We start from the raw sequence: 41,975 nt of genomic DNA, 5'->3' as shown, positions 1-41,975 counted from the left end.
CATAAAGCGACTGACAGTTCCCACTGATTATTATTTCTGACTGAATAGTGGGCACGTCATCACTCCCTTAAATCTCTTTTGGATTAGATTTTCAAAAATGATTTCAGCAGTTTCAGATAACGTCCCTCGTGTTCACGAACCCGAGAACCTTAAGCCCCAACGGGGCGGTCGCGAAGCGGTTAGGTTCGCAGGGTTGTCCGCCTGGATCCGCTCCTAGAAATGCCTCGGGCGGACCGAGCAGCCAACAGGCTGCGATGCGTGAATACGGTGTTATCGGATGGTATGGCCTACTATGAGTTACTTATTTCCATGGATTTTAATACATCATCTATTACACGAACGTTCTGTTGATCTCCTTGTGTGGATTGTAATAACCATACTGATTTGTCAGTAGTATTTAAACCATAAGAGATTATATGATTATCTCCCATTATCCGATCTATTTTTCTTGCCGTATAATTACCGAAATTCACTTCAGACTCAACTTCATCATTTTCTTTAAAATTGTCCAACATTAAATCAATCCACTCAGAGTCTTGTGGCATTTTTATTAAGATATCTATTGTTGTGTTTTTATTGTCTGGACACAGCGAAATAATTAGTGAATCAGATGAATAAGATGATTTATTCAATTTCCATTCCTTGGGGTATTCAAAATAAATACCAAATTGTTTATTCTCAAATGTATTTATACTTGTCCTTTTAGTTAAAATTAATATTAATACTATTATTACTGAACATAGAACAAGTGATGAGATTACCACTATCTTCTTCATTATTAAGTTTGCACCCTTTCTGCCGTACTGTCCGATAACGTCTCTCGTATTCACGAACCCGAGAACCTTAAGCCCCAAAGGGGCGGCTGCGATGCGTGAATACGGTGTTATATGAAGGATGTCGCTTCTTCGAAAAACTAAAATCAATCGAATCTATCTTTATCATAGGGATCTTCAACTGTTGGAATATACGGAGACAAATAATTATCTTCTTGTTCAATGACCTGTCCTCTTGCCAATTTCCAAACTATAAATTTATTGTTCTTCTCATCAGTGAATTCTTCATTGTCATGAATGTACAGCAGACCGTAAGAACCAGGCATCAATTCAGCAATTCGTGTGAAGATTTCTAAGACGTATTCGGCTTTATGATTATGAAGTCCTGAGATTAAAAAGGAATCCAATCCATTCCTCTGTTTAATTGACACGACTTTTTCAGTGTCAATGTCAAAGATGAAATTAAGTAAGATTTTCAAATGAGCCTCTTGCTTTTCAAAATCTGTATCGTGTGTGTGATACCGTAATACTGCCCAACCATGGAATTCATACATGCCTTGTCTCCTATTGTTTTTCGAATTTTGACATCTTTCATATAACGTTCTTCGTATTCACGAACCCGAGAATCTTAAGGCTCCGGAGGAGCCGGCCGCAACGCGGTTAGGTTCGCAGGGTTGTCCGCTGATTCTGCTCCTACGAAAATGCCTCGCGCGGACCGAGCAGCCGCCAGGCTGAGATGCGTGAATACGATGTTATAAGATGTCCCCGCCTTCGAAGCATTACACCTAAATTACATTTTTAAGAATGTAGGATCTTAATATGTTCGTTAATTCAGCTTCTCTTTTATTTAGCACTTGACCCTGAAAAATGGATGCATATATAGGGAGGTTCTCGAAAAACACTTGGGTATCACTTTGTTTGTCTTTTGAAATTGATATTGTAAAGAATTCTCCTTCCAAGGTTCTAAATTCCCATCTCGCACTTAATGAAGTACTTATATTAACATCACTGGACAACTTATAAGCCGAATATTTACCTTCTTCTTCTACAATTTCACCAACAGAGTACACGCCTTTTTTGACTACCGTTAATAGGAGTAAAGTATTGTCTCTTTCTAAGACTAATTGATATAGTGGACCTTTTATTTGATATTCACTAATCAAATTTTTTAACGCTTCGTGTTCTGATGTATATGTTCGTAAAGAAAAGGTTTCTACCTTACTACTTAAAGAACTGCCTACTAATAGAATTAGCATGAATAAACTAACGAATTTTCGGTTCATCATTTTCTCCTTTCTTTTTGTTCTGCGGGGATTTCTTATAACGTTTCCGTGTTCACGACGTCCCACCGACTTAAGCGAACGAAAGTGAGCGGCCGCGATGCGGTTAGTCGGTGCGGATATGTCCGCTGAATCTGCCTCGCCGAACTCTGAGCTTCCTCAATCGAATATGCTTCGCTTCTGGCGGACCGAGGGGCGTATGCCCCGATGCGTGAACACATTGTTATAGGATGTCAACGACTTCCTCGAGATTACTACTCACGTTCTTTATTTATGTATTTTTGTGGTTGGTTTTCTTGCCTAACTACAATCTTTTCTTAATTTCTACCCTTATTATTTATGATGGCGTAAATAGCTAAAATCTGTATTAGTGTTAGTATAGAACATCCAATAATCCACCATTGCTTAAAATCCCCTGCAACCGAAGCAATTAACAAACCTGTCCCTAAGCCACTCATAAAGAGTAAAATTCTAAAGATCTTCGTTTCAAAATATTTTCTTAAATTTTTTTGATATTTCCAAATTCTTATGATGATAAAGAAATATCCAAATAAAAGAATCAATATTCCTATAAAATCCAGTAAAGATGGGCCATGCTCATGGCTAATTGAAAATAATCTTTGATTATTATCCGGACACGAGATAATAATCGCACCTAAAATCATTAAAATAAATCCAATTATAAGTTGCAATTCCATTTCGCTATTCACCCTTTTATTAATGTATTGAGTTAAACATCATGCATCAAACGCTTTAATAACTCAAGAAAATGGCACTGGAGATACCGATTTCATTCGTAGGGATGAATGTTATTATTTTGATTTGCGTTGATTTCCTATAACGTCTTATTTGCGAACTTCGCTAATTTTCCATATTTAAGGTATTCGCGAAGTAAAATAATCTGTCCTGCTTAATAGCGGAGTAACCACCTGTAGATGTTAGGCACCCTTCATTGTACTTGCATGTTACTGAATGGGCTTGCTCCGATAATAAGTATTAGCAAGATTATTGGAGATCGCTGTCTCTTTCGCGTACAAATAAAAGCGACTAACCTATGAAGTTACCCTTCGAAGGTTAGTCGCTTTTTTGTGCTTCGCCGTTCTATCTATTCACGATACCAGTTCCGCCGTGACGACCAGACGCTGCTGGTGAGTCCCTTTGGATTTGCTGTACAGGCCGGTGCAAGTGATCAGATTCAACAGCGGCCGGTCGGACGGTCCGAATATTTTTTCTAGAGGAGCTTTGTCGTATGGATACGTCTCGGATCCGGTCACCTCGAAAACAATCTCTTCGCCGTCCCGCCCTCGTACGATCACTTTATTCCCCTTTTTCAAATTCTTCAGTTTAAAGAAAACGGCTACCGATGTTTTTGTGTCTACATGTCCGGCAATTACGGCATGCCCTGGGGCGCCGGGCCGGTAGCCGGGCTTGAACCATCCGACGTCGTCTCCGTTGTGAGGGACGTCCATCGCCCCGTCTTTGGTCAGCCCAAGAGACTGCACTTTGGCTTTGACCCCGATCGCGGGAATTTCTAATTGCTCCGGCATAATTCCTGCTTTGACCGGGCTGTCCTTGGCGGCAACTTGGCCGGCACCAGAGCGGTCTTGACCGGCTGCTGCCGAGCTGGCAGCTTCGGGCTCAGCGGGAGCCGCCTCGTTCCCGGATGAAGCCGGAGTTGCGGACTGCGTCGCCGAACTTTCCGCCGGCGCCGCCTGCCGGGCTTCCGCAGGGGACTCCTTCAGTCCCTGTCCGCAGCCGGCCAACAGCAGCGAGCAGAGGATCGGGACGAGAAAGAGTCTGCGTTTCATCTCAGTCCGTCCACTCGCTGGCGCCGCCTTCACCCGTCCTCGGCATATCCGACGGGATTACGCCGGAGTTGTCGCTGTCGGATACTCCTCCGACCGCCGTTCCTCCGTTGCCCGTTCCGCCCGGTGCGGGAGATGGAGTGACTGTAACGCCGCCGCCGGTGCCTCCGGTTCCGCCAGTGCCACCCGTGCCGCCGGTGCCGCCGTTATTCGTGTCGACTTGAATATTCAGCCCCAACGTTCCCAGCCAGTTGAGAATAATGTCGTTCAATTGGGCCGGTGTGAGACTTCCGAGATCGACAGTGGGAATCACCACTTGGCCGTTCACGTCAACTCCGGCTTGCAGGCCGTTCAGTCCGAGATAGAGACCCAGTTTATCCAGGTCGGTCAGGAATTTGCCTTCTAAGTTCTCGTAAGGCAGCTTGAGTTCCAGGACGACGTCGTCTCCGTTGACCGAAACAGCTTTGACAAGCTTATCGGCCTTCAGAGCTCCCTTATGTTCGCCGTTCACATAAACCTTCAGATCCGGCCAGCTGATCACGACATAACCAACGCCCTTGCCGTTTTCACCTTGGTCGTCTCCTTTGTAGAACAGCGAAAGAAGGAAGGCTTCTTTGTTGTCTTTCCAGAGCTTCGCCGCTCCGTTTACGGTAACCAATGCGTACAGGTTATCCTCGTCGTACAAGAGCCGGTAAGAACCTTCCAGGCCGGTCTTGGCATCCTTGAAAAATTCCAATTTCGCGTTATCCCAGATATCGTCCACTTTGCCGTCCAGTTTGACCAGCACTCTTTTCGCTAAATCCAGGTTCAAATCGCCGAGCTTCAGCACGTTGCCGTTCACTTCCAGCGTGCCGTCGGCCACAACCACCGGTTGGCCGTTTACCATGAGCAATTGACCGTTGATCCAGAGCTCATGCCCTTTGATGACAAAAACATTTTTGCCGATTTTGAAGCTGTTGCCGTTCAAGTTGATCGGTTTGCCGTTGACCTTCACCTTAAGGATGGCATTGAGGTAGCCGCCGATATGGATCGTTTTGCCCGCGATCTTGATCAGGCTGCCATTCAATTCCAGGGTGTCGTCCGCATTCAACTGCAGAACGGCGTCCCCCACTTTCACGACACTGCCGTTGACCAATAAGCGGTTTCCGGCGATGACGAATACGTTGCCGTCGATCGTGAACGTGTTGTTCTTGATCTCAACCGGTTGGCCGTTGATCGTCACTTTGACCGTCGTATTGAGCAAGTCGCCGATGTCGATCGTTTTGCCGCCCACTTTGAGCATGTTGCCAATCAGTTCGAGGCTGATATCGTCGCTTAGCTGCAGATCGACGTCTCCCAGCTTCAGCAGCTTGCCGTTGACCAGCAAATGCTTGCCGACGACAACAAAGACATTACCGCCGATCGTGAACGTGTTGTTTTTGACCTCCACCGGTTGGCCGTTCACGAAGACTTTAACTTTCGCATTGAGCAAGTCGCCGATGTTGTAGGACACTCCGTTTACGATGAGTACGTCTCCATTGAGTTCGACGGTACCCGCCTTGCCGAGATCGATTACCGTGTCGCCGAGCTGCAGAACTTTTCCGTTTATTAGCAATTGATTGCCGTTCAAAATTTTAAATACATTGCCGTGGTACTCAAAGTCCTTGTCGTCTGCGCTGTTGAAAACAACGTTTTGACCGTTCAGCTTGAATTGCAAGCCTCCTGTTGCATCCACCCCCGTAGCAAAAGCGCTTACAGGCGCCGCCATCGCCAACGCGCAGGCCAGCGGCAAAGAAACCCACTTTTTCATACTCCACATCCTCCTCCCCTCACCGGGGAAATATATATTGGGCTTTCTGCCAATTTATTCACCTTGCAATCGATGGTTTAAACTTAAACTTTATAAAATTTTCATGTTTCTTACGAAAAAAAATCGCGGCAATCCGGTCAAAATCGACAGGATTACCGCGACTGCGGCTGACTTTATGAGTTATTTTTCATGCTTTCGGACGATCGGTCGGGAGCAGCATTGCCAGCAATCCGAATAACGGCAAACCGCTGCAAAACCGCATGACATCGGCCAGACCGAACAGATCGGCCGCCTTTCCGAGCGCTACGGCTCCGATGGCGCCCATGCCGAATGCCAGACCGGTCGTCAAGCCGGAAGCCATGCCGACTTTGGCAGGCATCAGATACTGCGCATACACCACAGTAACCGAGAAGCCGGACAAAATGATGAAGCCGAGCAGCGTGATGACCGGATACACCCAAACGAGCGGCAAGTGGGGGAGCAGAAGCGCCAATGGAGATGCTCCGCAGATCGAGAAAACGATCATGTTTTTCATGCCGAACCGATCCGCCATCACACCGCCGAAAAACGTACCGAAAACCCCAGCCGCCAAAAACAGAAACAGCGGAATTTGCGCTTCCTGCGTGGTCAGGCCGTAATGCGCCTTTAGATAAAACTGGTAAAAGCCGCTGATGGACGCGTGGTACCAAGAGCGGGCAAACACAAGGAAAATCAGCATGCCCATCGCGAACTTGACGCGCGGATGATTCGCTTCTTCCAGAAGAGACGCTCCGGGCTTGGCAGCCGAGCGCCGCTGAGCCCGGAGTTCCTCCCAGTCCGCCAGCCGCCTTTTGTACCAAGGTGCGAGAACCAGTAGAATCACAATGGCAGCTGCCGCGAACAGCGTTCCCCAGACCGCGCCGACTTGGCCAAGCGGAGCGAAAATATAAACCGTCATCAGCGGCGCCAGCGAGCTGCCCGCATTCCCGCCGACCTGGTATACCGATTGGGCGAAGCCGCGCCGTCCTCCGGCCGCCAAATAAACGATCCTCGAGCCTTCGGGATGAAAAATGGCGGATCCGAGCCCGATGAACACGACGGCGAACACCAAATGCCAGAAGTTCCCGGCGTACGCGATGCCCACCATGCCGATGAGGCTCAGAAACATGCCCACTGGCATCATATACGGAGATGAGCGCTTATCGGTGTACGAACCGACGACAGGCTGCATGACGGAAGAAGTCATATTGAGCGCAAACAACATCCAGCCGACCTGCGTGTACGACAAATGCAGCGATTCTTCGAGAATGGTGAACATGGCAGGCACGACCGCCTGCATAGAGTCGTTCAATAAGTGTACGGCGCTGACTGCGAGCAACACCGGCAGCACGACGGCCGCGGCGGCCGCCGTCTTGCGCGTTTCCGCGATCGTGGACATCCTGTTTCCCCCTGAAGTATCTCATATCCCCCAAAAGTGACGCTCATCCAGCCAGGGGTCCCCAAAAAGTAATCGGAATAATCTACGAAGGCATTCGTCACTTTTTGGGGAGAAAGCAGAAAAAACCCGCCGTTGGCGGGTCCCCCGTCAATGATGCTGCTCCGAAATCAAAGCAGCGCCGATCGCGCCGGCCTGCGCGCCGAGCTGCGGCGGCACGATCCGCACTCCCTCTCCCAAGGAAGCGATGGCATACTTGCGGAACGTCTCTTCCATCGGACCCAGCAAAGGCTCTCCGATCCGGGAAGCGCCGCCGCCCAAAATTATCAGCTCCGGATTCGCCACATGCACCAGGCTGACCAGTCCGATGCCGAGCGCCCGCCCTGCTTCGCGCAATATACGCTGTGACAACGGATCGCCCGATGCGGCAGCTTGCGCCACCTCACGGGAGGTGATCCGATCCGCCTGCCCGCCGGCAAGCTGCAGCAAGGCTAGACCTTCCGCCTCGCCGGCGGCTGCCGCGGCCGCCGCCGCTTTCCCGATGGCGGTGCCTGAAGCGTACAATTCGAGGCAGCCCACATTGCCGCAAGGACAGAGCGGTCCGTTCCAATCGATCGTAATATGGCCGAGTTCTCCCGCGCTGGAGGAACGTCCCCGGATCAGCTTCCCGTCGCTGACGATTCCGCCGCCGATCCCGGTAGACACGGTGACGAACACGCAATCCCTCGTCCCCCGCCCCGCTCCGGCTTTCCACTCCCCGTAGGCTGCGGCGTTCGCGTCATTTTCCACGGTCACTCGCAATCCAAGGTCTCGCTCAAGCGTGCGCCCAAGCGGCACTTGCGTCCAACCGAGATTGCCCGCGAACTGAACCGTCCCGTCCTTCGGATCCAAGGTACCCGCGGTGGCGACGCCGACTCCGGACACCAGCCTTCCGCTTTCTTCGATCAAACGCCGAACCAAGCTCGCCATGCGGGTGATCACGGCGTCCGGCCCTTCCGCCGCCAATGTCGGCTGTTCCTCTGAAACCAGAACGCGGCCATTCTGATCCACAATGACGCCAAGCATTTTGGTGCCGCCGAGGTCGATCCCGGCGAATGCCGATTCCATCGTCATACCAAGCCTCTCCCTTATCGCTGTTCATCCGGACAATGTTATGAGATCGGCATTATCGTATGCCAAAATGTACCGCCCGTCAATGCTCGATACCTACAACCTTTTGCAAAATCGCTTCGTCTAACGGATATAAGGTCAAAAAGGAGATGACAACATGAATAGGTACCCTAAACGTGCTGTATGGCTGATGTTCCTGTCGCTGCTGCTCGCCACGGCCGGCTGCGCTGCAGGCGGGAATACGTCCGACGTTTCCGGCCATCAAGACGCCGCTGTCATGCCCACCGCCAAGGAGCCGCCCATTACGCCGACAAGCGACTCGTCTTCCTTGCTAACGGTTCCGGTGAAGCCGCCGTCTGTATCCACATTCGAACAGTCCGCACCCAAAAGGACGGGTAAAGTGACGGCCGTCCGGGCCGCCGACTCCTCTGTCGGCTGGGCGGGCGGAGACGGCTGGATTGCGCGCACGGCCGACGGGGGTAAGCATTGGTCCGTCACTCTGCAGCACCCGTATGTGGTCACGCAAATTTTCGCCTTGAACGCGAACAAAGTTTGGGCTGCGCTCGATATCGGCGACAAGCGGGGCGTGAAGCTGATTCGATCGACGGACGGCGGCAAGCATTGGACCGATGCCGGAGCTGTTCCCAGCTATGGCTTCTTCCATTTCGTGTCGGACACTGAAGCGTTCAGCGGCAACGCCATGACGACGGACGGCGGCAAAACGTGGAAGAAGCTGCCGTCACCGGCTCCGACTTCGTTGATCGGCGAAATCTATTTCCACGACCGGCTGAATGGCTGGGCGGTAACCAAAGCAACCGGCGGGTTCCAGATCCGCAAAACGACCGACGGCGGCAAAACGTGGTCCGTCGTGATGACCCGAAAGTCGGAAGTAGTGCCAACCTACGCGGTCATTCGTTCCGCCGGCGTGAAAGACGCCTGGGTCGAGGTCGTCGGCGGTTCCGGCATGACGCAGACCTCTTATTCGCTGTTTCACACCGTGGACGGAGGCAAGCACTGGCAGCCGGTGCTGGCCAATTCCGGCGCAGGATCCGGTCCCGCTCCTGGATTCTCCATGGACGAGAAAAAAGTGCCGCGCAACACAGGCAGCTCCCCCGGCACGCTGTACGTGGTGAATCAGAAAGTCGCTTTCCTCGGCGGTCGGTGCCAGGCGTGTGACCTGCCGAATACGATCGGGAAAACGACGGACGGCGGCAAAACCTGGGTCAACCTGAAGGGCGAATATCCGGGCTACGAACAGCAGCAAATCGCGGCCGTGGACGCCGACCATGCCTGGTGGATCTGCACCGACAGCCAGGAACCTTCCCGCATGTACTTCACCTCTGATGGCGGGCGGCATTGGAAGCTCGTGTACACCTTCGATAAGCCTCAGCAGTAATCACGCGTACAAAAAAACAGCCTTTTCCCGTTTCGGGAAGAGGCTGTTTCGTTTTATTACGCTTGTATGGCGTTTTTGCTTTTCGGCATGAATTGCACGATAAGCGCACCGGCGAACTGCAGCACCAGCTTCACTATAATTTGCCCGGCGATGGCGTAACCGACAAGGCTCCAGGGCAGAATTCCCGCACCTAGCGGCGACAGACCAACGATGACGAAAATGACGCTGTCCAGAACTCCGCCCACCACGCCGCTATACATTACCCTGAGCGACATCGGAAGTTTCAGACGCGTGTAAATTTCCGTATCCGCCGTCTCGGAACAGAGGAAAGTCGCCGCTGACGCAACCACGATCCACAACGTGTCTCCCAAAGCGTAGGAAGTCACCGCAGACAGCACCATAGCCCCGCCGATCGCCAGGTAAGTGTTTTTGCGGCCTAACGCGTTTTGTACCAAGTCCCGCAGAATGAACGTCGCCCCGATGAGGAACGAGCCTGCCGGAATGATCAGCTTGCCCCACAGAATCGGATCGTTGCTTGCGGTAATCACGTTGGCCAGCGCAATGGCGAGCAAGTACAAAGCGATCAATACCATTTTCATGACGTCGTCCCTCCTTACCGGTTATCGACTTTCTCAGGATACAAATCGTGATTCAAAAGCCGGTGTTCGGCCATTCGCTCGTACTTCGTGCCGGGCTGACCCCAGTTGCAGTAAGGGTCGATCGAAATGCCGCCGCGCGGCGTGAATTTGCCCCAAACCTCGATATAATGGGGCTGCATGAGGGAGATGAGATCGTTCATGATGATGTTCATGCAATCTTCGTGGAAATCCCCATGATTCCGGAAACTGAACAGATACAGCTTGAGCGACTTGCTCTCCACCATTTTCACATCCGGAATATACGAAATGTAAATCGTGGCGAAGTCGGGCTGACCCGTAATCGGGCACAGGCTCGTAAACTCGGGACAATTGAACTTGACGAAATAGTCGCGTCCCGGGTGTTTGTTCTCGAACGTTTCGAGCACCTCCGGGGCATAGTCGAACGGATACTTCGTCCCCTGGTTGCCGAGCAGGGTAATATCCTGCAGCTCGTCACGGCTGCGTCCAGCATGAGACATAAAAAACTCCTCCTTTTTTCTCGCGGCCGCTCGGGCCATTCCTGAGAAAGAAGAAAGAGATTCGCGTAAAAAAATAAAGATTCGCAGCCTCCTGAGCGCGCACCAAAAAGGCACGCATGCGGAGTTGCGACCGGCTCCTTAGTTTTTTATAGAGGGAGTTCGCGAACCTCTCCCAGGCACCGCGTATAACGGACGGCCCGGATTTTCTTCTTCAGTTGTCATCGGTTAGGATAACACAGACCGCGCCGGTTGGCTACCCTCAGTGCGTTCCAAACTAATCCATATCAATCCGGCCGCCATACATAATGTGCCGGCGATTTGCCAGACGGAAACGGACTCGCTGAAAAACAAATATCCGGTCATCATAGCCGCCGCGGGAACGACGTAACGGAAAAAATTCGCGCGGGCAGCGCCTACTTTGTACATGGAGCCGTTCCAAACCGCCAAAGCCGCCACCGTGCAGATCAGCACATTATAGCCCACAGCCGAGTAATGCACGGCATTTAAGCCGCTCCAGTCCACCTTACCCCAAGCGCCCAGAGTGAACGGAAACATGAACAATGCGCCGAACAGACTCGTCCAAGCACTCACGCGCACAGCGGAAAAACGCATCATGAGCGGCATACAGACCACGTTGTACAAAGCGCCCACAATGCTGATGCCAAAGGCGAGCAAGTCACCAATCAGATGTTCCGACGAGAAACTGAGGCCGCTGCCGCCGCCAAGAATGACAAGACAAACGCCGGCCATTGACGCGCCTCCGCCCGTCAATAAGCGGGATGTCAACTTTTCCCCGGTCACCAACGGCGCGAATAGCGATGCAAAGACCGGCCACGGGGCTACGTTGAGCAGAGAAGCATTGGCCAGCGTCGTATACTTGATGGAATACAAAACCGCGATTTCAAGTCCGGTGACTCCGACGAGGCCGATTAACGCGAATTGGAGCGCTGTTTTCCAGGGGACGCCGATGCTTCCCTCCGTTGTTTTGAGCAAAAGGAAGAAGAACGGAACGGCCATGCCGAACCGTAAAAATGCGAACAACACGGGATCAAAGGTGTCCAAAGCCATTTTCGAAACGCCGAAATTAACGCCCCAGGAGACACCCGCCATCAGCAGTCCGGTATAATAAATCCAAGTTTTGTTCATTTCCGTTCCCCCTTAAGAGGAAAGAGCTGGTTTGCGTTCGCTTCAATCGACGCTGAAGTCCGGCAAGCCGAGCGGAAGCGGCGCCGGCTTCTCGCACGTGCTGTGCATCGTGTAATGCGCGCCTTGTTCGGACGCGTCGTGGAAGCCATGCATCGCTTCCAGTACATGATACGCCATTTGTCCGTTCGCGCGATGGTTACGACCGGTCAGGATCGCCTTCGCCATGTCGGCCGCGCCGACGCCCCGCGCATTCTCGGCTTTGCCGTGCGTGAGCGGGATCGCGGTCCATTCTTTGGCGCCCGCGCGCCAAATCGATACCGGGCCGCCGAACGTATTCGGATCCGGCACTTGCAGCGTGCCTTGGCTTCCGTACACCTCTATGCGCGGCAGCGTCGAGCCGCCCTTCACATCGAAGCTGGTCAGGATCGTGCCGATCGGACCGGATGCAAAGTCCATGATGCCCGCGATATGCGTCGGCACTTCAACCTTGACCTTTTGCCCGAACTTGGGTTGGCTCGTAATGGTCCGTTCCGGGTAAGAGATACGGGTGGATCCCGTAACGCGGGAAATTGGGCCTAGCATGGCGATGAGAGCTGTCAAATAATACGGCCCCATATCGAACATCGGGCCGCCGCCGGCTTGATAATAGAACTCCGGAGCAGGATGCCAGCTTTCGTGGCCTCCTCCGACCATGAACGCGGTGGCGCCGATCGGGGTGCCGATCCAGCCGTCTTCAATCAGTTTGACGCTCGTCTGAATCCCCGCGCCGAGGAAGGTGTCCGGAGAACTGCCAACCAGCAGTCCTTTGCGTTCCGCCAACTCCAACACCTGACGGCCTTCTTCGCGCGTAACGGCAAGGGGTTTCTCCACATAGACGTGTTTGCCCGCTTCCAGCGCCTGCAGGCAAACCGAGGCGTGAGCGGCCGGAATCGTCAAATTGATCACGAGCCGGATCTCCGGGTCCGTCAGCAGCTCCTCCACCGAACAGCCCCGGATGCCGAATTCCGCCGCTTTGGCTTTGGCCCGCTCAACGTCGATGTCCGCACAGGCGACGATTTCCATGGAATCGAAGCGTTTGCCGTTTTGCAAATAAATGCCGCTGATATTCCCGGTTCCGATAATGCCGACCTTTAATTTCTCCATGATGTTAAACCTCTCATTTTCGCAGATTCACAGTTGATTGTCCTGCATTCCTGTATACGCCGCCTGGGATGCTCCGGCCGCTTGCGCCACAGCCTTGCCTTCCGCACACCACAGGAAACCCCGCCGCATCAGCTCTTTGACCGTCGGAATTTCCATAATATTCGCCTGATGGCCGAGCGAGTTGTAATAGACGCGCCCGACACCCCAACGTTTCGACCAAATCACCGGCATATCCACCGGCTTGTTCAGCGAATGCGGTCCCGGTACAAGCGGGAACCGTGTGGTGGCCAGCACTTCCACCGCCGGGTCGACGTGCAAATAGTACTGTTCGCTCTTCACGGTGAAGTCTTCGATACCTTCGACCAGCCGGCTGGAGCTGTTTTTGATATTGACCACATATTCCACGCCATCGTTGCCCGGGTGCGCCACCCATTGGCCGCCGGTCATGAACTGCCAGTCGACGTTTTCCCGGAACGCATCGCACATGCCGCCATGGCAGCCGGCCAGTCCTACTCCGCTTTGTACCGCCGCCGATACGTTGTTCACCAGCTGCTGTTCGATCCGATCCATCGTCCACACGGGAATGATCAGGTCGAGGGACTTGAGCTTGTCCGCATCCGCGAACGCTTGAAGGCTGTCGGCAACCTCCACCTCAAAATTTTCTTTTTGTAAGGTGTCTCGGAAAATTTCCGCCACCTGTCTCGGTTGATGGCCTTCCCATCCTCCCCATACGATCAGCGCTTTTTTCATCGTGATCCTCCTCCGCATGATTTTCGAATAATAAGTTTGGGCTTTAAAATTTCTAAGTAAGTTCCACCCTGTCCGGGTTCGGCGGAAAGCCGGTCCAACACTTTATCGGCCGCCAATCGACCCATTTCGTAAAAAGGCACCTGGACTGTCGTTAATGGAGGTTCGGTAAATCTCGCGGCATCGGAGTCGTCGTAACCGACGATGGGCAGATCGCCCGGGAGCGAGCAGCCCTTCTCTCTGAGCCCTTGCATCAGCCCGATGGCCATTCTGTCGTTGGCCACAAACAGCGCGTCCAGCTTTCCGAGGTCGGCATAAATCCGCTCCGCCGCCGAATATCCGCTTTTGCGGCTGTAGTTGCCTTCGTAGAGGATGCCGTCATCCAATGGAATGCCCGCTTCCTCCAGCGCTTTGCGGTAACCCGCAGTCCGGTCCGAGCTGTTCGAATATTGCGGCGAACCGTTGAGAAAACCGATGCGCCGATATCCCAAGCCCAGCAAATGGCGAACCGCCAAATACGCGCCTTCCACATGGTCGGTCGCAACCGTGCCGATCCGGATGTCCGCAAAATGCTGATCCATCACGAAGCAGGGCAGCTTCTCCCCGGCGAGGCGCCGGATGCCTTCCACTTCAGCCGGCAGCGAACTCGCGCCCAGAATAATGCCGGCGTCGATGCGCAAAGTTCGATAGAGCGATACATAGTCATAAACTTCCTCGGGATTTCGAAACAAGAGCAGCAAGCCGTAACCTCTGCGGTGAACGGCTTCTCCGATTCCGCTCAAAATTTCGGAGAAGTAGTACGTCGAGAACAAGTGGACTTTCGGAACGTGCGGCAGGATAACGCCCAGGTTGCCGCTTCTTCCGCGGGCAAAGCTCGACGCCACGGCGTTCAGATGGTATCCCAGCCGCTCAGCCGCCTCCAGCACCCGTGCGCGCGTCGATTCCTTCATCGGCCCGACGCCGTTCAGCACCCGCGACACCGTCGCCTCGGAGACGCCGGCGAGATCCGCCACCTCTTTGCGTGTTGTCATCCGATCCTTCCCATCTGTCTTGTATGGTAATGTACGCGCGTACATTATCTCACCGCCCGAAAGCGCCGTCAACCGACTTAGGGGCGTGCTGAGAAAAAAGTTTTCTCTGCCAAGGGATGGGCATGGCAGTCGGGATAGAAGCTGTGTGCTACTTATTGGCGCCAACTGGGTGGGTCCGCTCGATGTTTAGTAGCTGTGTGCTACCTATTTGCGCCAACTGGGTGGGTCCGCTCGCTGTTTAGTAGCTGTGTGCTACTTATTGGCGCCGAACGTGTGGGTCCACTCGCTGTTTAGTAGCAGTGTGCTACCTATTGGCGCCGAACGGGTGGGTCCGCTCGATGTTTAGTAGCTGTGTGCTACCTATTGGCGCCGAACGGGTGGGTCCGCTCGCTGTTTAGCAGATGTGTGCTACCTATTTGCGCCGAACGGGTGGGTCCGCTCGCTGTTTAGCAGATGTGTGCTGCCAATTTCTTCGTTCGAGCTGACGGGGTGCCCCGTTGGAATTGGAACTTTATCGATATCCCTCTCGCTCAGGAACCCGGAAGCCGCATTGTTATCGCTTCTGAGCCAAAGGGATAGCGGTAAAAGAAACCGCATCGTTACGGCTTCTGAGCCAAGGGGATAGCTGTAAAAGTCACCGTTGCTAGACTAGCGAACAAATCAAAACGGCGGATCCGCAGATCCGCCGCTCACAATAAAATTATAATTGCGCAAACTCCTTTAAATGGATGACCCGCTTCTCCAAACGGGAACGCTCAGCTGCGAAAGCCATGAGATGACTTTGCACGGACTTTGAGGCCGAGGTCAATCCTTCGGATTGGCCGCCGGTGCGCACGATGCGGAGGAAGTCCTTCATCAGCGCATGATCGCCTCCGCCATGTCCGGCGTGTCCGCCCGGATCTCCGAGCTGAATAATGTCGCGCCGACCGGAGCCGAAACGGATGATCTCGATCTCATTCTTCTCCATGTGCCCGCGAATTTCGCCGGCCGTCCCCATCAGCTTCAACGTGCGGTTGCTCTGCTCGGTGAAGGCGGTCATCGTGAACATCGCCGTCACTTCGTTGGCGAACTCCAGGTTGACCACCTGATGATCGACTACGTCGTTGTCGCAATGATACACGCACCTCCCGTAAGGCCCTTCTTGAAGCGCCTTATACCGGCGCTCATAGCTCGGGTCGTCGCTCGCCGCCGTCGTCATCCAGTTCGGTTCCGGGGTCAAATACCATTTTGGCGCGTAATATGGACACGTATCCGCTACCGGACAGCCGTCGAGACAACGTTTCGGCGCACCGGGAGGAGCTTGATCCGGTCGAAAATGAGACAGCGTGCCGAACGAGGACAAGCTGACGCAGTCGTCCCCCGCCAGCCATAGCAAAATGTCCAAATCGTGGCATGATTTCTGCAGGATCATCGGACTGGATTCCTGCGAGTTGCGCCAATTGCCGCGTACGAAGCTGTGCGCCTGATGCCAATAGCCGACATTTTCGTTATGCTGAATCGTCATGAGCCTGCCGATGGCACCCTCGTCCAACAGTTGCTTCAACGTTTGAAAAAAAGGCGTATATCTCAGCACATGGCAAATCGTCAAAATCCGTCCGTATTTCTGAGCTTGCCGCTCCAGCAGGATACACTCTCGTAGATCCGGGGACATCGGCTTCTCCAGCAGCACGTGGTAGCCTTTCTCCAACGCCAGCATGGCCGGTTCGAAATGCATCTTGTCCATCGTGCAGATCAGTACCGCATCCGCCAGCTTCGGTCGGGACAACAGATCGCGCCAATCCGTGAAACACCCGTCATCGCCGAGTCCATGCAGGCTCTTGATTTTGTCCACTCTTGCCGGGTTTGGATCGGCGACCGCGACGACTTTCGCCTCGCCGCCGTTCACCAAGGCGTAGTTGGTATATACGGTGCCCCGCCCGCCGGCTCCGATCAAGGCGATCGTTACCTGTTCCATCCATCATCCCCCCTGATTGTGTGCTTGCCAAGGAAATCGCACTTCTCGGTTCAAGCCGACTTCTGCTGTGCCATCACTTTGCTGTGTCCGGGCAGGAATAAAGCCGCCGCCAGGTTCGCAGCCGCGATCACAACCATCACAATGAAGATCGCATGCATGCCGCCGACGAGCTGCGTCTTGTTATGCGGATCGATGACGTGCTGATTGAAAATGGTTCCAAATAACGCTACCCCAACGGTTTGACCAAGCGAACGCATAAGCGAATTGGATGCGTTGGCGACGCCTCTCATTTCCCAGCCGACGACCGATTGTACGATGACCGTTGTAGGGGTAGACACAAAGCCCATGCCGAATCCGATGACGATCATAATGCCGACCCAGTACGCATTAGGAGATCCAATGGTGAGAGCCACCAGCCAGGCCGCACCAATCAGCACGATTGCGGAGCCGATTACAACGGATGCCTTGATCCCCATCCGGTACATCAGCCGGCCGACAATATTAGCGGCAAGGGGCCAGGCGAGCGACATCCACATCGCCGTAAGTCCCGAAGTCGTAGCACTCTTGCCGAGCACGGATTGTATCCAAATCGCGGTATAAATGCTCAGCCCCGCCGTAATGCTGAAGGCGAGGAACCCGCTGATGTTGGACACGTTCAACACGCGGCTTTTGAAGATGGACAGGGGGATCATCGGCTCTACTGCCCGTTGTTCAACCCACAGGAACAACGCGAGGAATACGGCCGCCACGATGAACAATCCGATGATCAGCCCCGAATTCCAGGGATGATCTTTGCCGCCGCTGAGCAGCGCATACATGAAAGCCGACAGCGCTACGGTAAACGTCAGCGCACCCCAGTAGTCGATCTTTTTGCGCTGGCGCTCCACATTTTGATGAAGAAATCCGACTACGAGAATAAGCGCGATGATACCGATCGGAATGTTAATGAAAAAGATCCAGCGCCAGGACACGTAATCGACGAAATAACCGCCGATTAGCGGTCCGAGCAGGCCGGCCACCGACCATACGGAACCGAAGACGCCCATCATTTTGCCCCGTTTTTCTCCTGGGAACAAGTCTCCGACAAGCGTAAAGCATACCGGATTGAGCGCCCCCGCCCCGATACCCTGCAGCGCCCGGAAGAAGATCAGCGCGGTCATCGACGTTGCGAATCCGCATAATACGGAGCTCAGGACAAACAACGACACCCCGATTACAAACACAATTTTACGTCCGAACAAATCGGTGAGCTTGCCGAAGATCGGGGTTGTGATACATGTGGTCAGCGTATAAATCGCGAATACCCAGCTGATCGAGCTCAGCCCATGCAATTCATCGGTAATACTTTTGGTGGCCGTCGCCACAACCGTCACATCCAGCGCGCCGATGAACAGCGCGGCCAGAAGCCCGGCGACGACCATGTTAATGTTGGTTGTTTTGGACACAGGTAGAATGGCCTTCCTTCCTCCGTGAAATGAAAAACCGGTCAATTACGCTTGGTCTTCTGCCTGATGCTGATGAATCAAATCTGCCTTCAATTGCCAAGCTTTCTGGCTTAACGTCACACGGAAGACTTCGGGATTCAGCCTCCGCAAATATTCCGGCCAAAACAGCTTCAGCTGTTGTTCGTGATACTGCTGAATCTCCGTGAGCGAAGGCAGCGAATATACCAGCTCCCCCTTCACGAATACCGGCTTGAGCAGCGGAACCGCCTCGAAGTCTTTGATGTATTTGGAAATATAGGGATGGATCGGATCGAAAATCCGGATTCTTTCTCCGCGCCGAACGTCCTCTTCCTCTTGCAGCGCCAAATAACCGGACTCCGCTTTGCCCGTTTTGCGGTTGATGATCCGGTACACTTCCTTGATGCCCGGGTTCGACACCTTTTCCGGGTTGCCGGAAATTTTAATGACCGGTTCCATTCTGCCGTCTTTCTCACGTGCGACCAGCTTGTACACACCGCCCAGCGCCGGTTGGTCCGCGGCTGTAATGAGTTGTGTCCCCACGCCCCATACGTCGATTTTGGCGCCTTGCGCTTTCAAACTGAAAATGATGTTCTCGTCCAGGTCGTTCGATGCCACGATCTTGACGTCGTGCAGCCCGGCTTCGTCCAGCATCGCCCGCGCGCGTATCGACAAATATGCCAAGTCGCCGCTGTCCAGCCGGATGGCGTTCAGCCGCTTGCCGCGTTCTTGCAGCATTTTGGCGGTTCGGATCGCGTTCGGAACGCCGGTTCGCAGTGTGTCGTACGTGTCGACGAGCAGCGTCACCTGATCCGGCAGCGCCTCGGCGTATTCGCGAAACGCATCCTCTTCCGAGTCGTGGCCCTGCACCCAAGAATGAGCGTGCGTGCCGGATACCGGGATGCCGAACAGCATCCCTGCGCGCATGTTAGACGTGGCGTGAAAACCTGCAATATAAGCCGCTCTCGACCCCCAAATCGCCGCATCGGCTTCCTGCGCCCTGCGCGTTCCGAACTCCAGCAGCGTATCACCTTCGGCCGCCTGCTTGACGCGCGCCGCCTTGGTGGCGATCAGCGTCTGGAAGTTCATGAAATTGAGCATTGCCGTCTCAATGAGCATGCCCTCGAATACCGTAGCTTCCACGCGGATCAGCGGCTCGTTCGGAAACACCAGCGTTCCTTCCGGAACGATATACAGGTCGCCCGTAAACCGGAAACGGCGCAGCTCCTCGAGGAATTCTTCCTTGTAATTTTCCGGCTGCTCGCGCAAAAAGGCGATTTCCTCATCTCCGAAACGCAGTGTCCGTATGTATTCCACAATTCGCTCCAGTCCCGCGGCCACCGCAAATCCGTTGCCGAAAGGAAGCTTGCGGAAATAAGCTTCGAACACGGCTTTTTCTTTCCAAGTCCCTTGCACCCAATGCGCGTACATCATATTGATTTCATATTTATCCGTGTGCAGCGTCAGATTACGGCCTTCGTGCATTGTTCCATCACTCCTGATACCGGCTCCCGCCTTCGTCTGTCTTCTCATCTTAACATATGGAGGCAAGTCCCATACTACCGAAAGACAGGCCTGATGTTTTCATGAGAAAACGGAGAAGCAAATTACAATTCGGTCATGAAAGATTCGTCCGGCGGGCTCCCGTGATAGAATCGAAAAGTCGGCCGCACAAAATTTTTATCGCTAACTTGTCGGAGGGATGTATCATCATGTACCGAATTCTCACCTTATTCACACTTCTCATGCTGATTGCCGCCGCCACCGCAGCGCATGAAGCCGCAGCCAAGAATCCCCCTGTGCTAAAGCAAGGAAGTAAAGGTGCAGAAGTGGGGAATCTTCAATTTAGACTGCACACACTCGGATATTTGAAAGTCAACCCGACCGCGCATTACGGAGCTTTGACGCGCAAAGCCGTACAACAATTTCAAAAAGCAAACAGGCTGCCGAGTACCGGCGTCACCGACCTGAAAACCTGGAAGAAGCTGAAGCGGAAATCATTGAGCAAAAAAGAAGTCATTTTACTCGCCCGCGTCATCCATGCCGAAGCTCGGGGCGAAACTTACAAAGGGCAGGTAGCTGTGGGTGCGGTGGTGCTGAACCGGCTGCAGTCGCCATCCTTCCCTAAGACGCTCCAAGGCGTCATTATGCAGCGGAACGCTTTCACAGCCGTGCAAGACGGACAGATCAAGCTGAAGCCGAGCGCCACGGCTTATCAAGCCGCGAAGGCGGCGGTTAAAGGCGATGACCCGACCGGCAATGCGCTTTACTACTGTAACCCAGCGATCAGCAAGTCCAAATGGTTCAAAAATCGACTCGCCACCAAGAAGATCGCCATCAAGAAGATCGGAAATCATGTTTTCACGGTTTAAACCGGTTCGTTTCGTTGCCTGGTTTCCTTTACATTGACATAATTTTCAGGCGGTACAGTTGATACACCCCCACTCGAAAAGTGTAAATGATAGTGGGAGGCGATAACATGAAATTCGAAGCATTCGAGTATCCGGAAACCGTCTCGCTCGGCGAGTTTTTTCACCAATCGGTGAGGAAGGAACTTGGCGGACAAGACAGCGGCAGCGAATTTCTCGAGAAGAGCCCCGCGGAGATGAAATCGGTGGAAGACCTCCATCAAGCGCACGATCAGGCTTGGGATCGATATATTGCAGGGAACAGCTGCTTTCAGTCTTGGGAAGACTTGCAGGCTTCGGACCGTTAACACGACAATCGCCCCTCCCGGCCGTAGAGGCCGGTGAGGGGCGATCTTATTTGGATTACCGATTTAAGGCAGTTGTTTAACCGTCAGCGTAAAGGCTTTCGATTCAAACGCCGTATTGTTGATAATGATGGCCGTCAATGTTACCGTCTTGTCGCCTGTACCTGCCGCCGGGCGAATGACGGTGCCGTTATCCGTAATGACCGCGCTGTTGCTGCTGTACCATACGATCGTGGAACCATTGGCGCCGAGAGCCGGAAGCGTCAGCTTCGACGTAACGCTGCCCGCCGTATCGGTACCGCTGAAGCCGATTTGAAGGATGGCTTTGTCGGCGGCGACTTTTTGCGCGTCGGTAAGCTGCTGCTTCACGACAACGGTGTACGTTTTGACATCCGATACCGTGCTGCTGGCAATCGTCGCCACGAGCGTTACGGTCACATCGCCTTGGCCGGCCGCCGGACGGTTCACCGTTCCGTTATTGGACACGACAGCGGGAGAGCTCGAAACCCAGGTAACAGCCGATCCGTTCGGCCCTGCCGTCGGCAGCGTCAGTTTGCCCGTTACGCTGCTCGCAGAGTCGCCCGTAACGAAGCCGATCGAAAGCGCCGCTTTATCGGCCGCCACTTTCTCCGCGTCCGTCAACTGCGCCTTCACGATCAACGTGAACGCTTTCGAGTCGATCACACCGTTGCTGGTGATCGTCGCCACGAGCGTTACGGTAACATCGCCTTGCCCGACAGCCGGGCGGTTCACTGTTTTACCGTCGTTCGAGATCACGGCAGGTACGCTGGACACCCAGGTGATCGAGGAGCCGTTAGCGCCTTTAACCGCAAGCGTCAACGGAGAAGTCACAGTTGTTGCACTGTCGCTGCCGCTGAATCCGATGGCGAGCGCTGCCTTATCGGCTGCGACGATTTGCGCGTCTATAAGCTGGGCTTTCACGGTCACTTCAAATGTAACCTTTGCGGTGACCGCATTCTTCGTAAGGGTTGCGGTCAACACGACCTTCACGTCTGCGCCGGCCGGACGCACCACTGTCTTGCCGTCGTTCGAAATCACCGCGGTGTTGCTGGATGTCCAGGCGATCGTGGAACCGTATTTGCCCTTCGTCGGTAAAATCAACGCTTGCGTTACGGACGAAATCGTGTCGTTACCGCTGAATCCGATCTTCAGCGCGGCTTTGTCGGCTGCGACGATTTGCACATCCGTTTTCACACGATCTTCATCTTTATCCTCCCGCTTCTGCTTCTGCCTCTCCATGGCGCGTTTGATCGCTTCGCGCGCTTTCTCGTTTTTCACGTGGTCCAATGCGTTTTCCAGTCCGGTCTTCTTGACTTGCTTGCCGTGCTCATTATGTTTCGCCATGGCGGTATTCGTAGCTGCAAGAGATAAAGCCAATACGGATGCGAGTGCAAAATGGATCTTCTTCATTCGATTTACCTGCCTTTCATATGGTTTGAAGACTTTACCATATACATTCGAATGAGCTGGGCAGGTTTAGGGGGGTATTGGCAAAAAAACCCGGGAGAAATTTGAAAATGCAACTATTTACGGTTAATCAATACCGCTTATACATGCCCAACGACTTGGGTGCAGTATATAAAAAACCGAATTGTTGGTATAGCTTATCTGCGGGAACGTCCGCGATTAGGCTCACATAAGCACTTTTCGGTGCATGCTCGTTCAAATACTTGTTGATTTCGGACATGATCAACTTTCCAAGCCCGCGGCCTTGGTGATCGGGGTCGACAACCACATCGACGACTTGAAAAAAGCAGCCGCCATCTCCAATGACTCTGCCCATTCCGATCAGTCGACCCTCTTTTCTTAGTGCAACGCAATGCAGGGAATGACGGAGACCGATTTCGGCCGCCGCCACTTCTTTGCCGCTCATGCCGGCACGATCTCTGATTGCGACATACTCCTCAGGCGCAGGGACTTCATATACAATTTCTACATCCTGACTTGGCATTGACATGCAGTAAGCCTCCAGTTGGTCACATTCTCTCCGCCAGCCATTTCGCATCTTTACCGACGCCTCCGAGCAGGGCGGAGCCTCTTGTTTGCTGCCAGGGAAGGCCTATGAAATACAACCCGTCCACGGCCGTCACTCCCCTTTGATGAATCGGCTTTCCATTGCCGTCTATTACATAGGGGACCCGAATCCAGCTGTAATTCGATCGAAAACCTGTCGCCCAAACGATATTATCCACCGAAACCGGCGAAATGCTGCCCTTCAAGTCGTGCGTGACTTTAAGGAAGTACACATCTCCCTTGAAGGTAACGGTTTTATCAAACATATCGGCGGTTCGGGATTTCAAGCCGATTTTCCCTTGCCTCAGAAGCTCCCGCAATTCCAATCCGAAAATCGGATCGTTCTGCTTTTTCATCCAGCCGCCCATTCGGCTCTCCACATCCGCCTTCAGCATCCCCAGCTTCTTGAACCACCAGAAAATGCTCATCCCGAGCTTCTGCAACGGGTAAAACTTAAGTGGATATCCGATGGACAAATATACTTCTCTGTCTTGGCTCAATTCTACCGCAATTTGCGCTCCTGAATTCCCTCCGCCGACAACGAGCACCGAACCCGGTTTCAGCTGAGACGAATTGCGATATTGAGAGGTGTGCACCTGATACACTTCCGGAGAAACGGCCTTCGCCATCTCAGGGACGAACGGCTTATGGAAAGGCCCTGTGGCGACCACAACCTTCTTCGCCCGATAGTCTCCGCGACTGGTTGCCGCAACGTACATGTTACCGTGCTGCTCTAAAGAATATACGGCAGTCTGAAGTTCGACCGGTAATTGATGAAATTGCATATAATTCTCCAGGTAATCCGCGATTTCATCCTTCGCGGCGTAGCCGTTTCGATTGCCCTTCAACGGAAGACCGGGAAGCCCGCTGAACCATCTCGGAGTAAACAATACCAATGAATCGTACCGTTTTCTCCAGGCTTCCCCCGCTCGATCCTCTTTCCCGAGGATCACGAAGCTTTTATTATGCTGTTTTAAATAGTATCCCATCGCCAGCCCGGCTTGGCCGGCCCCAATGACGAGAACATCGACTTCACGCATGCACGGTCACCTCGCTTTCTTTTAAGTGATCCATTTTGACAAAGTCACTTTTCTTATGAAACGTTGACGACGAACGACGACGTAAACACTTCGTTATTCCGCCTGAACTGTCCCCAAATTTTATAAATCCCGCTCTTCGGAAACTGCGTTTCGAACACCGCGTCCGGCCCCGATCCTTGCCCTTCCTCCGCATGAACGTGCAAGTAGCGCTCTCCATCCTCGGACAAGATCACGACATGGCCGATCGCGCCTAAGTATGGCTGCAAGTCTGTAACCGGCCGATTCGTTCGTTCATCGGCAATCGAAAACTGAAGTTTCGTATCTTGGTTCGCCGCCAGTCGGTCGATCGTCAACTGCACCCGATTCCCCTGTACGACTTGTTCCAGCTTCGAATCGGGTTTAACCGGAACCGGCTGCGCGGTTTTACCGTCGAGCTGAGCCCATGTCATCTTCGTCATGGAATCGCCATCGGCGGGCTTGAAATCAGCGATCAGCCGATATTCACCGCCAGCGGGAAAATCATTCTGAATCTCAAACACACCGTTCCCTTTGTACTCAGGATGGATGTGATTGAAGTAGGACAAGTCTTTGCTGATCACGATGAGATGCAGCAGCTTCTCATGATTGATGTCGAACCGGTCGATCGCCGTGCCGTCTTGCTTCTTGATCTCCAGCCGGATGAGCTTTCCTCCGCCGGTTCCAGACGATTGCCCATCGGCAATCGTCCAAATCGTATTCACGTTGTCCGCATCAATTCTGTTACTCACTTCCGCGATTTTTTCGTCTTCCCATGAAGTTTGGGATCCGCACGCGGATAACATCATGGCCAGCAGAAGAGTCGGCAGCACGATGAACAACAGTCGTTTACTCATATCGAAGCGCCTCGCTTAAACGGGTTTTCGCGGCTCGGGACGCCGGCGAGAAGCTGGAGAACCAGCTGATCAACAAGCCGAACAAACCGATCGCCGTGAGAATGATCCAAGAAACCCCAAACTCGTAGGTCAAGGAGTTAATCTCCAAAAAGGTTGACGTAATATAGATCAGCATGATTCCGAATAGACATCCGATGACGGTCGCTGCGATTCCCATTCCTAAGCCTTCAAGCCGGACCATCCGGATCACTTGGCGCCGGGTAACGCCGACCGCGCGCATCATTCCGAGTTCGCGAATCCGCTCCATAATGTTCATGAGTAAAGTGTTCGTAATGCCGATGCCCGAAATCACGATCGACAAAATGATGAGAAGGTTGACGATGGAGAACGATCCGGTGTAGGTGGCGCCCACGATCGATACCCAGTCTTCCGGTCCGAACATTTCCATCATTCTGGCCCCGAACTTGTCGAACACCCTCTCCCTGAGCTGCAGGGGAGTTGTGGCCTCATCCTTGATGACCAAAGCGTTCTTTTCATACTTGATTCCAAATACGTCGGTAAAGTAATCCTTGCGCATGAAAGCCCCGTAACCGCCATTTTTCATCGTGTCGACTACCGCGACCACTTTGAAGTTCTGCTTGCCGTGGAGGGTCGCCAGCTCGATGCTGTCGCCGATCTTTCCGCCCCAGACGCCGAATGAGATTTTGCTTAAAATGATTTCATTGGGAGCCAGCTGCCCAATCAGCGTACTGTGCTTGGTTCCGCTAACCGAGAAAAGAGGGAAGCGGTCGATCCATTCCGCCCCCACACCGAACACGGGAAGGTTGCGCTTCAGGCCGTTCAAAGTCCAGACGGCGGAATTCACAGGATACGTTTGCGCATCCGCCACGCCGGGGATGTTCTTCAGCTGTTCCAAATCTGTTTTTTCGATGTGGTGAAGATGGATATCCAAATTGCCGCCGTAGGATGAATAAATGACTCTTTCAAAGCTCTGGACGATCGCGGAATTCAAGGAGGCCATCAGGACAATCATTGCGATGCCCAAGCAGAGCACCACCGAGGTCATGGCCGTACGACCCTGATTGCGGTTCAGATTGCGTGCAGCCATGGCTCCGCTGAATCCGAACATCCGGTTGTAAACCGGCTTCAACCAGGCGGCGAACATCCGGAACAGATACGGGAATACCAAAGCGATTCCAATCAGTAAAGGCACGATGAGCAGCAGATGCTTGATGAAAAATCCGGATAGGATGAGCAGCGCACCGAGTACGGCCGGCCATTTTTTGCGCGAAACCTTCTCGGAACGGCTGACCTTCAATACCTCGATCACGCTGACTTTCCCCGCTTGACGGATCGGGTACAAGGCGGCGGCGGCTGGAATGAGCAACCCGGCCAGAAGGGCGACGGCGGCACCTTTGGCGAGAACCGTGCCCACTTCGTCTTGTATATTGAAAATTAAGAAGATCAGCGATTTCAGCAATCCGGCGAATCCGTATCCGAGCAGCAACCCGACGGCCGTTCCGACCACGGAAAGCAGGATCACTTCGTACAAGACCATCCCCTGCAGCTGTTCCGGCGTAAATCCGATCGTCTTCATCGCGGCAAATTCTTTCTTTCGCTCTTTAATGCTGACGTAAAGGGTGTTGAAAATGATAAACGCGCTCAAAGCGATTCCGAGAAATCCGGCGAGATACAGAGCGAGGAAGAACGGATCCGCCTGGTCGAGTGAATCGAAATCGATGACGACCGGCTGCGTGTATACATTTCCGTACCTTTTGACCAGTTCATCGAGCTGCTGCCCGACCGAAGGCAGCTCGGATTCCTGATCGGCCTTCACCTGGACGCTCTGGATTTTACCCGAGAGGCCGAACCAATCCTGCATGACGGACAGCGGAACCGCCACCGACCATGGATGGTACTTTGCCATCATCCAGCTGCTCGGGCCCATGAGCTCCATCGTGTACTTCACGATAGCGGCTACTTTAATTTCACGGAGCCCATTTTCGGTGTCAAAGGCGATCGTATCGCCCACTTTGGTTTTCCAAGCTTTCGCGGTGCGATCCGTGATGACGGCGCCGCCAGACGTTAAGTTTCCGTCGATGACTCTGAAGCCGGTCAGTTTCGTATCGAGGCTGCTGTAACCGGTCAAGTCTACTCTCTTGGAGATTGCGGTGATTCCCTCTTGCTCATAATGGAGCTTCGTGTTTTGCTTCAACACGGCAACAGAAATCGCATGGTCGACTTTCTCGACCGCATGTTGCACTTCTTGTGGGAAGTACGCATCCGTACCGTTAATTTGGTAGTCTGCTTTGCCGAAGGCCTCTTTCAGGTACAGCGGAAACGCCTTTTTTGCGGTATCGATGGATGCAATCACGGCGAACGTAGAGGCAACTCCGATCACAATCGACAAAATGGTGAGCCAGGTTCGAAGCTTGCGGCGCATTAAATTGCGCCATGCCATTTGCCAAAGTTTCATTGCCGGTTCCCTCCGTTCGTTTCTTCTCCTACGACTTCTCCATCCTCAATCCGGATGATGCGATCCGCCGCTTTCGCTGCTTGCGGATCATGTGTCACCATGACGATGGTGATTTGTTCTTCCTTGTTTAATCGGGAGAGGAGCTTCAGCACATCCTCCCCGTTCTTCCGGTCGAGATTGCCGGTCGGCTCATCCGCCAAAATCAGGCTCGGCTTCATCGCAAGCGCTCTGGCGATCGCCACGCGCTGCTGCTGGCCGCCGCTTAATTGCGACGGAAATTGAGACGCTTTGCCTTCAAGATTCACATCCTCCAGCAAACGCTGTACGATCGCTTTGATTTCGGATTTAGGCGCTTTGTTGGCGGCTAGGGAAAGGCCGACATTCTCCGCAACGGTCATCATCGGAAGCAGTTGATAGTTTTGAAAGACGAAGCCGACTTTCTCGCGCCGGAACAACGTTCTTTGTTTCTCGTTCAATTCGTTCAGCTGGATACCGTCAACGGAGATGCTGCCGAAGCTCGGCTCGTCGAGCCCCCCGATCAGTTGCAGCAGCGTGCTTTTGCCGGATCCGCTCGGACCCATGATTGCGATAAATTCACCCTTCCGAATGTGGATATCGTTCTCTTTCAATGCCGCATAGTTTCCTGCTTCCGTAGGGTAAAACTTGGATACTTTCTCGAGACAGATCATTTGTTTTGTTCCTCCGTTTTTCTGGTATGCCACCATCATAAAACGGAGCGCCCCGCACCAACGCGCAAAAGATGACCCGCCACCCGCAAACGAACGACCCCTCCGCGCAAATATTTGCGCCCCTCACGCAAAACGTGGAAAATAAAAAATCCTGCTCAACAGAGCAGGAAATATCCCATATTCGCGCCATTCTCGCTGTAACTTTATTTTGCTAAATTGCAGCCCATACCTAACGTATGGCGCCTTCTCTAGTTTTATTTTGCAAAATTGCAGAGCATTTTCCGCGGAGCGCCTAGAGAAAATGGCGCTGTAGTTTTGCAAAATACAATTGCAGAACGTTCACCCGGCAGAGTCGGCTCTGCAATTTCGTGAAATGCAATTACAGCTCACAAGGGGGGGCAATCTGCGGGTCGGGTCGACCGTCCAGGAATGCTTTCTACAGCTCACAAGGGGGGCAATCTGCGGGTCGGGTCGACCGTCCAGGAATGCGTTCTTTCCTCCCCTTTGCCTTCAGGTACCAGCCACCCTTTATTTTCCAACGACGTGACATGCTTTCTGGCGGTGACATACACGCAATCCAACAATTGCTGAATATCCGGAAGTTTAATGGGACGGTTCAGCATGAGAGCCTTGCGGTATATGTCTCTTTCGAACGCATTCAGCTCATAAGTTTGATTATCGCCAAACAAGCGGCCGACCATTTGCTGAAGCAGTTGCTGCCAAATGCGGGGACGCTCCATCACATCATAGTAACTTAATCGAATAAATTGCCAGCTGTCGTTAAAAAGATGCATCTGACGGACCCATTGGTCACTGAACTGCCTTTTGTCCAACTTTTCATAATGGGTGCCGAATGGATCGACTTCGATGGCAATGAAGAGACCGGCTCGTATGTAGGCAAAATCGAGATACCTTCGACCGCCGAAATAGTCCCAAACCTCGTATTCCGGGTGCAGATATTCAAAATGTCCGAAGGCCGGAAACCACACTCGCTCCGCAAAGGCCTTTTCCGCGTGACCATGTGCCTTCAGGAATCTCCTTCGCGCCTCTCCTTTCAGGCTTTTAAGTTCTTTCTCCAACCATTCCCGATGCTCCTTCTCAAAGCGCACGTCCACCACCATTTCGCCACTCTCCTCTTGAACGCAAAAAAGCGCCGATCGCGATATTCGCGATTCGGCGCATGCTTTGCGTCGGATTCGGACCATTATAGCACCGTAACTACATTTTGCCAACTTGCAGATTCGCCAAAATTTGAGAGAGAGCTGTAGCTTCATTTTGCGAAACTGCAGCACCTAAAACGTGCCCGGGGCAACGAAACAGGCTCTGTAATTTCTCGAAATAGAGTTAGAGAGTGTTCTTCCTCACAACCTCCCTCTGTAATTTGGCAAAGTATAATTGCAGACAAACTCTGTCGCACAAAGCCCAGCTCCCAGCGCGCGTTGTGTACTACATGACGGTCGACCAAATGCCCTGGGAACGTCCCCCTAATACAAATCTTCCGCCGGAAGGATGCCGAGCGCTTTCGCTTTTTTGATAACCTCGACGCGCGAGCCGACGTGGAGCTTCTGGAACAGCTCCGTCAAGCTGTATTCCAGCGACCGTTGGCTGATCATCAGCGTTTGCGAGATTTCCTTATTGCTCTTCCCTTTGGCCAATTCCCGGAGCAGCTTGTCTTCTTCCGCGGTGATCGTCGTTCTATCATTCTCCGTTGCACCCGTCACCACAATCTCCTGGCGCCTCAGCTGCTTCAGAAGCTGCATCGGAATAACGGCTTCCTTCCGGGCCGCAAAACGGATCGTCTGGATCAATTGCTCGCGCGTCGACGTCTTGGCCACAAACCCCGAAATGCCGGACTCCATCAGCAAATTAAAATGCGGCGCAATTTCGAACCCGGAATAAATAAGGATGACCGCATCCGGCACATAATGAAGCACTTTACGGGCCAAATCCGCCCCGTTAATATTCGGCATGTACAAATCCAACAGCATGACGTCAAAATGTTGGACGCGCACGAGATCCGGAACCTTGAACACGTCCGTCTCAATGGTGACGTTCATGTCCGGTTCGGATTCAATTAACATTTTCGTTCCCTCTACGACGGAGCGGTGATCGTCCACCAGCAAGATTTCCATAGTATTCACCTTTATTCTTTAATCGTTTTTAGAAAATGAGATGTTCACATGAAAGCCTTGGCCCAGCGAAGACTGGAATTTCACATGCCCACCCAGGCTGAACACCCTCTTCTCAATCCCGGTAAGGCCCATATTCTGAAATGACCCTTCAAAGGAGGATAAATCCATCCCTTTGCCGTCATCCGAATAAGCAAATTCGACCCGATCGCCGCTGCTGCCGAGTACCATTCGCACTTTCGTCGCCTCCGAGTGCTTGGAAGCATTGTTTAACAGCTCTTGCACGACGCGATACATGCCAAGGATTTGTTCTTCGTCCAGCGGATGGTCGAATGCGTCCGGCGTAAATTCGATTTCATAGTTGGCAAACATTCTCGTATACGATAAAAGGCTTTTTAACGATTCGATCAGTCCCATCTTGAGCAGGAACGGAGGCCGCAGCTCGTTGCACGTAATCCGGATCTGATGAATGGCATCCAGAATCCCCTCCTCGATACGCATCAGCTCTTCCCGGGTGTCTTCTTGGAACTGACGGGTGGAACGCAGCGATTCGAGCTTGCGATACCAAATGATCAAATCCTGCAGCACGGAATCGTGCAGATCGCTGGAAAGCGATGATCGTTCCTTCTCCGACAGCTTGAACAGAAGCCTGAGCATCCATTTCGGCGTTTCATTTTGGGAAACCAAACCTTCGAGGCGCTGCATCAAGTCTTCAATCAGTTGAAGGTTGTCATAAAGGATCGTGACGTAGTGAACTGCCGTTTCCAGCCATTCTTCCTCGATCTTGAGCATGGAGTGGCGGAGCGCGATCCGCAGGTACACCGGCTGTTGTTTCTCTCCGATTTTGACCCAGGTAAGCTTCGAGTTCGTCAAGGTGTGTTCTTGCCCCCTGGGCACTTCCTGAATGGACACATCCTCCACTTGCAGGACATCCTTCACCTCGGCAATTAAGCGCCGCTCCAGCTCCGATACCTTCATCACATTGGCCAGGTCATTCGAAAACCGGTTCAAGCTTTGCTGCAAATACTTATATCTCTCTTCGCTTTGGATCAATTGTCTTTCTTCCAGCTTGCGTTCCGTAATATCTTGAACGATGCCGTGAATGCCGCTCAGCTCACCGTACATAAAAATCGGAACAAACGTGATGTGGACGATCCTTTCACCCTTCCCCGAGTGGGTGAACCGGCATTCGATATCCCTTGACTCACGGAAATGCATCACTTCAAACATGGCCTGCTGAACCGAAGCGTGATCCTCGTCGAACACCAACCCGATGAAACACCGATCGGGCAGTTTGTCGATTTGAATGCCCGTGCTCTCCTCGAAAGCCAGGTTCGCATTGACGAAATATCCGTTTAAATCGATGGAGAACACGCCGTCCAAATTGTTGTCGAATATCGATTTATATCGCTGCTCGCTCTCTTCCAGAGCCAGCTCGGAAAGCTTTTTGTCCGTCACATCCATCAAAATGGCGTCCAAGCGGATCACCTCACCGGTATGATCAAGCAAAGGGTGCATCGTCATTTTCACCCATCGGGTTTCCTGTCCGGGACGGGTGTGCCGGAAAGTATGAACGACGCGAAGCCCTTGATCCAGCTGCTGCTTCACTTCATTCATGAGAAAGCTGTCGTCTTCCGGGTGCATATGTTGATGCATCAGAATCGGCCGGGCCATCAGTTCCTGCTTGGGAATGCCGGACATCTTCGCCAAACTGTCGGAACAAAAGGTGATACGCGTGAAATCTTTGTCCGTCGACATGACCGCGGCGTTCAAATTGTCCATAATGTTCTCCAGCAGCTGCTCCGCCTGTTTGCGTTCCGTCACGTCGCGCACGACGGCCACCACATACTTCACTTCGCCTTGTTCGTCCAAAACCGGGTTTACCCGGGTTTCCACATAAACCAAATGGCCGTCCGCGTGGCACACGCGATAATGGACATCTACCGGCATTTTACTTCGTACAGCCGTGGTATGCGATACCCATACACGATCCCTGTCGTCCGGATGAATAATGCTGAAGGCATCGACGCCTTCATAGTCCGTCAGGTTGTATCCGGCCAGCGAGGAGATGGAAGGTGTTACGTAGCGGACGAGCCCGTCAGGCTCGACCACCACAATCGTATCCAGCGTATTATCCGCAATAATTTTGTACATTTCCGTTTGGTCCTGGTAATTGTTCATCCGTTCTTCTCCCATGGTCAGGTTGAACGCCGCAAAATGTAACCGCTGTAATCATTATAATTCATCCGGAAAGCGTTAACGCGCAAAAAAATAGCGGGCATCCGCAAATTCCGAACCCCGCATCGGTTTTCATCTATTTGAAAATCGGCTTTCTCCTGTGTTTGGTGCGCTGCTCGAAGGCATATGCCATCCGGATGAGGGCAGGCTCACTGAACGCTTTTCCGGCAAACGTGATCCCGAATGGCCTGCCGCTTGGCTTAAATCCTGCAGGTACCGCTACGGACGGATAACCGGCTCTGGCAGAAATATCGGCTCCAATATAGGAAGGAAAAAGAGTGGCGTCGAGTTCGTACTTTTCCAGGGCATAATCGAGGCCTTCTTTTCGTGCGTAATAGAGGTCGGAAACCCATTCCAATATAGATTCCGGGTTCCTAAGCGGGTGATTCAGCACTGCTCTGTGCTTTAATTTGTCCTGTCCATACTTGAGAGCCTTGTCGGCACTGGACTCGTTCCACTCCACAAGCTCCTGTAAAGAATGGACCGGCGACGCCGGCGGAAGGGCCCGCAAATAATTCTCCACGCCATGCGCGAACTCGTGTCTTACTTTGGTCCAACCCCACTCTCTGTGAAACGATGGAATTTCAATCGAATCGATGACTTGGGCACCAGCTTGCTTCAGTTCATCTACGGCCTGCTGGAACAAGCGCTCATCATATTCTTCCTCATCGTTGAACATCTCGAGCGTGAAATTCCGATAGACTCCTATTCTCGCGGATCTTAGTCCTTCCGAATCCAAAAAAGCACGATAGTCCATTACCGAACCGTTCATTCTCCAGGTCGCCGGGTCGTTATCGTCTTTTCCGGCCAGTACGCCTAATAGGATCGCCGCATCCGTTACGGTCCTGCCCATCGGTCCTGCAGTATCTTGCGAGTAGGAGAACGGAATGACACCTGCGCGGCTGATTAAGCCTACGGTCGGCTTGATTCCGACGATGGAGTTTTGAATTGCGGGGCTGAGAATGGAAGCCGATGTCTCCGTTCCAACCGACACCGACGTCAAATTAGAGGCAACCGAAACCGCCGAGCCCGAGCTGGATCCGCCGACAAAAAATTCACCGTACGGATTACGCGTTTGTCCGCCGTGTGCGCTGTATCCGGCCCACATCTCCGACGACATTCCGTTCGCCCATTCGGTCAAGTTGGTTTTACCCAGAATGACGGCGCCGGCCGCCCGCAGCTTTTGAACAAGAAAAGCGTCTCGGGAGCTGACATGGTTCTGTAAAGCCAACGCCCCGGCCGTTGTGCGCATTTTGTCGCCCGTTTCGATGTTGTCTTTGAGCAAAACCGGAATCCCGTGTAATGGACTGCGGGCTCCTTTGGCTTTGCGTTCCTCATCCAATGCTTCCGCGATAAACACCGCATCTGGATTCAATTCGATGACGGAATTTAACATAGGTCCACTTTGATCGTATGTAGCAATGCGATAAAGATAATACAGGACCAGCTCCTTCGACGTTAGGGTCCCGTTGTCCATGGCGGCCTGCAACTCGGGAATCGTCGCTTCTTCCACTAGCTTATCGTAACTCTGAAAATAGCTGTCCATAGATTCTCCTAAGAATAACCGCATAAGTTTTAATAGATTACAAGTAATGAATCGAAACTTCACTCCGAATGAACAACCGGGCGTTGAAGCCGGCTTGGCCAATCCCTGCAGAGATATAGAACGGGCCATACTCTCCTTGATGCAATCCTTTGTAAATCCCGCTGGCTGCGAGCACGCCCTTGTTGACGAATCGAAAGAAGAAGGGGATGTTGAACTGCTTGCCGTGGAGATGGCCGGCCATCAAGTAGGTATACTTGCGCTTCATATGAAGCACCAGTTCAGGCGTGTGGGTTAACACAATTGAAGGTTTGCGGGAATCGACCAGACGATAAGCTTCATCGACTTTGCTTTTCTTGCTCGTGAAATCGTCTATCCCGATGATTTGAACACTGGCTGTCTCGGTGGATTCGTTCCTCAAAACCTTCACACCGGCATTTTCCAACATCTGCACAAGTCGCTGCAAACCCATGGCGGACAGCTTGTAATCATGGTTGCCCAATACGGCGAACACGGGGATGCCTAGGGAACAAATCGCTTCCGCGTATTGCCTCACTTTGGACAAGTATTTGGAATTCCTCGTAAAGTCGCCGGTGAGAAAAATGTAGTCCGGTTTTTCCTGTCGGATCAATCGTTTCAGTCTTCCGCAGCCGATCCGAAGCCTCTCCACGTGAAGGTCGCTGATTTGCAAGATTCGGATACCCAAGCCGCAAGGGTAATGAATCCTCTCCACCTTGAGCCACTGGGTCGGAACGATAAATAGAAGATCAATCAAGATCGCCGCGAACAATAAGTAAAGGATGAGCATAGGAATCGTCCCCTGCCGAGGTAAGATGCTGCACGCCTTTATCATACATCAGCCATCTTGGAAATGCAGTGAGCAAGTAAGTATTTGCAACGAAGAGAGCAGATGGTACGATAACACCTGAAACTGAATTGACATGACATTCTGCCTTGGAGTGATGGTGTGAAGCGTTATTTTCTTCTCTTCTTGCTTTTATTTGCGATGTGGGCGACGAATCCTACTTTGGACAATTTCGCCGATTACGCGGTTGAGAAATACCGGGAGGCTAACCCTGAAACAAACAGCGGTCTGCTCGGTTTCTTCACGGATAGTTTCGGAGCCGAAGCGATTAAACTGATGACCACAGCAGACGACTATAAAATTTTCACCATTTTCACTGTCCATAACGGAACCGAGAAAGTGAAAATCATCGGGGCTTTTAAAAAGGTTTTCTTTCGACTTTAGATAAAACAAAGAAAGCCGGCTTCGAGGGAGCTCCGGCTTCTTTTCATGAAGGATTCATACGATCAGCCCTTAGGCCTCACCAATACCGCGGCCAGGAAAGAAAAGATGATCGCGGCGGAGATCCCGGCGCTCGTCACTTCGAAAATGCCCGTTATAGCGCCAATCCAGCCGTCGCTCCGCAACTCCTGCAGCGCTCCGTGCACCAGCGAGTTGCCGAAGCTTGTAATCGGCACTGAGGCTCCGGCGCCCGCGAACTTAATGAGCGGGTCGTAAAGGCCGAGCCCGTCCAAAACGGCACCCAGCACGACCAATGAGGTCATCGTATGCGCGGGCGTCATTTTGAACACGTCAAAGCATATTTGTCCGATCACGCAAATCAATCCGCCTAGGAGAAAAGCCCAAAGAAAAATCATTTCGGCTCCACCTCGCCTTCGATGGATACGGCATGTGCGATGCATGGAATGCTTTCCCCTTGTTGATACGAAATCGGGGAGAGCAGCGCGCCCGTGGCGACAACCAAAATCCGTCTCAATTCCCCTTTCCTCATCCGTTTGAGCAAGTGTCCGTAAGTCACGACCGCGGAACATGCGCAACCGCTCGCTCCGGCTTGTACCTGTTGTTTTTGGTAATCGTAGATCAGCATGCCGCAATCTTGATATTGGGTTTGTTCGATCGGAAATTTATGCTTGTTGAACAAATCGTTGGCGATCGCATACCCGATTTTGGATAAATCACCCGTCACAATCAGATCATAATAACCGGGTTCGAGCTGCATGTCCCGAAAATGGGCTTCAATCGTATCCACCGCCGCCGGTGCCATCGCCGCCCCCATATTGAAAGGGTCTTTGATCCCCATGTCGACGATCCTGCCGATCGTGGCGGAAGTGACATGGAGGCCTTGCCCTTCCTGCGACAACACGCACGCTCCGGCTCCGGTAACGGTGAATTGTGCGGTAGGAGGCTTCTGCGATCCGTATTCGGTGGGATAACGGAATTGCTTCTCCGCCGAAGCATTGTGGCTGCACGCTCCGGCAAGCGCAAATTGTGCCGATCCTGAGTTGACGATCATGGCGGCTAAAGCCAAACTTTCCATCGAGGTGGAGCAGGCTCCGAACACCCCGATATAAGGAATGGTTAACGTACGGGCGGCGAAGCTGGTGCTGATGATCTGATTCATCAGGTCGCCGCCGATGTAGAAGTTCACTTGCTCTTTGGTCAAGCCCGCGTTCTCAATGGCCAGCTTCCCGGCTTCCTCCATCAGGGTGCGCTCCGCTTTTTCCCAGCTGTCTTGACCGGCCATCAAATCTCCGTGCACGATGTCGAAATCGTTCGACAGCGGACCTTGTCCTTCGAAAGGACCGACTACGGTGGCTGCTGCACGTATAACCGGTTTTTTTTCAAATATCCAGCTTTGATGTCCTTTCAACATGATCAGGATCCTCCTACAATGTCGGGATTGAAGATCATGTGCAACAGGGCAATGATGAAAGCCGCCACCGTTCCGAATACGATAACCGGTCCGGCAATTTTGAACATTTTGGCGCCGACACCGTATACGAGCCCTTCACTTCTGTGTTCGATGGCTGCTGAAGACATGGAGTTGGCGAAGCCCGTCACGGGAACCGCTGAGCCTGCACCAGCCCACTGCCCGATTTTGTCGTAGATGCCGAAACTAGTGAGGACGATCGACAAAATAATCAAAACAGCCACAGTCGGACTGCTCGCTTTTTTCTCATCGAACCCGGCCCAATGGACGAACATCTCCTGAATGCCCTGCCCGATGACACAGATGATGCCTCCGACAAGGAAAGCGCGGAGGCAGTTGGCGAAGACCGGTCTCGACGGCTCCCGCTTTTTCGCGAGCTGCTGATATTCCTGTTGTACCGGCGTCAGCTTTTTCTTTTTATTATTCGGCATCGCTCTTCTCCTTATCGGTGGAGTATCGGTTCGGCTTCGCATTTTCTGAGTGTTGCGTATAATGAGGCCTTCTTTTGCGGCTTCGGCACTTTAATTGGGTCGTGATTCGGGTGATCAGTTGGTTCTCCCGGGGATCAGCACGTTGATTTCACCGCTCGGCTCCCATGACGGCAGTCAACACAATAATTATTTGTCAAAATGAACAGTGAAATGTGTTTCTTTATCTCCCATGAATGGTTAAGTCCACCGCCAGCATGCAAAAAAAGGTCAGCTGCCGATGGCAGCTGACCTTTTTTGTGATTCATACCCGCTCGGGCAAGCCGTTGCGGCGAATGACTTCGGAGTACCACTTCGCGCTTTGCTTCGGCGTGCGCACCAGTGTGTCGTAATCGACGTGCACGATGCCGAACCGCTTCTGGTAGCCGAGTGCCCACTCGAAGTTATCCATGAAGGACCAGACATAATAGCCCTGCAGGTTGCCGCCCTCCCGGATGAACCGGTGGCAGGCTTCGAGATGCTCGTGGATATACTTGATGCGGATGTCGTCCCGCACCTCGCCGTCGACGACGGGTAAATCGTATGCGGCGCCGTTCTCCGTAATGTACAACGGCAGCTGCGTATACTCTTCCTTCAAACGGGTAAGCAGCCGGTACAGCGATTCCGGATGGATGTCCCAGCCCATATCGGTCTTATCCAAATCCGTCTCCACGAAATCCACGTCGATCAACGGAAAAGCGTTGCCGGCTTTCAGCACATTTCGGGAATAATAGTTAAACGCGAGGAAATCGCCCGGCGTGTTCATGATCTCCAGATCGCCGTCCTGGATAAACCGCAGCGGACCCAGCTTGGACTCGTACCATGCCACCATATTCGCCGGATAGGCACCCTTGAAAACCGGATCCAAAAACCAAGTGTTGAAATAGCCGTCATATCGAGCTGCCGCCGCCCTGTCTTCCTCCGAATCGGTAGCCGCATAAGCCGGCGTAAAATTCAGCACGACGCCGATGTCGCCCTTGAAGCCCATTTCCTTGTAGCGGCGAACGGTCAGCCCATGACACAAAAGCACATGGTGCGCGACGGTCAGCGCCTCGTACCAATCGGTATGGCCGGGCGCGTTGTCGCCGGTGCCATGTCCGAGCATCGACACGACCCACGGTTCGTTGATCGTGTTCCACTTGTTCACGCGACCTCCGTACTCACGGAACAGCAGTTCGGCGTATTCGAGAAACTGCGGTACGATCTCCCGGCTCGCCCAGCCGCCTTCGTCCTGCATCCATTGCGGGAGGTCCCAATGGAAAATGGTCGCCATCGGCTCGATCCCGTAATTGGCCAGCTCGTCGAGCAAGTTGTGATAAAACTTCACACCCTCCGGATTCACTTTGCCCTTCTCCGGAAAAATGCGGGGCCAGGCGATCGAGAACCGGTAATTCGGAATGCCGAGCTCCGCGAGGAGCGCGATGTCCTCCTTATAACGGTGGTAGTGATCGCATGCCGTGTCACCCGTGTCTCCGCCCGCTACCTTGCCCGGCGTATGACAAAAGCGGTCCCAAATCGATTCGCCCTTGCCGCCTTGGTACGGCGCACCTTCGATTTGAAAGGCGGATGTTGCCGTGCCCCAGATAAAACCATCCGGGAATGTGTTGTGGCTCATGCTGCGTTTCTCCTTCCCAGATTAAGGTTGTTGGTTAAAATGATATTCCGTCTCCGCGTCCGACAGTACGAACAAAACCGACAGGCGCGATACGGTCGAACAGCTCGGCAGCTCCCGGCATGTCCTTGAGATCACGATCAGCTTGTCCTTCGCGAACTTAGCAGGCTGGTAGCCGAACACGCCGACATATACGTCCGGCAGGTCACCGGCTGCGATACGCGCCGTCAGCTGTCCGCCTTCCGGCTCTTGCTCGACTTTCACCGTAACGCCCGGGTTCTTCTCCATATATTGCTTGGCGATCGTGTCTTGCACGTACTTCAGATAGTTGCCGCCGCCAGGAACCATGACTTTGACTTCGCCGCTCAATGCAGCATCGCTTGCGCTCGGAGATCCGGATGCACTGGCAGAAGGGGATGCAGAGTCCGTGCTTGCCGCGTCATTTTTGCTTTTGCCGCCGCACGCGGTAAGGATGAAAGAGAAAGCGATTACAAGTGCCAGAGCAAAACTCCAAGTTTTTTTTACGATTGTGTCCTCCCGTTTGGGTACGATGATCTTGACTGCTGTTGCCGGTCAGTTGACCGCGCGACAGGAACCCCGTTCCACGAGCTCTACCGCAAGTTTGTAATCTTTGTTGTCGACGGTGTGCTTTTCCACGCATTGGAACAAGATGTGCGCGGACAATGCCCCCGCTTCGTACTTGGGCTGCCGGATCGTCGTCAACCCCGGCCGGGTGTATTCCGCCAGCTGGATATCGTCGTAACCGATTACCGATACGTCCTCCGGCACACGGATGCCCGCTTCTGCGAACGCTTTCAGACCGCCCAAAGCCATCTCGTCGTTGGCGTAAAACACAGCCGACGGCAAATCCCCTTGCATGACCAGCATTTTGGTAGCTTGATAGCCGCCTTCCTGCTGAAAGCCCCCCGACAAATTCCATTTCGGCATCTCCGCGATTCCATGCTCTTCCAACGCTTTGCGAAAACCCTCATAGCGCTGCCGGTTATCGTACGAGTTCGGCGGACCGCTGATGAACGCGATGCTGCGGTGTCCTTTGCGGATCAAGTAATCCGCCGCCGAGTAACCGCCTTGCATGCCGTCAACCAGCACCTGGATAATGAACTCGCCTTGGAGAACACGGTCCAGCACCACGATCGGAAATCGTTCGCGCGCCGCGTCCAAGATGTCCTCGTCGGAAATGTTGTGCGCCAGTACGATGGCTCCGTCCACGCGCTTCTCCCGCAAAAATTTCACCGCGGTGGAGTCACGTCCGCCTACTGAACTGCAGGCGATGAGATCGTAACCTTTGGACAGCGTCACCTCCTGCACGCTTCTGATCAGCTCCGAGTAATACGGACCCGACAAGTCGCTGAGAATGAGAGCGATTGTCCTCGTCTGGCTTCGCTTCAAGTCCATTGCGAAACCGTTCTTCTGGTAGTTCAGCCGGAGCGCCGCTTCCAGCACTTTCTGGCGGGTAGAGGGAGTCACCTTGCTGTCCCCATTTAAAGCGATTGATGCGGTCGATACAGCCACGCCGGCCAGCTTCGCTACATCTTTGATTGTGGCCATAGCTTGACTCCAATCAATGTCGAATTTTCCTGTAAACGATTTCTCGAAACGTTTCGATTATCGTTACGACATTAGCTTATGATAATTTCATTACCTCGTCAATAGTCTACTTTTATACAATACTTATCCCTAACTTATCAGATCGAAACGTTTCGTTGTAAGCGATTGCGACATCCCAGATTCGACAGCGTTGCCGGCGAAGAATGTCGTAGATTTGGTGTCGCGCTGCCACCCTAGCAATCGGTTATAATTAAAAGATACAAAGCCATATCACGATTCAAGGAGGAATCGTATGTCTTATTTATCCATAAGCACCTGGAGTCTTCATCGCTTGCTAGGACCTCTCCGTTGGACGGAGTGGGATGAGGCAGCAGGTACGCAGAAAACGAGAGAAGAGGCTCAGCCGCAGCTGCTAACGTTGCTTGAGCTTCCGGCCGAAGCGGCAAGACGGGGATATCGGGCGGTGGAGGTGTGCCATTTTCACTTCCCTTCTACCGAGAACGCTTATCTGGAGCAGCTTCGCGAGTCTTTTTCCACCGCCGGTATTGCCTTCGATACACTGCTGCTGGATTACGGGGATTTGACGGCCGCCGATGAGCTGAGATATGAGGCCGATCTTCACTTCATCCGTCGATGGATCGATATTGCGGCATGGGCAGGCGCCAAGCAAATTCGCGTGATGGCCGGCGAAGCTCCGCCTTCGGACGAGAATGCCATCCGCGTTTCGGCCACAGCGCTTTGCGAGTTGGCTGAATATGCCTCTGGCCGCGGAGTTCGAGTCATCACGGAAAATTTCGGTTCCCTCACGTCGACAGGGGAAAGCTGCGCGCGCCTCTTGCAGGAAACCGGAGACAAAGTCGGCATGATTACGGATTTCGGCAATTTCAAGCCGCCTTCCAAATATGAGGAATTCGCAGTAACCTTGCCGCACAGCGTCTCCGTCCACGCCAAAGCCCAATACAACGAGGACGGGATACCGGACGTAACCGAATACCGGCACTGTTTGGATGTAATGAAAGCTTCCGGTTATAACGGCGCGATCGTGCTGATTTACGACGGACAGGGCGACATGTTCGAAGGGCTGGAACGGATTCAACGCATCGTGGAGCCCTATCTGTAAACATAGAAAAAAGCCGTTCGAACGAAGAGGGAAATCCTCGTCGTCCGAACGGCTTTTTGTTTTATTCCCGGTTCCGGAAACCTTCGTACATTTGGCGCGCCGTTTCTACTTGTCGAGCACGTTGATCGTGTCGCTGCCGACGAACCCGGCGCCGCCGGCATTTCCTTTGATCGTAAGCTGCACCGTTCCAGTCTGATTGCCCAACAAGGCGATGAGGCTCTGCCGGTCAAACTTGACCGTAAACGAGAGCTTGCCGCCGTTGTTGGACGGCACGGCATCGATGGAGGAACCGTTGAACCATAATTTAACCGTATCAATGGAAGATCCGCCGAACCCGGACGGAAAATCAATCTTGACGGTTATGGAGTTGTCTCCCCCGTTACTCTTCGGATTCAAGGTTTCGGGTTTAATATCCACCGTTACGTTGATGTCCACCGTGAAAGGAATTGATCGTACCGTTACATTCCCCGCTTTATCCGTCGCGGTGATTTCCAGCACGTTCGATCCGACTTTAGACTTCAGGTCGATCGTCTGACCATTCGACACAACCGTGCCGTTCAGCTTGGCTTG

Annotated in this window: 40 protein-coding genes and 1 riboswitch (1 of these 41 cut by a window edge); of the genes, 5 read left to right on the top strand and 35 right to left on the bottom strand. The window is 52.9% G+C overall.

What is annotated here, in order from left to right; genetic code table 11:
• Positions 1-290: 290 nt before the first annotated feature.
• The 8 genes from E5161_RS17070 to E5161_RS17035 all read right to left on the bottom strand — a co-directional run bounded on the left by E5161_RS17070 (position 291) and on the right by E5161_RS17035 (position 8,174).
• Entirely contained in the window at positions 291-830 is a 540-nt protein-coding gene (locus tag E5161_RS17070; RefSeq protein ID WP_136779053.1) for a hypothetical protein, read from the bottom strand.
• Positions 831-919: 89 nt separating this feature from the next.
• On the bottom strand, positions 920-1,327 hold the full coding sequence (locus E5161_RS17065; RefSeq protein ID WP_136779052.1) for an Imm7 family immunity protein: 408 nt from the start codon (positions 1,325-1,327) through the stop codon (positions 920-922).
• Positions 1,328-1,558: 231 nt separating this feature from the next.
• The gene (locus tag E5161_RS17060; RefSeq protein ID WP_136779050.1) at positions 1,559-2,059 is read right to left on the bottom strand and encodes a hypothetical protein; all 501 of its coding nucleotides are present in this window, start codon (positions 2,057-2,059) and stop codon (positions 1,559-1,561) included.
• A gap of 311 nt (positions 2,060-2,370) precedes the next feature.
• Positions 2,371-2,751, bottom strand: coding sequence for a hypothetical protein (locus tag E5161_RS17055; protein ID WP_136779049.1), 381 nt, complete (start codon positions 2,749-2,751; stop codon positions 2,371-2,373).
• Between the two features lie 411 nt (positions 2,752-3,162).
• On the bottom strand, positions 3,163-3,861 hold the full coding sequence (locus tag E5161_RS17050; RefSeq protein ID WP_136779048.1) for a class F sortase: 699 nt from the start codon (positions 3,859-3,861) through the stop codon (positions 3,163-3,165).
• A 1-nt stretch (position 3,862) separates the two neighbouring features.
• Positions 3,863-5,647 (bottom strand): sugar-binding protein, encoded by a 1,785-nt coding sequence (locus tag E5161_RS17045; protein WP_169306738.1) that lies wholly within the window; start codon positions 5,645-5,647, stop codon positions 3,863-3,865.
• A 187-nt stretch (positions 5,648-5,834) separates the two neighbouring features.
• Positions 5,835-7,064: an MFS transporter gene (locus E5161_RS17040; RefSeq protein ID WP_136779045.1), complete on the bottom strand. Its 1,230-nt coding sequence runs from the start codon at positions 7,062-7,064 to the stop codon at positions 5,835-5,837.
• 147 nt (positions 7,065-7,211) lie between these two features.
• Positions 7,212-8,174, bottom strand: a complete 963-nt coding sequence (locus E5161_RS17035; protein WP_136779044.1) for an ROK family protein — start codon at positions 8,172-8,174, stop codon at positions 7,212-7,214.
• A 154-nt stretch (positions 8,175-8,328) separates the two neighbouring features.
• On the opposite strand from E5161_RS17035, the gene E5161_RS17030 reads away from it, so the two are divergent.
• Positions 8,329-9,567: a WD40/YVTN/BNR-like repeat-containing protein gene (locus E5161_RS17030; RefSeq protein ID WP_136779042.1), complete on the top strand. Its 1,239-nt coding sequence runs from the start codon at positions 8,329-8,331 to the stop codon at positions 9,565-9,567.
• Between the two features lie 56 nt (positions 9,568-9,623).
• On the opposite strand, the gene E5161_RS17025 is transcribed toward E5161_RS17030, so the two are convergent.
• The 9 genes from E5161_RS17025 to E5161_RS16985 all read right to left on the bottom strand — a co-directional run bounded on the left by E5161_RS17025 (position 9,624) and on the right by E5161_RS16985 (position 19,653).
• Positions 9,624-10,160, bottom strand: a complete 537-nt coding sequence (locus E5161_RS17025) for a VUT family protein (RefSeq protein ID WP_136779090.1) — start codon at positions 10,158-10,160, stop codon at positions 9,624-9,626.
• 20 nt (positions 10,161-10,180) lie between these two features.
• A complete protein-coding gene (gene queF / locus E5161_RS17020; protein ID WP_136779041.1) occupies positions 10,181-10,684 on the bottom strand; it encodes a preQ(1) synthase in 504 nt (167 codons plus the stop codon).
• A 132-nt stretch (positions 10,685-10,816) separates the two neighbouring features.
• Positions 10,817-10,860: riboswitch (PreQ1 riboswitch) on the bottom strand.
• Between the two features lie 49 nt (positions 10,861-10,909).
• The gene (locus E5161_RS17015) at positions 10,910-11,830 is read right to left on the bottom strand and encodes a DMT family transporter (RefSeq protein ID WP_136779039.1); all 921 of its coding nucleotides are present in this window, start codon (positions 11,828-11,830) and stop codon (positions 10,910-10,912) included.
• Between the two features lie 42 nt (positions 11,831-11,872).
• Positions 11,873-12,973: a Gfo/Idh/MocA family protein gene (locus E5161_RS17010; RefSeq protein ID WP_211246756.1), complete on the bottom strand. Its 1,101-nt coding sequence runs from the start codon at positions 12,971-12,973 to the stop codon at positions 11,873-11,875.
• Between the two features lie 27 nt (positions 12,974-13,000).
• On the bottom strand, positions 13,001-13,723 hold the full coding sequence (locus E5161_RS17005) for a ThuA domain-containing protein (protein ID WP_136779036.1): 723 nt from the start codon (positions 13,721-13,723) through the stop codon (positions 13,001-13,003).
• Positions 13,720-14,751: a LacI family DNA-binding transcriptional regulator gene (locus E5161_RS17000; protein ID WP_136779035.1), complete on the bottom strand. Its 1,032-nt coding sequence runs from the start codon at positions 14,749-14,751 to the stop codon at positions 13,720-13,722. The genes E5161_RS17005 and E5161_RS17000 overlap by 4 nt, the downstream gene beginning before the upstream one ends.
• Positions 14,752-15,451: 700 nt before the next feature.
• A complete protein-coding gene (locus E5161_RS16995) occupies positions 15,452-16,705 on the bottom strand; it encodes a Gfo/Idh/MocA family protein (RefSeq protein ID WP_136779033.1) in 1,254 nt (417 codons plus the stop codon).
• A 50-nt stretch (positions 16,706-16,755) separates the two neighbouring features.
• A complete protein-coding gene (locus E5161_RS16990) occupies positions 16,756-18,150 on the bottom strand; it encodes an MDR family MFS transporter (RefSeq protein WP_211246755.1) in 1,395 nt (464 codons plus the stop codon).
• A 45-nt stretch (positions 18,151-18,195) separates the two neighbouring features.
• On the bottom strand, positions 18,196-19,653 hold the full coding sequence (locus E5161_RS16985; protein WP_136779032.1) for a nicotinate phosphoribosyltransferase: 1,458 nt from the start codon (positions 19,651-19,653) through the stop codon (positions 18,196-18,198).
• 227 nt (positions 19,654-19,880) lie between these two features.
• Here E5161_RS16985 and E5161_RS16980 point away from each other — a divergent pair, with 227 nt between their 5' ends.
• Complete coding sequence (locus E5161_RS16980; protein WP_136779030.1) at positions 19,881-20,540, top strand: cell wall hydrolase; 660 nt, start codon at positions 19,881-19,883, stop codon at positions 20,538-20,540.
• Positions 20,541-20,647: 107 nt separating this feature from the next.
• On the top strand, positions 20,648-20,884 hold the full coding sequence (locus tag E5161_RS16975) for a hypothetical protein (RefSeq protein WP_136779029.1): 237 nt from the start codon (positions 20,648-20,650) through the stop codon (positions 20,882-20,884).
• Positions 20,885-20,947: 63 nt separating this feature from the next.
• On the opposite strand, the gene E5161_RS16970 is transcribed toward E5161_RS16975, so the two are convergent.
• From E5161_RS16970 to E5161_RS16920, 11 genes are all read right to left on the bottom strand, one after another.
• On the bottom strand, positions 20,948-22,312 hold the full coding sequence (locus E5161_RS16970; RefSeq protein WP_136779027.1) for an immunoglobulin-like domain-containing protein: 1,365 nt from the start codon (positions 22,310-22,312) through the stop codon (positions 20,948-20,950).
• Between the two features lie 127 nt (positions 22,313-22,439).
• A complete protein-coding gene (locus E5161_RS16965) occupies positions 22,440-22,859 on the bottom strand; it encodes a GNAT family N-acetyltransferase (protein WP_136779026.1) in 420 nt (139 codons plus the stop codon).
• Between the two features lie 19 nt (positions 22,860-22,878).
• On the bottom strand, positions 22,879-23,955 hold the full coding sequence (locus tag E5161_RS16960; protein ID WP_136779025.1) for a flavin-containing monooxygenase: 1,077 nt from the start codon (positions 23,953-23,955) through the stop codon (positions 22,879-22,881).
• A 53-nt stretch (positions 23,956-24,008) separates the two neighbouring features.
• The gene (locus tag E5161_RS16955; RefSeq protein WP_136779023.1) at positions 24,009-24,827 is read right to left on the bottom strand and encodes a hypothetical protein; all 819 of its coding nucleotides are present in this window, start codon (positions 24,825-24,827) and stop codon (positions 24,009-24,011) included.
• Positions 24,820-27,303: an FtsX-like permease family protein gene (locus E5161_RS16950; RefSeq protein WP_136779022.1), complete on the bottom strand. Its 2,484-nt coding sequence runs from the start codon at positions 27,301-27,303 to the stop codon at positions 24,820-24,822. The genes E5161_RS16955 and E5161_RS16950 overlap by 8 nt, the downstream gene beginning before the upstream one ends.
• Positions 27,300-27,992, bottom strand: a complete 693-nt coding sequence (locus E5161_RS16945; protein ID WP_136779020.1) for an ABC transporter ATP-binding protein — start codon at positions 27,990-27,992, stop codon at positions 27,300-27,302. The genes E5161_RS16950 and E5161_RS16945 overlap by 4 nt, the downstream gene beginning before the upstream one ends.
• A gap of 443 nt (positions 27,993-28,435) precedes the next feature.
• On the bottom strand, positions 28,436-29,113 hold the full coding sequence (locus E5161_RS16940) for a DNA-binding response regulator (RefSeq protein ID WP_136779019.1): 678 nt from the start codon (positions 29,111-29,113) through the stop codon (positions 28,436-28,438).
• 363 nt (positions 29,114-29,476) lie between these two features.
• Positions 29,477-30,124 carry a response regulator transcription factor gene (locus E5161_RS16935; protein WP_136779017.1) on the bottom strand — a complete coding sequence of 216 codons (648 nt, stop codon included), beginning with the start codon at positions 30,122-30,124 and terminating at the stop codon, positions 29,477-29,479.
• Between the two features lie 18 nt (positions 30,125-30,142).
• The gene (locus E5161_RS16930; RefSeq protein ID WP_246042362.1) at positions 30,143-32,302 is read right to left on the bottom strand and encodes a sensor histidine kinase; all 2,160 of its coding nucleotides are present in this window, start codon (positions 32,300-32,302) and stop codon (positions 30,143-30,145) included.
• A gap of 133 nt (positions 32,303-32,435) precedes the next feature.
• Positions 32,436-33,905 (bottom strand): amidase family protein, encoded by a 1,470-nt coding sequence (locus tag E5161_RS16925; protein WP_136779014.1) that lies wholly within the window; start codon positions 33,903-33,905, stop codon positions 32,436-32,438.
• Between the two features lie 37 nt (positions 33,906-33,942).
• Positions 33,943-34,710 carry a metallophosphoesterase gene (locus tag E5161_RS16920; RefSeq protein ID WP_136779012.1) on the bottom strand — a complete coding sequence of 256 codons (768 nt, stop codon included), beginning with the start codon at positions 34,708-34,710 and terminating at the stop codon, positions 33,943-33,945.
• A gap of 159 nt (positions 34,711-34,869) precedes the next feature.
• Between E5161_RS16920 and E5161_RS16915 the strand changes: the two genes are divergently transcribed.
• Entirely contained in the window at positions 34,870-35,151 is a 282-nt protein-coding gene (locus tag E5161_RS16915) for a hypothetical protein (RefSeq protein WP_136779011.1), read from the top strand.
• A gap of 62 nt (positions 35,152-35,213) precedes the next feature.
• Here E5161_RS16915 and spoVAE read toward each other — a convergent pair whose 3' ends face one another.
• The 6 genes from spoVAE to E5161_RS16885 form a co-directional block, all read right to left on the bottom strand.
• Entirely contained in the window at positions 35,214-35,564 is a 351-nt protein-coding gene (spoVAE, locus tag E5161_RS16910; protein WP_136779010.1) for a stage V sporulation protein AE, read from the bottom strand.
• Positions 35,561-36,580: a stage V sporulation protein AD gene (spoVAD, locus tag E5161_RS16905; RefSeq protein ID WP_136779009.1), complete on the bottom strand. Its 1,020-nt coding sequence runs from the start codon at positions 36,578-36,580 to the stop codon at positions 35,561-35,563. Before spoVAD ends, spoVAE begins: the two co-directional genes overlap by 4 nt.
• Before the next feature lie 2 nt (positions 36,581-36,582).
• A complete protein-coding gene (gene spoVAC / locus E5161_RS16900) occupies positions 36,583-37,068 on the bottom strand; it encodes a stage V sporulation protein AC (RefSeq protein ID WP_136779008.1) in 486 nt (161 codons plus the stop codon).
• Between the two features lie 301 nt (positions 37,069-37,369).
• On the bottom strand, positions 37,370-38,719 hold the full coding sequence (locus E5161_RS16895) for a GH1 family beta-glucosidase (protein ID WP_136779007.1): 1,350 nt from the start codon (positions 38,717-38,719) through the stop codon (positions 37,370-37,372).
• A 21-nt stretch (positions 38,720-38,740) separates the two neighbouring features.
• On the bottom strand, positions 38,741-39,085 hold the full coding sequence (locus tag E5161_RS16890; RefSeq protein WP_136779006.1) for an extracellular solute-binding protein: 345 nt from the start codon (positions 39,083-39,085) through the stop codon (positions 38,741-38,743).
• A 204-nt stretch (positions 39,086-39,289) separates the two neighbouring features.
• Positions 39,290-40,285 carry a LacI family DNA-binding transcriptional regulator gene (locus tag E5161_RS16885; RefSeq protein WP_136779005.1) on the bottom strand — a complete coding sequence of 332 codons (996 nt, stop codon included), beginning with the start codon at positions 40,283-40,285 and terminating at the stop codon, positions 39,290-39,292.
• 292 nt (positions 40,286-40,577) lie between these two features.
• Between E5161_RS16885 and E5161_RS16880 the strand changes: the two genes are divergently transcribed.
• A complete protein-coding gene (locus tag E5161_RS16880) occupies positions 40,578-41,405 on the top strand; it encodes a sugar phosphate isomerase/epimerase family protein (RefSeq protein WP_136779004.1) in 828 nt (275 codons plus the stop codon).
• Between the two features lie 105 nt (positions 41,406-41,510).
• Here E5161_RS16880 and E5161_RS16875 read toward each other — a convergent pair whose 3' ends face one another.
• Positions 41,511-41,975: the end of a vWA domain-containing protein gene (locus tag E5161_RS16875; protein WP_136779003.1), read on the bottom strand. 2,355 nt of this gene lie beyond the right edge of the window; only the last 465 of its 2,820 coding nucleotides appear in the window; its start codon lies off the right edge, out of view; its stop codon occupies positions 41,511-41,513.

The sequence above is a fragment of the Cohnella pontilimi genome (assembly GCF_005049045.1).
In the GTDB taxonomy this organism is placed as follows: Bacteria; Bacillota; Bacilli; order Paenibacillales; family Paenibacillaceae; genus Cohnella; species Cohnella pontilimi.
The sequence above is the reverse complement of the archived record's forward strand: the minus strand, read 5'-3'. Positions and strand labels throughout refer to the sequence as shown.

Coding starts and splice junctions, on each gene's coding strand:
- E5161_RS16960 (WP_136779025.1), bottom strand. CDS start 23,955: ATGCGTGAAGTCGATGTTCTCGTCATTGGGGCCGGCCAAGCCGGGCTG.
- E5161_RS17065 (WP_136779052.1), bottom strand. CDS start 1,327: ATGTATGAATTCCATGGTTGGGCAGTATTACGGTATCACACACACGAT.
- spoVAD (WP_136779009.1), bottom strand. CDS start 36,580: ATGTTGAAAGGACATCAAAGCTGGATATTTGAAAAAAAACCGGTTATA.
- E5161_RS17015 (WP_136779039.1), bottom strand. CDS start 11,830: ATGAACAAAACTTGGATTTATTATACCGGACTGCTGATGGCGGGTGTC.
- E5161_RS17045 (WP_169306738.1), bottom strand. CDS start 5,647: ATGAAAAAGTGGGTTTCTTTGCCGCTGGCCTGCGCGTTGGCGATGGCG.
- E5161_RS16985 (WP_136779032.1), bottom strand. CDS start 19,653: ATGCACGAAGGCCGTAATCTGACGCTGCACACGGATAAATATGAAATC.
- E5161_RS16880 (WP_136779004.1), top strand. CDS start 40,578: ATGTCTTATTTATCCATAAGCACCTGGAGTCTTCATCGCTTGCTAGGA.
- E5161_RS16935 (WP_136779017.1), bottom strand. CDS start 30,124: ATGGAAATCTTGCTGGTGGACGATCACCGCTCCGTCGTAGAGGGAACG.
- E5161_RS16940 (WP_136779019.1), bottom strand. CDS start 29,113: ATGGTGGTGGACGTGCGCTTTGAGAAGGAGCATCGGGAATGGTTGGAG.
- E5161_RS16895 (WP_136779007.1), bottom strand. CDS start 38,719: ATGAGCCACAACACATTCCCGGATGGTTTTATCTGGGGCACGGCAACA.
- E5161_RS16970 (WP_136779027.1), bottom strand. CDS start 22,312: ATGAAGAAGATCCATTTTGCACTCGCATCCGTATTGGCTTTATCTCTT.
- E5161_RS17040 (WP_136779045.1), bottom strand. CDS start 7,064: ATGTCCACGATCGCGGAAACGCGCAAGACGGCGGCCGCCGCGGCCGTC.
- E5161_RS17025 (WP_136779090.1), bottom strand. CDS start 10,160: ATGGTATTGATCGCTTTGTACTTGCTCGCCATTGCGCTGGCCAACGTG.
- E5161_RS16930 (WP_246042362.1), bottom strand. CDS start 32,302: ATGAACAATTACCAGGACCAAACGGAAATGTACAAAATTATTGCGGAT.
- E5161_RS16885 (WP_136779005.1), bottom strand. CDS start 40,285: ATGGCCACAATCAAAGATGTAGCGAAGCTGGCCGGCGTGGCTGTATCG.
- E5161_RS17055 (WP_136779049.1), bottom strand. CDS start 2,751: ATGGAATTGCAACTTATAATTGGATTTATTTTAATGATTTTAGGTGCG.
- E5161_RS16995 (WP_136779033.1), bottom strand. CDS start 16,705: ATGGAACAGGTAACGATCGCCTTGATCGGAGCCGGCGGGCGGGGCACC.
- E5161_RS16980 (WP_136779030.1), top strand. CDS start 19,881: ATGTACCGAATTCTCACCTTATTCACACTTCTCATGCTGATTGCCGCC.
- queF (WP_136779041.1), bottom strand. CDS start 10,684: ATGTCTCATGCTGGACGCAGCCGTGACGAGCTGCAGGATATTACCCTG.
- E5161_RS17000 (WP_136779035.1), bottom strand. CDS start 14,751: ATGACAACACGCAAAGAGGTGGCGGATCTCGCCGGCGTCTCCGAGGCG.
- spoVAE (WP_136779010.1), bottom strand. CDS start 35,564: ATGATTTTTCTTTGGGCTTTTCTCCTAGGCGGATTGATTTGCGTGATC.
- E5161_RS16925 (WP_136779014.1), bottom strand. CDS start 33,905: ATGGACAGCTATTTTCAGAGTTACGATAAGCTAGTGGAAGAAGCGACG.
- E5161_RS16965 (WP_136779026.1), bottom strand. CDS start 22,859: ATGTCAATGCCAAGTCAGGATGTAGAAATTGTATATGAAGTCCCTGCG.
- E5161_RS16975 (WP_136779029.1), top strand. CDS start 20,648: ATGAAATTCGAAGCATTCGAGTATCCGGAAACCGTCTCGCTCGGCGAG.
- E5161_RS16920 (WP_136779012.1), bottom strand. CDS start 34,710: ATGCTCATCCTTTACTTATTGTTCGCGGCGATCTTGATTGATCTTCTA.
- E5161_RS17010 (WP_211246756.1), bottom strand. CDS start 12,973: ATGGAGAAATTAAAGGTCGGCATTATCGGAACCGGGAATATCAGCGGC.
- spoVAC (WP_136779008.1), bottom strand. CDS start 37,068: ATGCCGAATAATAAAAAGAAAAAGCTGACGCCGGTACAACAGGAATAT.
- E5161_RS16945 (WP_136779020.1), bottom strand. CDS start 27,992: ATGATCTGTCTCGAGAAAGTATCCAAGTTTTACCCTACGGAAGCAGGA.
- E5161_RS16955 (WP_136779023.1), bottom strand. CDS start 24,827: ATGAGTAAACGACTGTTGTTCATCGTGCTGCCGACTCTTCTGCTGGCC.
- E5161_RS17030 (WP_136779042.1), top strand. CDS start 8,329: ATGAATAGGTACCCTAAACGTGCTGTATGGCTGATGTTCCTGTCGCTG.
- E5161_RS17050 (WP_136779048.1), bottom strand. CDS start 3,861: ATGAAACGCAGACTCTTTCTCGTCCCGATCCTCTGCTCGCTGCTGTTG.
- E5161_RS17060 (WP_136779050.1), bottom strand. CDS start 2,059: ATGATGAACCGAAAATTCGTTAGTTTATTCATGCTAATTCTATTAGTA.
- E5161_RS17005 (WP_136779036.1), bottom strand. CDS start 13,723: ATGAAAAAAGCGCTGATCGTATGGGGAGGATGGGAAGGCCATCAACCG.
- E5161_RS17035 (WP_136779044.1), bottom strand. CDS start 8,174: ATGACGATGGAATCGGCATTCGCCGGGATCGACCTCGGCGGCACCAAA.
- E5161_RS16950 (WP_136779022.1), bottom strand. CDS start 27,303: ATGAAACTTTGGCAAATGGCATGGCGCAATTTAATGCGCCGCAAGCTT.